This is a genomic window from Streptomyces mangrovi, assembly GCF_900114215.1.
GTDB classification, from domain to species: Bacteria; Actinomycetota; Actinomycetes; order Streptomycetales; family Streptomycetaceae; genus Streptomyces; species Streptomyces barkulensis.
In genome coordinates this window covers 1-55,219 of the sequence record NZ_FOSG01000005.1, presented here as the reverse complement: position 1 = coordinate 55,219, position 55,219 = coordinate 1, and the positions used below count along the sequence as shown (strand labels likewise).

At 73.9% G+C, this 55,219-nt stretch carries 55 protein-coding genes, 1 tRNA gene, 1 pseudogene and 1 riboswitch (1 of these 58 cut by a window edge); of the genes and pseudogenes, 24 read left to right on the top strand and 33 right to left on the bottom strand.

Features of this window, described 5'->3' with window-relative positions:
• From BM237_RS08695 to BM237_RS08680, 4 genes are all read left to right on the top strand, one after another.
• Nucleotides 1-353, top strand: partial view of a TerD family protein gene (locus BM237_RS08695; protein ID WP_093848969.1) — the 3' portion only. 223 nt of this gene lie to the left of the window's left edge; the window shows 353 of its 576 coding nt (coding positions 224-576); its start codon lies beyond the left edge, outside the window; its stop codon occupies nucleotides 351-353.
• Between the two features lie 143 nt (nucleotides 354-496).
• A complete protein-coding gene (locus BM237_RS08690; RefSeq protein ID WP_093848968.1) occupies nucleotides 497-1,075 on the top strand; it encodes a TerD family protein in 579 nt (192 codons plus the stop codon).
• A 73-nt stretch (nucleotides 1,076-1,148) separates the two neighbouring features.
• Nucleotides 1,149-2,312 carry a DUF475 domain-containing protein gene (locus tag BM237_RS08685; protein ID WP_093848967.1) on the top strand — a complete coding sequence of 388 codons (1,164 nt, stop codon included), beginning with the start codon at nucleotides 1,149-1,151 and terminating at the stop codon, nucleotides 2,310-2,312.
• Between the two features lie 191 nt (nucleotides 2,313-2,503).
• The gene (locus BM237_RS08680) at nucleotides 2,504-3,229 is read left to right on the top strand and encodes a TerD family protein (RefSeq protein WP_425443672.1); all 726 of its coding nucleotides are present in this window, start codon (nucleotides 2,504-2,506) and stop codon (nucleotides 3,227-3,229) included.
• Between the two features lie 54 nt (nucleotides 3,230-3,283).
• Here the strand turns inward: BM237_RS08680 and BM237_RS08675 are convergent, their stop codons facing one another.
• Entirely contained in the window at nucleotides 3,284-4,303 is a 1,020-nt protein-coding gene (locus BM237_RS08675; RefSeq protein ID WP_093848965.1) for a TerD family protein, read from the bottom strand.
• 180 nt (nucleotides 4,304-4,483) lie between these two features.
• On the opposite strand from BM237_RS08675, the gene BM237_RS08670 reads away from it, so the two are divergent.
• The 4 genes from BM237_RS08670 to BM237_RS08655 are packed head-to-tail and all read left to right on the top strand — an operon-like array spanning nucleotide 4,484 to nucleotide 9,842.
• Complete coding sequence (locus BM237_RS08670; RefSeq protein ID WP_093848964.1) at nucleotides 4,484-5,644, top strand: HpcH/HpaI aldolase/citrate lyase family protein; 1,161 nt, start codon at nucleotides 4,484-4,486, stop codon at nucleotides 5,642-5,644.
• On the top strand, nucleotides 5,641-8,274 hold the full coding sequence (locus tag BM237_RS08665; RefSeq protein WP_093848963.1) for a phosphoribosyltransferase: 2,634 nt from the start codon (nucleotides 5,641-5,643) through the stop codon (nucleotides 8,272-8,274). The genes BM237_RS08670 and BM237_RS08665 overlap by 4 nt, the downstream gene beginning before the upstream one ends.
• Nucleotides 8,271-9,137, top strand: a complete 867-nt coding sequence (locus BM237_RS08660) for an HAD family hydrolase (protein ID WP_245793500.1) — start codon at nucleotides 8,271-8,273, stop codon at nucleotides 9,135-9,137. The genes BM237_RS08665 and BM237_RS08660 overlap by 4 nt, the downstream gene beginning before the upstream one ends.
• Nucleotides 9,138-9,170: 33 nt before the next feature.
• Nucleotides 9,171-9,842, top strand: a complete 672-nt coding sequence (locus BM237_RS08655) for an O-methyltransferase (RefSeq protein WP_093848962.1) — start codon at nucleotides 9,171-9,173, stop codon at nucleotides 9,840-9,842.
• Between the two features lie 46 nt (nucleotides 9,843-9,888).
• On the opposite strand, the gene BM237_RS08650 is transcribed toward BM237_RS08655, so the two are convergent.
• From BM237_RS08650 to BM237_RS08640, 3 genes are all read right to left on the bottom strand, one after another.
• Complete coding sequence (locus BM237_RS08650) at nucleotides 9,889-10,116, bottom strand: FmdB family zinc ribbon protein (RefSeq protein WP_093848961.1); 228 nt, start codon at nucleotides 10,114-10,116, stop codon at nucleotides 9,889-9,891.
• Between the two features lie 157 nt (nucleotides 10,117-10,273).
• Nucleotides 10,274-11,533, bottom strand: coding sequence for a hypothetical protein (locus tag BM237_RS08645; RefSeq protein ID WP_093849215.1), 1,260 nt, complete (start codon nucleotides 11,531-11,533; stop codon nucleotides 10,274-10,276).
• A 101-nt stretch (nucleotides 11,534-11,634) separates the two neighbouring features.
• On the bottom strand, nucleotides 11,635-12,417 hold the full coding sequence (locus BM237_RS08640) for a DUF4097 family beta strand repeat-containing protein (RefSeq protein ID WP_093848960.1): 783 nt from the start codon (nucleotides 12,415-12,417) through the stop codon (nucleotides 11,635-11,637).
• A gap of 185 nt (nucleotides 12,418-12,602) precedes the next feature.
• On the opposite strand from BM237_RS08640, the gene BM237_RS08635 reads away from it, so the two are divergent.
• Nucleotides 12,603-12,677: transfer RNA gene (locus tag BM237_RS08635), tRNA-Val, on the top strand.
• 111 nt (nucleotides 12,678-12,788) lie between these two features.
• On the opposite strand, the gene BM237_RS08630 is transcribed toward BM237_RS08635, so the two are convergent.
• Nucleotides 12,789-14,003, bottom strand: coding sequence for a helix-turn-helix domain-containing protein (locus BM237_RS08630; protein ID WP_093849214.1), 1,215 nt, complete (start codon nucleotides 14,001-14,003; stop codon nucleotides 12,789-12,791).
• On the bottom strand, nucleotides 13,993-14,307 hold the full coding sequence (locus tag BM237_RS08625; protein ID WP_093848959.1) for a putative quinol monooxygenase: 315 nt from the start codon (nucleotides 14,305-14,307) through the stop codon (nucleotides 13,993-13,995). Before BM237_RS08625 ends, BM237_RS08630 begins: the two co-directional genes overlap by 11 nt.
• Nucleotides 14,308-14,519: 212 nt before the next feature.
• Here BM237_RS08625 and BM237_RS08620 point away from each other — a divergent pair, with 212 nt between their 5' ends.
• Both BM237_RS08620 and BM237_RS08615 read left to right on the top strand, forming a co-directional pair.
• Complete coding sequence (locus BM237_RS08620; RefSeq protein ID WP_093848958.1) at nucleotides 14,520-14,927, top strand: ATP-binding protein; 408 nt, start codon at nucleotides 14,520-14,522, stop codon at nucleotides 14,925-14,927.
• A gap of 320 nt (nucleotides 14,928-15,247) precedes the next feature.
• A complete protein-coding gene (locus BM237_RS08615) occupies nucleotides 15,248-15,742 on the top strand; it encodes a hypothetical protein (protein WP_093848957.1) in 495 nt (164 codons plus the stop codon).
• On the opposite strand, the gene BM237_RS08610 is transcribed toward BM237_RS08615, so the two are convergent.
• The 5 genes from BM237_RS08610 to BM237_RS08590 all read right to left on the bottom strand — a co-directional run bounded on the left by BM237_RS08610 (nucleotide 15,708) and on the right by BM237_RS08590 (nucleotide 20,819).
• On the bottom strand, nucleotides 15,708-16,490 hold the full coding sequence (locus BM237_RS08610) for an IS5 family transposase (RefSeq protein WP_093848956.1): 783 nt from the start codon (nucleotides 16,488-16,490) through the stop codon (nucleotides 15,708-15,710). The genes BM237_RS08615 and BM237_RS08610 overlap by 35 nt on opposite strands.
• Nucleotides 16,491-17,297: 807 nt before the next feature.
• Entirely contained in the window at nucleotides 17,298-17,696 is a 399-nt protein-coding gene (locus BM237_RS08605) for a hypothetical protein (protein ID WP_139238078.1), read from the bottom strand.
• A gap of 208 nt (nucleotides 17,697-17,904) precedes the next feature.
• A complete protein-coding gene (locus BM237_RS08600) occupies nucleotides 17,905-18,525 on the bottom strand; it encodes an SMI1/KNR4 family protein (RefSeq protein WP_093848954.1) in 621 nt (206 codons plus the stop codon).
• Between the two features lie 174 nt (nucleotides 18,526-18,699).
• Nucleotides 18,700-19,074 (bottom strand): VOC family protein, encoded by a 375-nt coding sequence (locus tag BM237_RS08595; RefSeq protein WP_093848953.1) that lies wholly within the window; start codon nucleotides 19,072-19,074, stop codon nucleotides 18,700-18,702.
• 221 nt (nucleotides 19,075-19,295) lie between these two features.
• Complete coding sequence (locus tag BM237_RS08590; protein ID WP_093848952.1) at nucleotides 19,296-20,819, bottom strand: alpha/beta hydrolase; 1,524 nt, start codon at nucleotides 20,817-20,819, stop codon at nucleotides 19,296-19,298.
• An 86-nt stretch (nucleotides 20,820-20,905) separates the two neighbouring features.
• Between BM237_RS08590 and BM237_RS08585 the strand changes: the two genes are divergently transcribed.
• Both BM237_RS08585 and BM237_RS08580 read left to right on the top strand, forming a co-directional pair.
• On the top strand, nucleotides 20,906-21,829 hold the full coding sequence (locus BM237_RS08585) for a helix-turn-helix domain-containing protein (protein WP_245793499.1): 924 nt from the start codon (nucleotides 20,906-20,908) through the stop codon (nucleotides 21,827-21,829).
• A 155-nt stretch (nucleotides 21,830-21,984) separates the two neighbouring features.
• Entirely contained in the window at nucleotides 21,985-22,572 is a 588-nt protein-coding gene (locus BM237_RS08580) for a tellurite resistance TerB family protein (RefSeq protein ID WP_093848951.1), read from the top strand.
• A 28-nt stretch (nucleotides 22,573-22,600) separates the two neighbouring features.
• On the opposite strand, the gene BM237_RS08575 is transcribed toward BM237_RS08580, so the two are convergent.
• From BM237_RS08575 to BM237_RS08545, 7 genes are all read right to left on the bottom strand, one after another.
• The gene (locus BM237_RS08575) at nucleotides 22,601-23,437 is read right to left on the bottom strand and encodes a GvpL/GvpF family gas vesicle protein (protein WP_093848950.1); all 837 of its coding nucleotides are present in this window, start codon (nucleotides 23,435-23,437) and stop codon (nucleotides 22,601-22,603) included.
• On the bottom strand, nucleotides 23,434-23,748 hold the full coding sequence (locus tag BM237_RS08570) for a gas vesicle protein K (protein ID WP_093848949.1): 315 nt from the start codon (nucleotides 23,746-23,748) through the stop codon (nucleotides 23,434-23,436). The genes BM237_RS08575 and BM237_RS08570 overlap by 4 nt, the downstream gene beginning before the upstream one ends.
• Nucleotides 23,749-23,828: 80 nt before the next feature.
• Entirely contained in the window at nucleotides 23,829-24,737 is a 909-nt protein-coding gene (locus BM237_RS30270) for a gas vesicle protein (RefSeq protein WP_281253911.1), read from the bottom strand.
• Nucleotides 24,738-24,771: 34 nt separating this feature from the next.
• Nucleotides 24,772-25,344, bottom strand: a complete 573-nt coding sequence (locus tag BM237_RS30265) for a gas vesicle protein (protein ID WP_281253910.1) — start codon at nucleotides 25,342-25,344, stop codon at nucleotides 24,772-24,774.
• Between the two features lie 77 nt (nucleotides 25,345-25,421).
• On the bottom strand, nucleotides 25,422-25,919 hold the full coding sequence (locus tag BM237_RS08555; protein ID WP_093848947.1) for a hypothetical protein: 498 nt from the start codon (nucleotides 25,917-25,919) through the stop codon (nucleotides 25,422-25,424).
• Nucleotides 25,916-26,401, bottom strand: a complete 486-nt coding sequence (locus BM237_RS08550; RefSeq protein ID WP_139238077.1) for a DUF6415 family natural product biosynthesis protein — start codon at nucleotides 26,399-26,401, stop codon at nucleotides 25,916-25,918. The genes BM237_RS08555 and BM237_RS08550 overlap by 4 nt, the downstream gene beginning before the upstream one ends.
• 154 nt (nucleotides 26,402-26,555) lie before the next feature.
• Nucleotides 26,556-27,740, bottom strand: coding sequence for a helix-turn-helix domain-containing protein (locus BM237_RS08545; RefSeq protein WP_093848945.1), 1,185 nt, complete (start codon nucleotides 27,738-27,740; stop codon nucleotides 26,556-26,558).
• A 97-nt stretch (nucleotides 27,741-27,837) separates the two neighbouring features.
• Between BM237_RS08545 and BM237_RS08540 the strand changes: the two genes are divergently transcribed.
• The gene (locus BM237_RS08540) at nucleotides 27,838-28,383 is read left to right on the top strand and encodes a flavoprotein (protein ID WP_093848944.1); all 546 of its coding nucleotides are present in this window, start codon (nucleotides 27,838-27,840) and stop codon (nucleotides 28,381-28,383) included.
• 254 nt (nucleotides 28,384-28,637) lie between these two features.
• Here BM237_RS08540 and BM237_RS08535 read toward each other — a convergent pair whose 3' ends face one another.
• A complete protein-coding gene (locus tag BM237_RS08535) occupies nucleotides 28,638-29,081 on the bottom strand; it encodes an ATP-binding protein (protein ID WP_139238076.1) in 444 nt (147 codons plus the stop codon).
• 169 nt (nucleotides 29,082-29,250) lie between these two features.
• Here BM237_RS08535 and BM237_RS08530 point away from each other — a divergent pair, with 169 nt between their 5' ends.
• The 3 genes from BM237_RS08530 to BM237_RS08520 are packed head-to-tail and all read left to right on the top strand — an operon-like array spanning nucleotide 29,251 to nucleotide 31,197.
• Nucleotides 29,251-30,090, top strand: coding sequence for a Sco1979 family transcriptional regulator (locus BM237_RS08530; protein ID WP_245793498.1), 840 nt, complete (start codon nucleotides 29,251-29,253; stop codon nucleotides 30,088-30,090).
• 3 nt (nucleotides 30,091-30,093) lie between these two features.
• Nucleotides 30,094-30,330 carry a DUF397 domain-containing protein gene (locus BM237_RS08525; RefSeq protein ID WP_093848942.1) on the top strand — a complete coding sequence of 79 codons (237 nt, stop codon included), beginning with the start codon at nucleotides 30,094-30,096 and terminating at the stop codon, nucleotides 30,328-30,330.
• 45 nt (nucleotides 30,331-30,375) lie between these two features.
• A complete protein-coding gene (locus BM237_RS08520; RefSeq protein WP_093848941.1) occupies nucleotides 30,376-31,197 on the top strand; it encodes an SAM-dependent methyltransferase in 822 nt (273 codons plus the stop codon).
• A gap of 254 nt (nucleotides 31,198-31,451) precedes the next feature.
• On the opposite strand, the gene BM237_RS08515 is transcribed toward BM237_RS08520, so the two are convergent.
• Nucleotides 31,452-32,093, bottom strand: coding sequence for a DedA family protein (locus tag BM237_RS08515; RefSeq protein WP_093849210.1), 642 nt, complete (start codon nucleotides 32,091-32,093; stop codon nucleotides 31,452-31,454).
• A gap of 181 nt (nucleotides 32,094-32,274) precedes the next feature.
• On the opposite strand from BM237_RS08515, the gene BM237_RS08510 reads away from it, so the two are divergent.
• Nucleotides 32,275-33,033, top strand: coding sequence for a superoxide dismutase family protein (locus BM237_RS08510; RefSeq protein WP_093848940.1), 759 nt, complete (start codon nucleotides 32,275-32,277; stop codon nucleotides 33,031-33,033).
• A 126-nt stretch (nucleotides 33,034-33,159) separates the two neighbouring features.
• On the opposite strand, the gene BM237_RS08505 is transcribed toward BM237_RS08510, so the two are convergent.
• Complete coding sequence (locus BM237_RS08505; RefSeq protein ID WP_175540939.1) at nucleotides 33,160-33,831, bottom strand: HNH endonuclease family protein; 672 nt, start codon at nucleotides 33,829-33,831, stop codon at nucleotides 33,160-33,162.
• A gap of 647 nt (nucleotides 33,832-34,478) precedes the next feature.
• Between BM237_RS08505 and BM237_RS08500 the strand changes: the two genes are divergently transcribed.
• Nucleotides 34,479-35,060: a TMEM165/GDT1 family protein gene (locus tag BM237_RS08500; protein WP_093848939.1), complete on the top strand. Its 582-nt coding sequence runs from the start codon at nucleotides 34,479-34,481 to the stop codon at nucleotides 35,058-35,060.
• A 137-nt stretch (nucleotides 35,061-35,197) separates the two neighbouring features.
• Here BM237_RS08500 and BM237_RS08495 read toward each other — a convergent pair whose 3' ends face one another.
• The 10 genes from BM237_RS08495 to BM237_RS08450 all read right to left on the bottom strand — a co-directional run bounded on the left by BM237_RS08495 (nucleotide 35,198) and on the right by BM237_RS08450 (nucleotide 44,828).
• Nucleotides 35,198-35,941, bottom strand: a complete 744-nt coding sequence (locus tag BM237_RS08495; protein ID WP_093848938.1) for an HAD-IA family hydrolase — start codon at nucleotides 35,939-35,941, stop codon at nucleotides 35,198-35,200.
• Nucleotides 35,942-36,087: 146 nt separating this feature from the next.
• Entirely contained in the window at nucleotides 36,088-36,861 is a 774-nt protein-coding gene (locus tag BM237_RS08490) for a peptidoglycan-binding domain-containing protein (protein ID WP_139238075.1), read from the bottom strand.
• 235 nt (nucleotides 36,862-37,096) lie between these two features.
• A complete protein-coding gene (locus tag BM237_RS08485) occupies nucleotides 37,097-37,450 on the bottom strand; it encodes an antibiotic biosynthesis monooxygenase family protein (protein ID WP_093848936.1) in 354 nt (117 codons plus the stop codon).
• Nucleotides 37,451-37,657: 207 nt separating this feature from the next.
• Nucleotides 37,658-38,242: a hypothetical protein gene (locus BM237_RS08480; protein WP_093848935.1), complete on the bottom strand. Its 585-nt coding sequence runs from the start codon at nucleotides 38,240-38,242 to the stop codon at nucleotides 37,658-37,660.
• Nucleotides 38,239-38,976, bottom strand: coding sequence for a GAT domain-containing protein (locus BM237_RS08475; protein ID WP_175540938.1), 738 nt, complete (start codon nucleotides 38,974-38,976; stop codon nucleotides 38,239-38,241). Before BM237_RS08475 ends, BM237_RS08480 begins: the two co-directional genes overlap by 4 nt.
• A gap of 36 nt (nucleotides 38,977-39,012) precedes the next feature.
• Entirely contained in the window at nucleotides 39,013-39,846 is an 834-nt protein-coding gene (locus tag BM237_RS08470) for an ECF transporter S component (protein WP_245793525.1), read from the bottom strand.
• An 89-nt stretch (nucleotides 39,847-39,935) separates the two neighbouring features.
• Entirely contained in the window at nucleotides 39,936-41,603 is a 1,668-nt protein-coding gene (locus tag BM237_RS08465; RefSeq protein ID WP_093848933.1) for an ABC transporter ATP-binding protein, read from the bottom strand.
• Entirely contained in the window at nucleotides 41,600-42,790 is a 1,191-nt protein-coding gene (locus tag BM237_RS08460; RefSeq protein WP_093848932.1) for an energy-coupling factor transporter transmembrane component T, read from the bottom strand. The genes BM237_RS08465 and BM237_RS08460 overlap by 4 nt, the downstream gene beginning before the upstream one ends.
• Nucleotides 42,787-43,503: an SCO2322 family protein gene (locus BM237_RS08455; RefSeq protein ID WP_425443666.1), complete on the bottom strand. Its 717-nt coding sequence runs from the start codon at nucleotides 43,501-43,503 to the stop codon at nucleotides 42,787-42,789. Before BM237_RS08455 ends, BM237_RS08460 begins: the two co-directional genes overlap by 4 nt.
• Nucleotides 43,500-44,828, bottom strand: coding sequence for an SCO2321 family membrane protein (locus tag BM237_RS08450; RefSeq protein WP_093848931.1), 1,329 nt, complete (start codon nucleotides 44,826-44,828; stop codon nucleotides 43,500-43,502). Before BM237_RS08450 ends, BM237_RS08455 begins: the two co-directional genes overlap by 4 nt.
• A gap of 190 nt (nucleotides 44,829-45,018) precedes the next feature.
• A riboswitch (cobalamin riboswitch) is annotated at nucleotides 45,019-45,071 on the bottom strand.
• A gap of 510 nt (nucleotides 45,072-45,581) precedes the next feature.
• Between BM237_RS08450 and BM237_RS08445 the strand changes: the two genes are divergently transcribed.
• The 5 genes from BM237_RS08445 to BM237_RS08425 all read left to right on the top strand — a co-directional run bounded on the left by BM237_RS08445 (nucleotide 45,582) and on the right by BM237_RS08425 (nucleotide 54,117).
• Complete coding sequence (locus tag BM237_RS08445) at nucleotides 45,582-47,162, top strand: peptidoglycan-binding protein (RefSeq protein WP_093848930.1); 1,581 nt, start codon at nucleotides 45,582-45,584, stop codon at nucleotides 47,160-47,162.
• A gap of 234 nt (nucleotides 47,163-47,396) precedes the next feature.
• Nucleotides 47,397-50,093, top strand: a complete 2,697-nt coding sequence (lanKC, locus tag BM237_RS08440) for a class III lanthionine synthetase LanKC (RefSeq protein WP_093849207.1) — start codon at nucleotides 47,397-47,399, stop codon at nucleotides 50,091-50,093.
• A complete protein-coding gene (locus BM237_RS08435; protein ID WP_093654844.1) occupies nucleotides 50,090-50,215 on the top strand; it encodes a SapB/AmfS family lanthipeptide in 126 nt (41 codons plus the stop codon). Before lanKC ends, BM237_RS08435 begins: the two co-directional genes overlap by 4 nt.
• A 159-nt stretch (nucleotides 50,216-50,374) precedes the next feature.
• Complete coding sequence (locus BM237_RS08430; protein WP_093848929.1) at nucleotides 50,375-52,207, top strand: ABC transporter ATP-binding protein; 1,833 nt, start codon at nucleotides 50,375-50,377, stop codon at nucleotides 52,205-52,207.
• A 59-nt stretch (nucleotides 52,208-52,266) separates the two neighbouring features.
• A complete protein-coding gene (locus tag BM237_RS08425) occupies nucleotides 52,267-54,117 on the top strand; it encodes an ATP-binding cassette domain-containing protein (RefSeq protein WP_093849206.1) in 1,851 nt (616 codons plus the stop codon).
• A 140-nt stretch (nucleotides 54,118-54,257) separates the two neighbouring features.
• Here BM237_RS08425 and BM237_RS08420 read toward each other — a convergent pair whose 3' ends face one another.
• The gene (locus BM237_RS08420; RefSeq protein WP_175540937.1) at nucleotides 54,258-54,863 is read right to left on the bottom strand and encodes a response regulator transcription factor; all 606 of its coding nucleotides are present in this window, start codon (nucleotides 54,861-54,863) and stop codon (nucleotides 54,258-54,260) included.
• A gap of 157 nt (nucleotides 54,864-55,020) precedes the next feature.
• Nucleotides 55,021-55,219: pseudogene (locus BM237_RS08415) on the bottom strand (TetR family transcriptional regulator); the annotation flags it as partial.

The window sequence follows — 55,219 nt, the reverse complement described above, 5'->3', positions numbered from 1 at the left end:
ACACCGGTGACAACCTCACAGGTGAGGGCGAGGGCGACGACGAGGTCATCAAGGTGAACCTCGCCGGGGTGCCCGCGGAGGTCACCAAGATCGTTTTCCCGGTGTCGATCTACGAGGCCGAGACCCGCCAGCAGAGCTTCGGCCAGGTCCGCAACGCCTACATCCGGGTGGTGAACCAGGCCGACAACAAGGAGCTGGCGCGCTACGACCTGAGTGAGGACGCCTCCACCGAGACCGCCATGGTCTTCGGCGAGCTGTACCGCCACGGCGCCGAGTGGAAGTTCCGGGCCATCGGCCAGGGCTACGCCTCCGGCCTGCGCGGCATCGCGCAGGACTTCGGGGTGAACGTCTGAGACCTGTCGGTCACCTCCTGCCGCCGGTCGGTTCCACCCGATCCCGGCAGTCTCCGGCGCCGCAGACTTCCATGTCCGGGAGGTATGCGGCGCCGGATGTTCTGGGAACACTGGGCGCATCGCATCGGGAGAGGATCAGCAACATGGGCGTCACGCTCGCCAAGGGGGGCAATGTCTCCCTCTCCAAGGCCGCACCGAACCTGACCCAGGTCCAGATCGGGCTGGGCTGGAAGGCCCGCTCCACCACGGGCGCGGACTTCGACCTGGACGCCAGCGCGCTGCTGTGCGCGGGCGGCCGGGTGCTCGGTGACGAGTACTTCGTCTTCTACAACAACCTCACCAGCCCCGAGGGATCGGTCGAGCACACGGGCGACGAACTGGTCGGCGGCACGGGCGGTGGCGACGACGAGACGATCCTGGTGGACCTCACCCAGGTTCCCCAGCAGGCCGACAAGGTGGTCTTCGCGGTGTCGATCCACGACGCCGAGGCCCGGCGGCAGAGCTTCGGCCAGGTCACCGACGCCTACATCCGCGTGGTGAACCAGGCCGACGGCAACGAGCTGGCGCGCTACGACCTGACCGAGGACGCCTCCTCCGAGACCGCGATGATCTTCGGGGAGCTCTACCGCTACGGGGGCGAGTGGAAGTTCCGGGCCGTCGGCCAGGGGTACGCGTCAGGGCTGCGGGGCATCGCCCTAGACTTCGGAGTAAACGTTTCGTAAAGCGGGCCGCGCGGCGGCCCCGCACCGCCCACGGCGTGGGGGGACTCCCACCAGAGAGAAGATTGGGTAATCAGTGGTTCTAAGGACATTCGGCTGGTCCTTCGGCGTCACCGCCGCCGGACTCGTCGCCGCCTTCTTGTTCGGGGGGTGGGAGGCGTTCGCCCTGGTGGGGATCCTCTCCATCCTGGAGATCTCGCTGTCCTTCGACAACGCCGTCGTCAACGCCGGCGTGTTGAAGAAGATGAACGAGTTCTGGCAGAAGATCTTCCTCACCATCGGCATCCTCATCGCCGTGTTCGGCATGCGCCTGGTGTTCCCCATCGTGATCGTCTCCGTCTCGGCCCAGCTGGGGCCGATCGAGGCGGTCGACCTGGCGCTCAACGACCAGGAGCGCTACGAACAGCTGGTCACCGACGCCCACCCGTCGATCGCGGCCTTCGGCGGCATGTTCCTGCTGATGATCTTCCTCAACTTCCTCTTCGACGAGGAGCGCGACATCCACTGGCTCAAGGTGGTCGAGCGCCCGCTGGCCCGCTTCGGCCAGGTCGAGGGCCTCGCGGTGGTCGTCGCACTGATCGCCCTGCTGATCTCGGGCTCCGTCCTGGGCACCCAGGCCGTGCTCTACGAGGGACACGCGGACGAGTCCGCGACGGTCTACCTCGCGGGCATCGCGGGTCTGCTCACCTATCTGATCGTCAACGGTCTCTCCAGCCACTTCGAGAACAAGATCGAAGAGGACGAGGAACAGCAGCACGAGGCCGAGGAGGCCGCCCGGCGCGCCGGCAAGCAGGCTCCGGTCGTCCTGCTCGCGGGCAAGGCCGCGTTCTTCATGTTCCTCTACCTGGAGGTCCTGGACGCGTCCTTCTCCTTCGACGGCGTCATCGGCGCCTTCGCCATCACCAACGACCCCGTGGTCATCGCGCTGGGTCTGGGCATCGGCGCGATGTACGTCCGGTCCATCACCGTCTACCTGGTCCGCCAGGGCACGCTGGACGAGTACCGCTACCTGGAGCACGGCGCCCACTACGCCATCGGCGCCCTGGGCATCCTGCTGCTGGTCACCATCAGGTGGCACGTCAACGAGGTCATCACCGGCCTCATCGGCGTCGCGCTGATCGGCACCGCCTTCTGGACCTCGGTGCGGCACAACCGCAAGGAGGCCGTGCAGGGCGGGGACGAGGGGGGAGGCGAGGGAGGCAGCCCGGCGCAGAAGCCGGAAGTCCCCTCGGGCGTGTGACGGCGCCCCGATTGCGGAACGCTCTGTGCGGGGGCGGCCACGAGACGTCTCGTGGCCGCCCCCGCGGCATGACACCGCAGGCACGCGGACGGCAGGGGCACGGCACAGTCACGGCACGTTCATGGGACGGTCCGCTCGGGAGTTGGGGGTAGGAAGTCATGGTCTCCCTGTGGGAGAACTGGCGCAGCGGCATGCGCAGAGGTCCGAAGTTCGACACGGTCGGCGGCGCGTCGACGTACGCGGTGGAGCTGACCAAGCGGCACTCGGCGATCTCACTCACCCGGCAGGGCGCCGACAGCGGCCACCTGCAGGTCAATCTCTCCTGGCGGATGCGCTCGTCCGACTTCGACGGGCGGCCGCGGCGCGGCGGCCTGCTGCGCAACCCGCTCCAGGCGTTCAAACCCGAGCCGGTGCAGGGGCACACCCGGGGCGTGGTGACGGTCGACCTCGACCTGGCCTGCATGTACGAGCTGAAGGACGGCTCCAAGGGCGTCGTCCAGCCGCTCGGCGGGCTGCTGGGGGAGATCAACGCGCCGCCGTACGTCAAACTCAGCGGAGACGACAGGTTCGGCGGCTCCTCGGGCGAGACCATCTACGTCAACCTCGACCACAAGGACGAGATCAAGCGGCTGCTGGTCTTCGTCTACATCTACGACGGGACTCCGGCGTTCGACCGCACCCAGGCGGTGGTCTCGCTGATCCCCAGCAACGGGCCGCGCATCGAGATCGGCCTCGACGAACGAGCCCCCGAGGCCCGCTCCTGCGCGGTGGTGCTGATCGAGAACGACGCCAAGGGGCAACTGGTGGTCCGCCGGGAGGTGCGCTATGTCTACGGCTTCCAGTCGGAACTCGACCGGCTCTACGGCTGGGGTCTGCAGTGGGGGCGCGGCTACAAGAACAAGGCGGACCGGGCGTGACCCGTGGCCGGCCGGTGTGGCTCCCCGCGCGGGGAGCCACACCGGGCGCTCCGGCTAACGTCCCACGAACTGCGGGCCTTGGGGCGGCAGGGTGAAGGCCGGGTCGGGTGTGCCGGGCCGGTGGGCCGGGGGCCGGGCCGGCGGCGGGGGCACATGCGGATAGCCGTACGCGGGCTGCGCCGGGGGGACCCCCGTGGCGGGCTGCGGGTATCCGTAGGCGGGTCCCGGCGGCGGCCCGGCCGGCACCGGCGCCGTCGGGTGCGACGCGGCGGCGGGCTCGGGCTCGGGCCGGGGCCCCGGCTCGGGCCCCGGTTCAGGTCCCGGCCCGGGGTGCGGCGGCTCCGGCTCGGGCAGCGGTTCCGGCCCGGGGGTGGGACCGGGGACGGGGCGCGGCGACGGAGGGTTCGGCCCGGGCGGCGGCTCGGGGTGCGGCTGCGGCTCGGGGCGGGGTTCGGGCATCGGCTCCGGCTGCGGGAAGCCCGGCTCCGGAGGCGGCTGCGGGATCGTCTGACCGGGCTCCCCGGGCGCGGCCGACTCGGCCTCCTCCACCGAGATGCCGAAGTCCGTCGCCAGCCCGACCAGCCCGGTGGCGTATCCCTGCCCCAGCGCGCGGAACTTCCAGCCGTCCCCGCGCCGGTACAGCTCACCGCAGATCAGCGCCGTCTCCGAGCCCGTCTCGGGACGGATCTCGAAACGGGCGATCGTCTCACCGCCGTCGGCGTCCACGACCAGCAGTACCAGGTCGCGCACATCGGCGAAGGTGCCGCCGTCCGCCGACGCGGACAGCATCACCCGCTCCACGGACGTCTCCAGGCGGCCGAGGTCCACCTCGACCGAGTCCGTCAGCCCCTCCGGCTCGCGCCTCTTGGGCAGGTACCGCACCAGCCCGGAGGGGTGTCGCGGCTGGTTGTAGAAGACGAAGTCCTCGTCGGAGCGCACACGCCCGTCCGCGCCCAGCAGTAGCGCGGAGGCGTCGACGTCGCGGACGCCCGTGCCCGGTGTCCAGCGCAGTACGGCGCGCACGGCCGTCGCGTGGAGCTGGATGTTCGACCCCTTCAGCATCGCGTGCGTCATAGCGCCATCCTGCCTGTCGCGGCCCGCCGGTACAACGCGGGTGCCTCGGCACCCCGGGTTTATGCGTAAGTAATGCTATGTTCATGCGTTCGAGTAACTTTTGAGCCACGTGCGTGCTTACGATGATCGGCCGGTTCTCGCTCATGGAAGACATGGGGCCGGTGACGGAACGGGGGTCCTATGCGGCACTTCGGACACCTTTCGCCGCAGGTGCGGCGGGAACTGTTCCACAAGGAACCGGCCGAGTTCTCGGCACGATCCCCGGCCCGTCTTCTGTCGGTGGCCCTCGGTGCCACCCTCTACAGCCCCGCCACCCGCCCCCGGCTCGCCGACGACGTGCTCAAGCAGGCCCGACGGGGCGTGGTCTCCATGGTGCTCTGCCTGGAGGACTCCATCGACGACACCGAAGTGCCCGGCGCCGAGGAGAACCTGATCCGGCAGTTCGCCGAGCTGGCCGCCTCCGCCTCCGCCGAGCCTCCGCTGCTGTTCGTCCGTGTCCGCGAGCCCGCGCAGATCACCTCCCTGGTCCGGCGCCTGGGTTCCAGCACCCGTCTGCTGTCCGGTTTCGTGCTGCCCAAGTTCACCGAGGAGCGCGGACTGCCCTTCCTGGAGGCGCTCGCCGCCGCCGAGGCCGACTGCGGGCGGCGGCTGTTCGCCATGCCCGTCCTGGAGTCCCCCGACCTCCTGCACCTGGAGACGCGGGTGGAGACGCTCACCGGGATAGCCCGCACCGTCGACAAGTACCGCGACCGGGTCCTGGCGCTCCGCCTGGGCGTCACCGACTTCTGCTCCGCCTACGGACTGCGCCGCAGCCCCGACATGACCGCCTACGACGTGCAGATCGTCGCCTCGGTGATAGCCGACGTGGTCAACGTGCTCGGCCGGGCCGACGGCACCGGCTTCACCGTCACCGGACCCGTGTGGGAGTACTTCCGGCTCCAGGAGCGGATGTTCAAACCGCAGCTGCGCCAGAGCCCGTTCACCGGCCGCGCCGAGGAGCTGCGCGCCGCGCTGATCGAGCACGACATGGACGGGCTGCTGCGCGAGATCGGTCTGGACCGGGCCAACGGTCTGCAGGGAAAGACGTGCATCCACCCCTCCCACGTCGCGCCCGTCCACGCCCTGTCGGTGGTCAGCCACGAGGAGTTCAGCGACGCCACGGACATACTGCGCCCCGAGCGCTGCGGCGGCGGAGTGCTGCGTTCCGCCTACACCAACAAGATGAACGAGGTGAAGCCGCACCGCGCCTGGGCCGAGCGAACCCTGCTGCGGGCCGAGGCCTTCGGCGTCGCGCACGAGGGCGTGGGGTTCGTCGAGCTGCTGGCGGCTGGGAGCATATGAGTCATACGAACGAGGACGACCACGGCCGCGACCACGGCCGCGACCACGGCGAGGGGTACGGCAGGGTGACGCAGGCGGCGGACGCGGACGGGCGCACAGACGGACGGGAGTCCGGGGCACCGGGGGAGACCAGTGGGCCCGGCCCCGGCCAGAGGTCCGGTCAGGGGCCCGGCGAATGGTCCGGCGAATGGGTCGCACAGCGGCTGGAGGTACGGCTGGAGGCCCCGCCCGGCGAGGAGGCCGGACGCCTGCGCGACCTGCTCGGCCTGGCCCTGCGACGCAACCCCCGCCGGGCGCACCTGCTGGTCTCCCAGGTGCTCGGCAAGCACGTCCCCCAGCTCCCCGGGACCGTTCACGGCACCGGACTGCGCCTGGGCGAACGCGTCCGCGAGCTGCTGGGCGCGGACGCCGGCCGCGCGGTCGTCCTCGGCTACGCCGAGACCGCCACCGGCCTCGGCCACAGCGTCGCCGACGGCCTGGGCACCGCCCCCTACCTCCACTCCACCCGCCGCGCCGTCCCCGGCGTGGAGCCGGTGGGCGGCTTCGAGGAGGAGCACTCCCACGCCACCTCCCATCTGCTGCTGCCGCAGGACCCAAAGCTGCTGGCCGGAGACGGGCCGCTGGTCCTGGTGGACGACGAGTTCTCCACCGGCACCACCGTCCTCAACACCATCACCGCACTGCACCGCACCTTCCCGCGCGAGCGGTACGTGATCGTGGCCCTGACCGACCTGCGCGGACCGCGGGACCGGGCCCGGCTGGAGAAGTTCGCCGCCGAGCTCGGCGCCCGCATCGACGTGGTGGCCCTGGCCACCGGCACCGTACGCCTGCCCGACGGCGTACTGGAGCGCGGTGCCGCCCTGGTCGAGGCCCACGACAGCCCGCCGCCGCGGCCCGCGCCCGGATTCGATCCGGAGCAGGTGCGCCGCGTCGACCTGGGCTGGCCGACGGGCCTGCCCGACGGCGGGCGGCACGGCTTCACCCCCGCCCACCGGGCCCGGCTGGAGGCCGCGCTGCCCGCGATGGCCCAGCGGATCGCCGCCCACCTCCCCGAGGGGGCGCGCAGGGTGCTCGTCCTGGGGTGCGAGGAACTGATGTATGCGCCGCTGCGGCTGGCCGACGCCCTCACCGGCGCCACCGGCACCGAGGTCCGCTACTCCACCACCACCCGCTCGCCCGTCCTGGCGGTCGACGAGCCCGGCTACGCCATCCGCACCCGCCTGGTCTTCCCCGCCCACGACGACCCCGCCGACGGCACCCCCGGCCGGCCGGGCGACCGGTACGCCTACAACATCGCGGGCCGGGGCTTCGACGCCGTCGTCGCCGTCGTGGACTCCGCCGCCGACACCCCCGCCCTCCACGCCCCCGACGGCCTGCTGGCCCACCTCGCCGCCCACACCGGCCGGGTACTGCTCGCGGTCGTCCCCTCCCACCGGCCGCTGCCCGCACCGCTGCGCGGCCCGCACTTCTCCTCCTACGCCCCCGAGGACGTCGGCTGGCTGCTCCAGGACCTCTCCGACGTCACCCTGGAAGCGCCCACCGAGGAGCGCGAGGAGGCCATCCAGTCCGGCGGAGCGCACTACGCCGAGTCGCTGCCGGTGGAGTACCAGCCCAGCCGGGAGTACCAGCGGCTGTTCCACCAGGCGCTGGAGACCTCCGCCGACCGGATCGCCCGCGCCGTCGGCGCGGTCACCGACACCCTGCTCACCGAGCGGGGCGGCCGGGACGGAACGGCAGGCCGGGACGGCGGCCGGGGCGGTCGGGACGGCCGCGAGAAGGGCATCGTGCTGGCCTCCCTCGCGCGCGCCGGCACCCCCGTCGGGGTGCTGATGCGCCGCTGGGCCAGGCAGGTGCACGGCCTGGACATACCCCACTACGCCGTCTCCATCGTCCGCGGCCGCGGCATCGACACCACCGCCCTGCGCTGGCTCGCCGCCCACCACGACCCGGCCGACGTGGTCTTCGTCGACGGATGGACGGGCAAAGGCGCCATCACCCGCGAACTCGCCGACGCCCTGCGCCCCTTCCCCGGCTTCGCCCCCGAACTCGCCGTCCTGGCCGATCCCGGCGGCTGCGTACGCACCTACGGCACCCGCGAGGACTTCCTCATCCCCTCCGCCTGCCTCAACTCCACCGTCTCCGGCCTCGTCTCGCGCACCGTGCTGCGCGCCGACCTCGTCGGACCCGACGACTTCCACGGGGCCAAGTACTACCGCGAACTGGCCGGAGGGGACGTCTCCAACCTCTTCCTGGACACCGTCGCGAGCCGCTTCGAAGCCGTCCGCGCCGACGTGGCCGCGGACGTGGCGGAACTGCTCGCCGCCGACCGCGCCCCCACCTGGGCCGGCTGGAGGGCGGTGGAGCGCATCAGCGAGGAGTACGGCATCGGGGACGTCAACCTCGTCAAGCCCGGTGTCGGCGAGACCACCCGGGTGCTGCTGCGCCGCGTCCCCTGGCGCATCCTGGCCCGGCGCGGCGCGGGCGCCGACCTGGAGCACATCCGGCTGCTCGCCGAACAGCGCGGCGTACCCGTCGAGGAGACCGACGACCTGCCCTACTCCTGCGTCGGCCTCATCCACCCCCGCTACACGCGCGGCGCCACCGGCGCCGACGGAAAGGCCGCCCGATGAGCCGCCCGGCGGCCGACGCCGCGACCGGCCCCGCGCCCGCGGTCCCGGGGCGCGGCACGGCCCTGGTCGCCAGCGACCTGGACCGCACCCTCATCTACTCCGCCGCCGCCCTCGGCCTGACCGTGCCCGACGCCGAGGCCCCGCGCCTGCTGTGCGTGGAGGTCTACCGGTCCAGGCCCCTGTCGTACCTCACCGAGACCGCCGCCGCCCTGCTGGCCGAACTCGCGGACCGGTCCGTCTTCGTCCCCACCACCACCCGCACCCGCGAGCAGTACGGGCGCATCCACCTGCCGGGCCCGCCCCCGCGCTACGCGATCTGCGCCAACGGCGGCCATCTGATGGTGGACGGCGAGTCCGACCCCGCCTGGCACGCCCGGGTACGGCGCGCCCTGGACGCCGACTGCGCGCCGCTGGCGCAGGTGCGCGCCCGCATGGTGGGGACCGCCGATCCCGGCTGGCTGCTCAAGGAGCGCGTCGCCGAGGAGCTGTTCGCCTACCTCGTCGTGGACCGCGAGAAGCTGCCCGGCACCTGGGTGAAGGAACTGGCCGACTGGGCCGGGCCGCGCGGCTGGACGGTCTCCCTCCAAGGCCGCAAGCTCTATGCCGTGCCGCGCCCGCTCACCAAGAGCGCCGCCGTCGCCGAGGTCGCCCGGCGCACCGGCGCCGAACACGTCCTGGCCGCCGGCGACTCCCTCCTCGACGCCGACCTGCTGCTGGCCGCCGACACCGGCTGGCGGCCCGGCCACGGGGAGCTGGCCGACCTGGGCTGGACCGCCCCGCACATCACCGCCCTGCCAGAGCGCGGGGTCGCGGCAGGGGAGCGCGTACTGCGGGAATTCCTCGCGCACACCGGGCGGGACTGAGCGGGGACGACGGGCCTGAGCGAGGATGCGGGCATGACCACACCGGCATCCCGCGACAAACGCCCCCTCCAGACCGCCGAGCTGTACAGGTACGTGCTCGACCACAACCCGCCGCTCGACCCCGTCCTGCGCGATCTGGTGGAGACCACGCACGACCGCTTCCCCGACCGGGCCGGGCTGCAGTCGGCCCAGGAACAGGGACCGATGCTGGCCTTCCTGGTACGGCTGACCGGAGCCCGCCGCATCGTGGAGGTCGGCACCTTCACCGGCTTCTCCGCACTCGCCATGGCCCAGGCCCTGCCCGCGGACGGCACACTCATCGCCTGCGACGTCTCCGAGGAGTGGACGGCCCTGGGGCGCGAGGCATGGGCCAGGGCGGGCGTGGCCGACCGCATCGACCTGCGTATCGCGCCCGCCCTGGACACCCTGCGGGCACTGCCCGCCGAGCCGGAGATCGACTTCGTCTATCTCGACGCCGACAAGGACAACTACATCGCCTACTGGGAGGAGCTGGTGCCGAGGATGCGGGCGGGCGGACTGATCGTCGCGGACAACGTGCTCTTCCACGGCGAGGTCGCCGACCCGGAGGCCACCGGTGCAGCCGCCGCGATCCGGGCCTTCAACGATCATGTCCTCGCCGACGAGCGGATGGAGTCGATCATGCTGACGGTCGCCGACGGCGTGACCATCGCGCGCAAGCGGTAGCCCGCGCCCGCCGACGGCTTCCGACGGACGGCCCCGGCTCTCCCGTTCAGCCGCAGCAGCCGCCCCCGCAGCACCCTCCGCCCCCGCCGCCGCCCGCGCTCGGCGCCGGGGCGGAGGAACGGGCGGCCGCGCCGCCCACCGCGACGGTGGACAGCAGCTTCACCGTGTCGCCGTGGCCCTCCGGGCAACTGGCGGGCGCACCGGACTCGGCCATCGGTCGGTTCACTTCGAACGTGGTGCCGCAGGCGCGGCAGCGGAACTCGTATCGGGGCATGCAAGCAGGATAAGCGCCGGTCCGGCCATCGCGGGGAGCCTGTGGACAGCGGTTGGACAGCGGTTGGACAGCGGTTGGACAGCGATTGGACAGCGGTCGCGGTACCGCGGTGGGAGCGGGCCGCCCGCATACGGCCGCGCCCGGCCGGCCGCGCGGCTCAGCCGCCCGCCGCCCGCTCCTCGCGTATCCGGCGCACCACGTCCGCCACCGTCTCGCGGATGGCGTCCAGCTCCGTCACGAAGCCCCACCAGTCCGGATGCCGCCCCGACAGCCCCGCCACCGCCCGTTCCAGCCGGGCCACCGACTCGTCCAGCGGACCCGCGTGCCGGGGATCGGGATGGCTGCGCCCGGCCATCGCCAGCCGCTGGGCGTCGCGGATGGCGAAGCGCGTCCGCTCCACCTCGCCGCTGTGGTCGAAGGAGACCTCGTTCAGCCGCCGCAGACGCTCACCGGCCGCCGAGACCGCCTCGTCCGCGTCGTTCAGCAGCGCCCGCACCGTCGACAGCCGGGCGGTGGCGTCCGCCCACCGCTGCTCCTGCCGGGCGGTACGCGCCTCGGCCAGCTTCTCCTCGGCCTGCCGCACCGCACCCGCCACCTGCTCCGGCACGTTCTGCAGGTCCTCCCAGCACGCGACGGTGAACCGCCGCCGCAGCTCGCTCAGCACCGGCCCGACGTTCTCCGCCCGGTGCCGCAGCGCCTCGGCGCGGGTGCGCAGGGAGGACAGCCGCCGGTCGGTCTCGGCCGACCGCTCCGGCAGCAGCTCGACCTCCCTGCGCACCCCCTCCGCCTGATGCAGCACACGCTCGGCCCGCTGAAGGGTGTCCCGCACACCGTGGCGCGCGGCGCCCTCGTTGAGTCTGGTCAGCTCGGGGGAGAGGGCGGCCAGCCGGGCCGCCGCCTCGTCGGACCGCAGCCCGGCGGCGCGTACGGCGTCCAGCGCCTTCGTCGCACCCAGCAGCGCCTGCCGGGCCCGCTCCACGGCGGGCGCCAGCCGGGCGAGCTGCGTCTCGGCCTTCTCCAGCAGCGGCCCGAGCCCCTGCCCGAACCGCTCCAGGTCCGCGCGGGTGCGCTCCAGGTCCTCCCGCGTCCTGTCCAGGGCCCGGCGGGCGCGGGAGGCGGTGTCGGCGTCCAGGTCGTCGCGCTCCAGGTCGTGGGCGTCCACGGTGGCGATGTACTCATGGCTGACCTGGTCGATCCGCCGTCCGAACTCGGCGAAGTCCTCCACGGCCCGGCGCGAGGCCGGGGAGTCGTCGACGGCCGCCAGGGTCTCGATGGAGATCCGCAGATCCCGCTGCGCGGTGTCCAGTTCGTAGAACGCGGTGGCCGCCGCGTCCTTCGCGGCCTGGGCCTCGGCACGCCGGCTCTCGGCACGCCCGCCGCCGCCCCAGCCCCAGCGGCGTGCGCCGCCGCCGTTCATCGCCGCCACGTGTGTCCTCTCCCCTTACGCCCTCGCCGGCCCGGCTGCCATTCTCCCACCCGGCCCGGGGGAACACACGGGAGGCGACCGGGGCGATCACCTCACGACCGGTCCCGCCGGCCCACGGGGCGCACGGTCACATCGCCATTGGCCGCGCGGGCGGTGATGGCGGGATCGCCCGCGCCGCCCCGCGGCACCTCCACCAGGGCCCCGCCGTTTTCGGCCGCGGCGTCCACGCGGTACGCGGCGCGGGGCACCTCGACGGTGACCGAACCGTTGCGGCCGCGGGCCTCCACCCGCTGAGGCACCCGCACCAGGGCCAGCCTCAGCCTGCCGTTGTCCGCCTCGGCGACCACCTCGCGGGAGCCGACCCCGGTCGCCTCGACGGGACCGTTGTCGCCGCTGAGCTCCAGCGGCCCGGTGACATCGCGCACCCTGATACCGCCGTTGTCGGCGGAGACCGCGAGCGCCTCACGGAACCCGCGCGCGACAACGTCCCCGTTGCGGCCTTCCACCCGTACCGCGAGCCGGCGCGGCACCTCCACCCGGTGCCGGATGTCGCAGCTCGCGAGCCCGGAGCAGGCGGGGCCCAGCGACAGCGTCCCGCCCTCCATCGACCACCGCGCCCCGGTGCTGCCGCCGTAGGCGACCCCGTCGAACCACCGGGTCACCCGTACGTCGGTCCGGTCCGCCGCCACCACCTCCACCGGCGAGTCCTCGACATCGACCACCAGCGTCGCCACTTCCTCGCCGACCGCGAAGGCCCGGCGCTCGGGCGGCACGTCACCGGCGTCCACACACCCGGCCACCCCGGCGGTGGCGGCGACCGCGAGAACGACGGCGACCAGGGCGCGTACGGTGCTGCGGCGGGTCTCGGTGGTCATGGGCGGTCTCCGTATCCGTTCGGCGGGGCCGCTCGGTGGGGCTGCCCGGCGGCGCCCTGCCGACGCTATGGATTCCCGCCCGCCGGCGGCATCCGGCACCCCACCGGGTCCGGGGTGGGGACAGCCCCCCGCCTCCCGCGTTTGTGGCGCACACGGCGCGGCACGGTACGCTGTGGGCTCACCCCGGGCGCATAGCTCAGCGGTAGAGCGCTGCCCTTACAAGGCAGATGTCGGCGGTTCGAACCCGTCTGCGCCCACCAGCACGAAGACCCCCGGCCCACCAGGGCCGGGGGTCTTCGACATCACCATCTGACACCAACGGCGGCGGTGCCGGCCAGACGGGCAAACGGTGACTCATGCGGCATCGCGGGTCACACATCTTCCACGTTCAGTTCGTCCGCCAGGGTCCGCAGGGGCGCGGACGGCTGGGGGCTCATGACCAGCAGGTCGGACACGAGCTGCCTGACCGCCGGCTTGGCGTCGACCAGTTCGGGGGCGAGGCGCCGGGCTTCGGTGAGGGCGACCGTCGCCTCCTCGGTCTGCCGGCGCTGGGCATACGCCCTGGCGAGGTCGATGCGGAAGCGCGCCTGCCGCTCGGAGGAGAGCGCAGAGGGATCGACGGATTCGGCGGCGCGCAGTGCGGTACCGGCGTCGCCCAGGTCGGCGGCGATGGCGACCTCGTGGAGGCCGACGTTGAGCGGTCCGAACTCCGTGCTGTAGTCGTTGCGGCCCTCTCCCACCTGCTCGGCCATCTCGCGTGCGTGCCGCAGGAGTTGATACGCCTCCTCACCTCGGTCCAGCCGGGCCGAGGCCACCGCGTGCTGCAACGTCAGAGCGCCGCGCAGGGCCACCGCATCCGGTCGTCCCTCCGTGGCCAGTGGTGCCAGGGCTTCGGCGGCGCTGCGCGCGACCCGGGCCGCCTGCTCGTAGTACCCGGAGCCGAGGAAGACGATCGCCAGCCGGAACTCACCGGCCGCCATCAGCAGCGGATCTCCGGTGCGTTCGGCGGCGGAGACGGCGCGGTCGACCGCGACCCATGCCACGTCCGGCTCGCCCATGTTCGCCAGTGCCGCACCGCATGCGCCGTACGTGGAGGCCAGCAGACGGAACGGCTCGGCGGGGTCCTCTCCGGTACCGGATCGGGCCGCCGACTCCAGGTGCGGCACGAGCCGTTCCAGCAAGTCGGACAGTTCCGCGTACCGGCCCTCGTGCGTCAGGGTCCAGGCGCGTTCCACATCGGTGCGCAGGGCCGGCATGTCCGGGTGCTCCGGCTGCCCGAGTACGGCACTGAGCCGGTGCGAGCCGCTCAGCGTCAGCCGCAGCCGGTGTGCTCCGGATGGTTTCCCCTCCGTGTTCGACGCCAGGACCGGTGATCCCGCTGCCAGTTCGGCCACCGGCAGGCCGAGGACGTCGGCGACCTTCTCCAGGACGGTCATGCGGTCGATTCGGCGTACTCCGCGTTCCACCTGCGACACCCAGGCTTCCGAGCGGTCCAGGAGCCTGGCGAGTTCCTTCTGCGACAGACCTCTGCGCCTGCGGTGGGAGGCGATCTTGCGGCCGAGGGTCTTCTCGTAGTCAGCGCTCATGACCGGCACCCTTGCCGGAGACGAACTCCAGACGGTCGACCTCGACGGCGGACAGGTACCGGTCCCGTTCGCCGAGGAAGGCGCGCACGTAGTCCTGCGCCTCGTGGAAGGCGAAGGCGTCGGCGTCCCGGTACAGCTCGTAGAAGATCCGTTCCAGGGGGCGGCCGTCAACACGGTGCACGGTGTAGATCACCGTTTCGGGTTCATGGGCGCGGATCTGCTCCCCGGTCCGCGCCACCAGCGCGTCGAACGCCGCTGCCGCCGCCTCGTCCTTGCAGGTGAAGCGCACCATCAGACCGAACATCGGCTCTCCTCCTCCGTCTTGGCATCCCGGTTCTGCACCACGCCGTGGCGAACGCTATTCGGCAGTCGACCAGTACGAAAAGTGCGATCTCGCATCTCAAGTACTCGCACTATGGCTACGGTGCTAGTACTTATTGTACGTGCGAGCGCGCCGGTGCTTGTTGCCAGGCCTCGGCGCCGCTGAAAACCGCAGCTCAGAGCAAGGAGACGCGCATGCTCATCCATCGACGAACCTTCGCAGGACGCCCTGAGGAGGTACGTAAGGCCCGCGAATGGACCCGTAAACTCCTCGCCGACGCCTTCTGTGTGGACGACGCGGCACTGATCGTCACCGAGCTGGGCGCCAATGCGGTCACCCACACCACCGGGCCCGCCTTCCGCGTCACCATCACCCGCACCCCCGAGGCCGTCACGCTCGCCGTCACCGACACCGGCGCCACCACCACACGCCCACAGGTCACTCACCCCCACCAGGACGCCACCCACGGCCGAGGACTGGCCATCGTCACCACGCTGGCCGACGACGTGAAGGTCCACCACACCGCTCGCGGCCACACGGTGACCGCCCGGCTCCCACTCCCCGCAGCACTGCCGACCACGCGGGAAGCCCAGCCGTGCTGAGCCGCACCTACCGATGCCAGGCCACCGCCTCCACCCCCGACGACGGCCGCACCTTCCCCCTCGGCACCCACGCGGCTGGCTCACCCCGCCTGGCCCTGCGCTGGTTACGGCAACGAGCCCGCCACATCAGCGACCAGCTCGACCCGCCGGCTGCCCGCCCGGTCCTGGCCTGGCTCCACGACGATCAGGCCCACGAACACGCGTTAGAAGCCGTTGTCTTTCCAAGAGTGATGGGTGCGTTTCCGCTGGTCAGGTATAGGTGGGGTGTTTAGGCGGCAGGGACGAGGTGTCGTGTCGTCCTCTTTGGTGGAGGTGCCGGGATGCCGTCGGTGATGGGGCTGCTGGAGGAGCGCGAACGCGCCGCTCGGCAGCGGGTGGAGGCTCTCCAGGCCGAGCTGCGGGAGGCCGAGGCCCTGTGGGAGCGGTTCGTGATCGCCCGCGAGACGGTGAGTGAGGTTCTGGCGGAGCCTCGCTGTGGCAATGACGTGCAGCCGATCGCGGTGGCCGGCGAAGAGTCGTTGCAGGTCACGGCGGCGGTGCCTGGTTCGGTGGTGCCGCACTGGAAGGAAGGGCTCGCTTCGACAGTTCTGGCACCGGACTACCAGCGGATCATGGACGTCCTGGCCGGCGGGAGCGGGACCTGCGGGGAGGCGATGGACTGCCGGCAGCTCGCGGCGGCCCTCGGGCTGGAGCCGGTCCCGGCGAAGGTCGAAGGGATGCGCTCCAAGGCGAAGCGCCTGGCCGCGCGGGGCTGGCTGGCGGAGGAACGTCCAGGGCTGTTCAGCGTGCCCGTCGCACGAGCCGGCGGCTCATGACCATGCTCATCGACCACCGGATCACCGCTTCCGAGGTGTCGGTGCGCCTCTCGTAGTCGCGGGCCAGCCGGTGTGAGCGCATCAGCCACGCGAACGTGCGCTCCACCAGCCACCTCTTCGGCAGCACGGTGAAGCCGCTGGTGTCGTCGCTGCGTCTGACGACGGTCAGCGCGATGCGCAGGACACCGCGGGCGAAGTCGACCAGGCGCCCGGTGTAGCCGCCGTCGGCCCACACTCGGGTGACACGCCAGTGCCGCTCGTGCAGACGGGCCAGCAGTGTCCGCCCCGCGTCCCGGTCGGTGACCGAAGCCGCGGTCACCGCCACGGCCAGCAGCAGTCCGAGGGTGTCCACCACGATGTGCCGCTTGCGGCCGTTGACCTTCTTCCCGCCGTCGAAGCCCCTGGTCGCGGCAGGCACCGAAGCGGCTCCCTTCACCGACTGCGCATCGATGACGCCGGCCGTCGGCTCCGGATCCCGGCCCGCGGCCTCGCGGACCCTCTCGCGCAGCCGGTCGTGGAACTCGGCGGTCAGGCCCTTGTCGCGCCAGCGCCGGAAGAAGGCGTAGACGCGGTCCCACGCGGGGAAGTCCGCGGGCATCGCCCGCCAGGTGATACCGCCCGCGACCAGGTAGCGCACCGCGTCGACCATCTGCCGGTGGCAATAGCTCTCCGGCTGGCCGCCGCGGCCTTCCAGCCAGCCGGGTACAGGCATCGCGTCGCGCACGACCGCCCACTCCGCATCGCTCATGTCGGACGGATAGATCGGGCGCCTGTACGGCCGGTCCCCGGCGTTCCCGAACCGGTGAGCGAGGCAATCACACTCCAAAGACGCCGAGTTGGACGACGTCGGCGTCGACACGGAAGACTGCAGCACCAGGGGCCTCCTGTTGCTCGGTTGGATTCGACACCCACGAGCTGTGCGGGAGGCCCCGCTTCCATGCTCAGCCAGCCGGAAGATCACCCGACCGAGTCGACAACCTCGAACTCACGCTCACCAGGATCGATACAGCAACGGCTTCTAGAGTACTGGCCATACCTGCAGTTGTTCCGCTGATGACATCCAAAGCTGGCATCAACAACACCGAACGAGGACGTACACGCGCGTCCTTGCTTGGTCTCGGCGGTGGCAGGTCGCACCGTCAGGACGACTCCTGCATCGAACTCCTAAAGCAGGTGTTGGAGACGGTCCGTGTGCCACAGCCGTGCCAGATTGAGGGGGCAACCACGGTCACTCGGGGACTGTGGCGGTGCGGGAGCCGTCGGCAGGCGCAGTGCCGCAACCTGTGGGGTGACCAGGGAAGACCCGCCGACGAGGGGCGCCAGGCTTACAAGGCAGATGTCGGCGGCTCGAACCCGTCTGCGCCCACCAGGGAAAGCCCCCCGGCCGAACGAGGCCGGGGGGCTTCCGCGTCACCGCCCGGTACCAGTGGCCGTGATGGGGCCGCCGCACGGCTACCGGCCCTCCACGTCCATTTCGTCCGCCGGAGCCCGCAGGCTCGCGGACGGCCGGGGACTCATCGCCGTCGCCTCCAGGGCGACTTCACACCCGTCCCGTTCACGCTTCGTCGTTACGCGCGGAACCGGGATCGTAGGCGCCGAGGAGTGTGCCTGCCAGGACGAACAGGACCAGGACCGGTACGGACATGAGCCCACCCGGGCGGTCGACGTCGTCGATGTACACCGAGGAGACGCCGATCCACAACAGTGTCCCGAGGAGGATCTGGAGCCAGGTGCGCCGTTCGCCGAGGACGCGCATCCCGATCCACAGCGCCAGGGGCATGAGTATCCATGTGGCGAGGAGGGTGGCACCGAATTCGGGTAAGCCGGACCAGTCGTCCGGGTGGTCCGGTTCCTGACCGCGGGCCCACGCGAACCCGGCGCTCATCGTGAGGTGGCCGGCCGCTGTGGAGATGGCCGTGATCACGGCTGCTTTCAGGGCGCGTGCGTAATCCATGATCACTCCAAGGCGAGAGGGCGGGCCTCCAGCGTTGTTGCCGCATGGTGGAGGCCCGCTTTGAGGGTTCCACGGCCGGTCGAGTCGTGAGTGAGCGTACGGTTCGGCCGGGGACACGCTCCAGAGCACCGGTGTGGAGCCGGGCCCCGACACCTTCGGCTGGAAGGGGGCTGTCGACGGCCGGACGCCACCGTTGTCGTACACCGTCTTACCGCAGCGGCGTGAAGTCCCAGGACAGCCTGTGCTCCTCGTCCACCACGGGTGTGTGGCCGTCGAGGGACTCGCCGGTCTCGAGGGATGTGGCGATCCGCTCCATGAGTATCGGAAGGGACGTCCATATCTCGTGTGATCCGCGCATGACGCCTTCCACGGCCTCGACTTCGTGGACACGCCCTCGGTCGGTCTCGGGACGGTGGTCCAGTACGAGGCGGCCCCCGCAGATGTCCTGTGCGATGGGGACCAACTGTGGATGTCCGTACAGGGCGCTGCTGGTCCCGAGCTCCATGAAGCGGTAGACCTCCTCCTCTTCCTCCTCGTCCGTCGCGCACCTGTCGTAGTAGCCGGTGAGAGACCGCCACTCGGCCGCCGTCTCGCGTGCGCTCAACGGTCTGTAGGAGCCCGGCAGCAGCCAGGACCACTGGTCGAGGAGGCCGTCGTGCCGCAGCAGTGACTGCACCAGGGGTCTCAGCAGCGGTCGGCCGACGAGGCGTTCGAGCTCGGCGATGTCCGCCGGGTCCGCGGGCGGCGCCAGCGCGGCACGGGTGGCCGGGGCGTGCCCGGCCAGCCAGTTCTCGATTCGCGTCCACGACTCACTGATCGTTGCGGCCATGGCACGGCATCCTGTCACCCGGTGCTGACAGTCTCCGGGGAGCGGCCGGACGGCGGCCGCGGTGCCGACTCGTACGGCCCGGGGACGGCCCCGGGCCGTACGAGGGGACTCGACGGCGGCAGGTGGCGCGTCACAGCCTGCCGTCAGCGGGCGTGGTCGGCCGCGCCCGCTCGGTTACAGATACGGCCGGGTGATCAGTTCGATCGCATGGCCGGAGGGGTCCTTGAAGTACACGCCGCGACCGCCGTGCTCGGTGTTGGTCTCGCCCGGGCGCCGCATCTGCGGATCGGCCCAGTGCTCGATACCGCGCTCGCACAGCCGCCGGTACGCCCGGTCGAACAGGTCGTCGTCGACCAGGAACGCGTAGTGCTGCATCTGGATCTCCACCGGCGGCTCGGCGAACTGCAGCAGCACGCCGTCGGTGAGCTGGATGTTGGTGAACACGCCCCAGGACGGTGCTTCCGGCACCTCCAGGAGCTCCCGGAAGAACCGGGCGGACTCCTCGCGGTCCCTGGCGGCGATGATGGTGTGGTTGAACGTGACTGTCACTTGGCTGACCTCGCTGTCGCTCGGCACGGAGAGATGGACTCGTGGTGCACGAGCACGGGGAGGTCCGCGTGCCGAACCGTGGGGGTGCCTTCCGCGCCCCCGCCGTGCGGTCAGCCCTCCACCGGATAGCCGATCCGTGTGTGGCGTGGCGCCGGTCCGGTGTTCACGTCGGGCGACGTTACCCGGTTCCGGCGGCTACGCCAACAGGACGTGAGGGTGGGTCAGTTCCGCAGGTGGCCCAGCACGGACCGCATCGCGCGGTCCACGGCGCGGCGGGCCGGTTCGGTGTGGTCGACGGTTTCGAAGCCGTGGTGGCCGCCGGGTACGTCGATCACCTCCACGGCGGCCTCGCAGCGCTCCGCTGCGGTCAGGAAATCCTGGATGGAGACGGCGAGTTCGGGGAGTTCCAGCTCCACCCGGGTCAGCACCACCGGCAGCCGTCCCGCGGTGCGCAGCGCGGTCGCGGGGTGGAAACGGGAGGCGTCGACGGGCCAGCCCGGCGGGGGAGCGAGCAGGGGGTAGGTGGCCGCCAGGCAGCGCAGCCACGGCGGGGGCGCGGCCAGCCAGTGGGCCGACAGCAGCCCGCCGCCGGAGAAGAACCACAGCGCGATCCGGTTCCCGTCCACACGCGGGTCGGCCCGTACGAGGCGGACGGCCTCGCGGACGTCCTCGGCGGCGCGCCCGTAGTCGGCGATGTCGTGCAGCCGGTGGTCCACCGTCGCGCCGACCGCGCCCAGGCTCGCCGCGTACCGGGCGTAGCCGGTGAAGGCCGGCCAGTCCCGGGGGGTCGGGCGCGCCTCGGGCGGGACCGGGCCGCCGTGGACGAACACCACGGCGGGGCGGGGGCCGTCCGCTTCGGGCAGGTGGAGGTCGACCCGCCTTGTCCGCTCGCGGCGTGCCTCGGGTACGTCCAGGACGAACGGCCTCAGGTGCGCGGACCGTTCGTCCTGCGGCGGGGGGATCCGGTGTCCCTCTCCTGCGGCGGCCCGCAGCAGTACGGCGGCCAGTTCGCCCGGGGCGGAGAGCATCGGCCAGTGCCCGGTGGCGAGTTCGAAGAAGTCCACCCGGGGGTCGGTGAGTGCCGGGAAGCGTGGGTCGCCCAGGCCCACCATGGCCTCGACCGCGGCGATGCCCGGCCCGTTGGCGGTGCACAGGACGCCGGTCGCCGGTATCCGCGACACGGACTCGGCCAACCTGAGCGGCTGGGTGAGGGTGTCCGCGGGCTGGGGTGCGGCGAGGCGGGCCAGCCGTTCCAGTGCCTCCTCGGGTACGCCCGCGGTGCTGCCCCAGCGCCGCCAGCCGTCCGGGGACGGCGGGGGCAGCAGCCCGCCTCCGTCCCCACCGTCCCCGCCGTCCTGCCCGTCCGCGCGTGAGAGCCGTTCGCGGACCGTGCCGTCGGGCACGAGGGCGAGGGGCGGGTCGCCGTCGCGGGGAATGCCGGTGTCCAGGTGGACGATCCGGGAGATCCGCTCCGGGCGCCGCCCGGCCGCGCCCAGTGCCGGGTGGATGCCGTAGCAGTGGCCGACGAGCACCACCCGCGGTGCGTCCAGCCCGTCGATCAGCCGCACCAGGTCGTCGATGTGCGTCTCCAGGCCGGTGCCCGCTCCCGCCGGATCGCCGGGGCCGCCCATGCCGGTGAGCGTCGCCGGGTATGCCCCGGCCCCCGACTCCCGCAGCCGGCCGGCCACCTCCTCCCACACCCAGCCGCCGGTGTGGGCACCCGGCACCAGTACGAAAGCCGTCATGGCCATGCTCCTCCCCGTCTCTTCCGAGCGCGGGCCGTCCGCGCTCGCCGGTACGGTAGGAACTCCCCCTGAGGGAGGTTCAAGCCTTGTCCCCTGACGGCCTGTGGAGCATCGGGGAGCTCGCCGAGCGGGCGGGCACCACCGTCAAGACCGTCCGCTTCTACTCCGACCGCGGACTGCTGCCCGAAGCCGGCCGCAGCGCCGGGGGCCACCGCCGCTACGGCCCCGAGGCGCTCGACCGGCTCCGCACGATCCGCTCGCTGCGCGCCCTCGGTGTGCCGGTCCCCGAGGTGGGCCGGGCCCTGGAGCGGGACGACGCGCTGGAGGACGTCGTCGCCGGGCGGCTGCGGGACGTCGGCGCGCAACTGGCCGCCCTGCGCTGGCGGGAGGCCGCCCTCCACCTGCTGCAAGGCTGCACGGCCGAGGAGCGAGCCGACCGTCTGCGGCTGGTCGGCGCCGTCTCCGCCCCGCCCGGCACGGCGGCGCTGGCGCGTTTCTGGCGGGGCTGGCTGCCGCCGCGGCTTCCGGCCCGGCTGGTCTCGGAGATTCTCGAACACGCCATCCCCCAGCCCCCGGACGACCCGACCCCGGACCAGGTACTGGCCTTCGCCCGGCTGCACGCCTTCGTCTCCGGCCCCTGCCCCGGCACCGCCCGGCAGCGCCGGCCCGCCGCGCACCGGCCGGAGGAGGGCTACCGCCCGGCCGTGCTCTACGGCGGCCTCGTCGAGGCGTACGGGCTGGCGGCACAGCCGATGCGGGCTGGACGGCCGCCGCACCGGGGCGAGGCGCTGGACTGCTTCGTCTCCGCCTACGCCCGCTCACGCGGCACGCGCGACACCCCCGGCTTCCGGCTCGGGCTCAGGGGCCAGCTCGCCGCCGATCCCCGCATCGACCGCTACTGGCAGCTCGTCGCCGAGGTGACCGCGCCGGAAGCCGGTCCGCCGGAGCCGACTCCCGGCGCCGCCCACGACTGGCTGCTCGCCGCGCTGTCGGAGGAGACGGCCGCCTGACGGAGCGTCCGGCGGAGCGTCCGGCGGGGCTTGTGGGCGGTGATCCGGGCGCCCGTGGAACCAGGGCGGGCCCCGGGGACGTTGTGATGACGGACGGTGAACGAAGATCTGCGGCCCGCGTCGGACGGGCGGCGGCCGAGGACGGGATGGCTCAAGTGGCGATGTGGGACCGGCTCAAGGACCAGGCCAGGAACCTCCAACAGTCCCGGGGCGGGCAGGGCACGGGCGGACCGGGGATCGGAGGGCCGGGGGCCGCCGGCCAGGGCCACGGCGCCCGCCCCGGATCCGGCTCCGGGGGAGGGACGAAGGCCCAGCTGGTGGGCCTGCTGAAGTCCCAGCTCGCCTCGGCCAAGGCCGAGTTGAAGAGCGGTGCGTACCGGGACGCGAGCATGGCGATGTGCGCGCTGGTGGCCGCTGCCGACGGACATGTGGACCCGTCGGAGCGGCAGCGGATGGAGTCGATGATCGTCGACAACGACGTTCTGCGGAACTTCCCGCCCGAGCAACTGCGCCAACGGTTCAACCGTCATGTGGACCGGCTCACGGCCGACTTCCAGGCGGGCAGGGCGGAGGCGCTGCAGGAGATCGCCAAGGCCGCCAAGAAGCCGGCGGAGGCCAGGGCCGTCGTCCAGACCGGCATCGTCATCGCCGGCGCCGACGGCCACATCGACCAGTCCGAGCAGCAGGCTGTCCGGGAGGCCTGCGCCGCACTGGGGCTCTCCGCGGCGGAGTTCGGCATGTAAGGGCCGGACGGAACCCGGACGGAACCGCCTAGCCCCGCTCCGGGGCGTGCTCCTGCTCCGGGGCGGCGGGGTCGCGAGGGCCGTCGGGGAGGTCGGCGAAGGTGTAGGGCGGCCAGGGGCCGAGGAAACGGATGCGGGCGGCGGGCTGTTCGCCCTGGACGGCGGCCAGCACGGTGCCCACCGCCTCGATGTCCTCCGTGCGCACCAGCAGGGCCGCCGAGAGGACGTCCGCCTCGCCCGGGTCGCGCACACCGCGCGACCGCTCCCGCAGGTCCTCGGCCACGGCCAGCAGCCTGCGGCGCACATCCGCGTGGAGGACGTCGGCCAGACGCTCGGAGGACTCCCGGCGCAGCTGTTCGAGCTGCCTGGCCAGCAGGCGGCGCAGCCCGGGGGAGCGGCTCGCCATCTCCGCCTCCAGGGCGCGGGCGCGCTCGTCGTCCCGGGTGGACTCCGCGCGGTCGACGGTGATCTCCACCCGCAGCTCAGCCCGGCCCTCCAGCGCCTCCAGGCGGGAGCGGAGCCCGGCCGCGCGGGAGGTGAGCCAGTCGCGCAGGCGCTCCTCGGCGGTGCGGGGGTCCTGTGGTGAGGGGTCGGGGGCGACCAGCACGTTGAACGTCATCGGCAGAAGCGCGCCGGTGCGCTCCCACACGGCCACCACCGCCCGGTCCTGCTCGGCCACCCGGCGCCGCACGTCCTCGTCCGTGCCCTGGTAGGGGGCCGGTTCCGCGTCGTGGACCAGTGCGGCCAGCCCCGTGCCCGGGGCGGCCGGCAGGCGCAGGGGGCGCCCGTCGATCCCGGTGACGCCGTCGGCGGCGCCGGGCCGGTCGGGGACCACCGCGTACACGTACAGGGCCGGCCCCGTCACCGCCGTGCCTCCTCGGCCCAGCGGGCGGGGTTGACCAGTTTGTCCACCACGTCGTCCACCACCTCGTCCAGGCCCCGGTGCAGGTCCGCGACGGAGTCGGTGATCCCGTGGTCGGACTTGATCTCCTCGACGGCCTCGTCCAGCTCCAGCAGGGCGTCGCCCAGGCGTTCGAGCTCCTCCTCGGTCAGGTCGCCGCCGTTCATCCGGCGCAGCGCCTGCCGTTCCAGGGCCTCCTGGATCACCTCGACCAGGGTGACGACCAGGGAGAGCACCCCCTGTTTGAGGCTCTTCTCGTCGACTGTGATGGCCATGATCTTCTCCGTCCTTGTCTTCCCGCCCGTTTCCCGCCCGCCGTCCTGGGGGCCGCCGTCCGCGTACGTGCAGGCCGACGTCAGGCCGAGGGCAGCGGCACCGCGGTGCGCAGCGAGTCCAGCGCCCCGGCCCAGCGCCCCGGTTCGTCGGCCGTGAGCGTCACCGGCCCCTGCGAGGCCGTCTCCACGGTGATCACCCTCCCCCCGCCGGCCGGTGAGCGCCCGGGCTCGGTGCGGACGGCGGTGATGTCGTCGGAGGGCAGGACCAGTGCGGGGCGGGCGTCCAGCGGCGACTTCCACACCAGCGCCTCCGGGGTGAGCCGTCCCTGCCCGCCGCGCCACAACGGGCCGTCGCGACGCGGCTCGTGGTACCAGAGGTGGCCTTCGAGCACCGCCGGGCCGCCGTCGCCGGCCTCGCCGTCCTGCCGTTCCGGGTCGGCGGGGGACGTCTCCAGCGGGCCGGGGCATGTGCTCGCCAGCAGGGCGCGCAGTCTCTCCGGCTCGGTGCAGGACAGCAGGGCCTCGCGGCCGTCCGCCAGGACGACGCGCAGCCTGGTGCGCTGTTCACCGCCGACGCTCCGCTCGGTCTCCGGCCGTACCGTGCGCACCGCCGCAAGCTCCGTCTCCCACAGCACCTCGCGCGGTTCGCGGCGCATCACGACCAGCCGCCGGTCGGTGAGGTGGACGGTGCCGGGGCGCCAGGTGGTCTGGAAGCCGTCCTCCAGCAGATGGCCGCCGCGCATGTGGACGATGTGCCGCTCCCCGGCGCGCGGTTCGAGGTCGCGGTGTCCGGTGGAGCGCTCGGCCCAGGCACGGGTGTCCTCGTCCCAGCGGCGCAGCATGCCGTACTCCAGCATGGTCTCCATGCCCGCTATCGCGGCGCGCAGACTGACGCCGATCAGCGGGATGTCGGCCACCGAGACGATGAGGTCCAGATGGAGGACGGCGCCCTTGTTCAGCAGGACCTCGACCAGGTCGTCCAGCGTCACGCGCGGGTCCCTGGTGGGCTTCATCGGCGGGCGTTCAGCCGTCACGGCCAACGCCCCCGCCGCCCTTCGGGCTCCCGCCGTCTTCCGGGTCCCCGCCGTCCTTCGGGCTCCCGCCGTCGTGCGGGCCGCCGTCGCCGGCGAGGGCGCGCGGGGCGGCGCGGCCCCGGGCCAGCCGGGCCCGGGCGCTGCGCCAGCCGCACCACGGGCACATGTCCTCCAGCAACTGGCTCACCGGCGAGCGCTTTCCGCACTCGGGACAGCTGTCCTTCTCCTCGCGGGCCTCGCGCCAGGCGGCCGTGTCGACATCGGTGCCGGAGGGGAACTCCAGCCCGTAGCGCGCGGCGGTCTCGAAGGAGGCCAGCGCCGCCCGCAGCCGGATGCCGAGGAGCTCGACACCGGCCACCGACACCATGATGTCCGCGTTGAGCACCAGCCCCTTGTCGAGAAGGGTCTCCACCACATGGGCGAGGCTGCCCTCGCCGTCCCGCCGCGGCTCCAGCGGCTGGGGTGTCAGCGTCCGGGCCCGCGGCGCCGCGGGTACGCGCGGCGGTGCGGGCCGGACCGCGTCGGCCTCGGCGGGAACGCCTCTCTCCTGGTAATCGCTCACCCGTTACGCCTATCCGGGTGATTGCCTCCCATGCGTGCGCGGTGCGGGTTCGGCCGGGCGTGCGGCCCGACCCCCCGTCACCGGGCGGTCTCCGTGGTCTCCGCGGCCTCGGCCGCCGCTGCGGCGCGGGCCTCGGCGTAGGCGTCGCGGAGGTCGGGTCCCCAGGCGGGCGCCCGGTCCGAGGGGCACACGATCCAGCCCCGGTTGCCGATCGGATCCGGTTCGACGACGTCCGGGTGAGGCAGCAGCACCAGGGTGCCGCGGCCCAGGACGGACATGCCGGCGACCTCCAGACCGTCCGCCGAGCCCAGGGCGACGACGAAGTCCGCGCCGAGCGGGGTGGAGAGCACGGGGCCGAGCGGGGCCCGCGCCGCCCGCATCCTGCGGACCGTCTCCCGGGCGAGGGGCAGCGGGATGCGCACCACGTCCCAGGCGATCCCGGCGGGCACCTCGCCCAGTGCGCCGTGCTCCCAGGCGGCCAGGACGGCGGGTACGCGGCCGGTGGGGTCCAGCCAGCCGGTCGGCGGGGGCTGGACGGCGGTGCCGGCCGGAGCGGAGTGCGGGGAGATGGTCACGGTGTCGCCTTCCTGTTCCACTCGGGGGTCTGCCGCAGCAGCCATCGGCAGTCGTGTGCGAGGGACCTCACCTGCTGCCGGGCGGAGTGCAGTCCGCTGTCCAGCTCCCGCCCGGCCTGATTGGTGATCCAGTCCAGCCGCGCCCGGTAGCGCAGCCACTGGGCGGTGCTGGGGCGCAGGACGGCGGCGCGGGCCCGCGCGATCGGCAGCAGCAGCCGGATGTGGTCGCGCAACCGGGCATCCAGCTCCACCAGTTCCCCGTGGCGCAGGGGTGCGCTGCCGTGGGCCAGGGCGCGGCCGATGGTGTACTGGACGGCGGCGGCGTCCACCAGGACGGCCGCCTCCGGCGGGTCGGCATCGGCCGCCGGGGCCGGCGGGGCGGTCTCCTCCGGGACGGCCCGGCCGAACGGGCCGTCCCGGCCGGGCGGTTCGCCGGTCACGGCAGGGGCCGCGGGTGGGGTGGCGTCTGGTGTGGTCTGCACAAGGTCCCCCGGACTTGTCACGGTCGCTTACGGACACAGAGTGGCGGCGCGGCCGGCTCTCAACTGTCACTCTTCGGTGACAGGTACCGTCGGCGTATGCGCGCGGGCGCGGACGCCCCGGCGTATGCGCCCGGACGTCACGTGCCGCGGACCGTCACACGCCGACCCACGCGGCCATCCGGGTCAGGGTGTCCGGCGACCTGCGCCGCAGGTTCAGCAGGCCGCGCACCGTCTCCCGCACCCGGGGGTGGAAGCGGGTCTGCTGGGGCGCCAGCGCGCGTGCCTGCGCCAGCGAGGCCAGCGCCGCCTCGATCCGGCCGGTCTCCATCTCCGCGCGGGCCCGGTCCACCAGCAGGGCGGCCCGCCGGGAGGCGGCCCAGCCGCGCGGCGGGCGCACCGCGCGTGCCGCGCTCAGCGCCGCGTCGTACTGGCGCAGCTCCAGCCGGGCGAACACCTCGTGCGTCCCGACGTTCGCCGGACCGAAGGACAGCCAGTGCACCGCTCCCACCTCGCCGGTGCGCCGGGCGATCTCCCCGGCCCGCGCGAGGTGGAACTCCACGGTCGCCGCGTCGCCCGCGCGGGCCGCGATCACGGCCGCGCCCAGGTGGAGCTGACCGGCCACCGCCAGGCTCTCGGTGCTCTCCCCGGTCTGGCGCAGCAGATCGTGCCCGACCTCCACCATGCGCAGTCCGATGCGGTGCTCGGCGTCCCGGCTGCGGTAGGACAGGGCCCGCTTGTACTGGCGGATCGCGCCGAGCAGCGGGTCGCCGGCGTGCTCGGCGGCCCAGCCCATCCGGTCCAGCGCCACGACGGCCAGGTCGTAGCTGCCGAGCTTCGTCGTCACGTCGTGCGCGCTGCGGTACGCCGACGCCAGGGCGCGCCACAGCTCGGTGCTCGGGTGCTCCCGGCAGGAGACGGTCAGGTCCGTCAGGAGGCCCGGCAGGCAGGCGGCCGCCTGGTACAGCCGGGCGTCGCGCACGTCGCGGCACAGCGCGTCGGCGGCCGCGACCAGTTCGGGTGCGGGGAGGGCGGGGCCGCAGGGGTCGGGCGGCAGGTCGTACAGGTCGAGCGCCTCGCGGATGGGCCGGACCAGGCCGTCGACGCGGTCGGGCCGGGGAGGGTGCGCGGGCTGCCCCGTCAGGGTGGCGACATCGGTGCGCAGTGCTCTGGCCACGGCGGCCACGAACTGCGGGGAGGCGCTCTTGTGGCCGCTCTCGACATGGCGCAGAAGGCTGTAGGAGTAGGGGATGCGCTGGGCGAGCCCCTGTTGTGTGAGTCCGGCGCGCTTGCGCTGGGCGGCGATCCGGTTACCGATGTGCTCGTCGTCGGATGCGGACATACCGGGCCCTCCGTTTCTCGCGGCATCTGAACGGTACCCGCGACCCGCCGCCCGTCCCAGTGAGTTCGCGCTGATCAGGTGTGGTGAACTGCGGAGCATGAGGAACCGAGTCATGTACCTGTTCGGTTGTGCCTCCCCGCCCGTCGTCCACATCGACCGCGCGATCCGTGACGCGCAGGCGCGGGGGTGGCAGGTGTGCCTGGGGCTGACGCCGAGCGCGCGGGAGTGGCTGGAGGACCGGCTGCCGGAGCTGGAGGAGCTGACCGGCCACCCGGTGCGCAGCGCCTACCGGTTCTACGGCCGGCCCGAGACGTGGCCCAGGACGGATGTCGTGGTGGTGGCGCCGGCGACCCTGCACACGGTCAACGCCTGTGCGCTGGGCATCACTTCGACGTTCGTCGTGGGCTTCGCCGCGGAGGCGATGGGCAAGCGCATCCCGCTGGTGGTGATGCCGTGCCTGAACTCCACCTACGCCCGGCATCCGCAGTTCGAGCGTTCGCTGGAGGTCCTGCGCGGGGAGGGCGTACGAGTGCTGTACGGCCCCGGCGGCTTCGTGCCGAACCCGCCGGGGCAGGGGCGCCCCGAGGAGTACCCGTGGCACCTCGCGCTGGACGCGGCGCACGAGGCGGTGCGGCGGCGCTGACCGGTGGCGCCGGCCGGTGGCGCGCCCCGCCCCGGTGCGCCTGCCCGGCCGGCGCGCCTCCCGCGGCGGCTGCCGGTAGCGGCAGCCGCCGGCTGCCGGGCGCCCGTGGGGCGAGGGCGGGCAGGGGAAGACCGGCAGGGGAAGGCCCGAGCCGCCCCCACGCGGCTCGGGCCTGGTCCTTTCTGCAGGGCCCGGATCCCCTCCCCTCGCCGGGAGGGGATCCGGGCCCTCGCGGTCATCCGGCTCCGGACGGCTCAGGGCCGGATGACGGCCCACACGATGTGGCCCAGTCCGAGTCCTGCGGACTCCACCCCCCAGGCCTGTGTGAGCGATTCGATCAGCTGTAGTCCCCGGCCGCGCTCCTCGTCGGCCCGGGGGAAGCACAGGACCGGGGTGCTGGCGTAGCTGCCCTGGTCGCGCACCTCGATGCGTATCTGGTTGTCGGCGACGTACAGCAGGCAGCCGATGCGGTCGCTGTCCGTGTGCAGCACGGCGTTGGTGAACAGCTCGGAGACCACCAGCCGTGCCGTGCGGCAGACCTCCGGGGAGAGGCCCCACTGGAGGAGCCGCTCGAAGGCGCGGTCGCGGGCGTCGGCGACGGAGAAGGGCTGGGCCGGCAGCTCGAATGTCTCCTGGCGCAGGTCAGGGCACACGCCGACCGGTCCCGGGAGCGTCATCGTGCCTGGGGAGAGCGCCACGACCGTCCGCCTTTCCGTACTTCCGCCTGTGGGGACCCTCACTATCCTCGCTGCGGTAGGCAGAAGGCAAGAGGCGTCTTGCAAATTGCAGAATATTCGAGGCAGGCTGCATACGTCATAGACGGTGTGTCAGACTCACTGTTCGACCAGGGGTTTCGAGGGAGGGAACGTGGCGACCGTCGGGCGGATCGTGCTCGGTCTGCGACTCCGCGACCTGCGGGAAAAGGCCGGATGCTCCTTCGAGGAGGCCGCTGCCGCGCTCAGCGTCAACGCCGCGACGGTACGGCGGATGGAGAAGGCCGAAGTCGGCCTGAAACCGCTGTTCGTGGAGAAGCTGCTGGAGACGTACGGTGTCGAACGGCAGGAGATCGACTCCTTCCTGGCGCTGGTGGAGGAGTCGCGCAGACCGGGATGGTGGCACCGCTTCCGTGATGTACTGCCCGACTGGTTCGGCCTGTACGTCAGCCTGGAGGGCTCCGCCTCCGTCATCCGAGGCTACGAGCCCCACTGCGTCCCCGGGCTGCTCCAGACCGAGGACTACGCCCGAGCCCTGCTGCGCACCGGCTTCCCCAGCGCGCCCGACGACGAACTCGAGCGCCGGGTCGCGCTGCGCCTGGGCCGGCAGCGGCTCATCGCGAAACCGGACGCCCCGCGGCTGTGGGTCGTGGTTGACGAAACGGTCCTTCACCGGCCCGTCGGGGGACCGGAGGTCATGCGGGCGCAGATCGACCGGCTCCTGGAGGCGACCGCGCTGCCGAACGTCACCCTCCAGATCCTGACGTTCGGAGCGGGCCCGCACCCGGGCATGTTCGGGCCCTTCCAGCTGTTCCGCTTCGACATACCGGAACTGCCGGACATCGTCTACACCGAGAGCCTCACAGGGGCCGTCTATCTGGACGAGCGCCCCGACACGGCCGCCTACCTGGAGGCACTGGACCGCATGGGTGCGCAGGCCGTATCAGTACGACACACCGAGGAGTTGCTCGGTGACATTCGCAAGGAGTTCTGACCGATGGGTCACATTTACAACGGAATGCCCGCCAAGGAGCTCGGGGCCGAGGGCTGGCACAAGCCGTGGAGCGGCACCAACGGCGGCAACTGCGTGGAAGCGATGAAGCTCGGCGACGGACGGGTGGCCCTGCGGCAGTCCAGCGACCCCGACGGCCCCGCGCTGATCTACACCTACCAGGAGATCGAGTCCTTCATCCGGGGCGCCAAGCTCGGGGAAGCCGACTTCCTGCTCGCCTGAACCGGTACCACCACCGACCACGACCACCCCCCCACGGGAGACCAGATGACCGCCCAGGGCTTCTCCGCCGACGACATCGACACCAGCAGACCGCACTCGGCGCGCATGTACGACTACTTCCTCGGAGGGAAGACCAACTACGAGGCCGACATCCAGGGCGCCGAGGCGGTCATCTCCTTCTGGCCGGGGGTGCGCACCGGAGCCCGCGTCAACCGCGCCTTCATGCACCGGGCGTCCCGGTGGCTGGTGCGCGAGGCGGGCATCCGGCAGTTCCTGGACATCGGCACCGGCATACCCACCGAGCCCAACCTGCACCAGGTCGTCCAGGCCATCGCGCCCGGGGCCCGGGTCGTCTACGCCGACAACGACCCCATCGTGCTGCGCTACGCGCAGGCGCTGCTGCGCAGCACCCCCGAGGGCCGCACCGTGTACCTGCACGCGGACGCCACCGACCCCGGCTCGATCCTGGACCACCCCGAACTCCACGAGACCCTGGACCTGAGCCGGCCGGTCGGGCTCTCCCTCAACGCGCTGCTCCACTACATCAGCGACGAGAGCAGGCCGCACGAGATCGTCGCACGGCTGGTGGAGGCGATGCCGTCGGGCAGCTACCTCACCCTCACCCACTGCACCCCCGACCTCGACCCCGAGACCTGGGAACGCCTGAACAGCCTCTCCATGTCCGGCTCCGCGGCGTCGGCCAAGGCCCGGACACGCGAGGAGATCCTGCGGTTCTTCGACGGGCTGGAGTTCGTCGAGCCCGGTCTGACCGTGCCGCACCGCTGGCGGCCGGAACCGGACCAGCCGCTCGCGGACGTCTCCGACGCCGAGGTGTCCCTCTACGCCGCCGTCGCCCGCAAGCCCTGACGGGCGGGTCCGCGTCGCAGGCCGTACGCGCAGGCCGCCGCCTCCGCACGGAGGCGGCGGCCTGCGGCGTACCGGCGTCCGGTGCCGCCGGGACGGGGGCGGCGGACACGCGGCGGGGGACGGTGGGGGACGGCGGACACGCGCGCGGCCGGCCCCCCCCCCCCCCCCCCGGGGGGGAGCGGCCGAGGGGACGTCACCTCCAGCTCGGGGGCGGGTGGTCCGCCACCGGCACAGCCCTCTGCGCGGGCGGCCGGTCAGGAGGCCCGCGCCTCCGGCGCCGGTCTGCGCCGTACCAGGAAGGCCGCCAGGGCGCCCGCGCCGAAGAGGGCCAGCACCGAGACCGCCGTCCCCAGCCACGTCGCCCCGAGCCACTGCCCGCCCACATAGCCGGCGCCGACGCCGTATCCCGCCCAGGCCAGGCCCGCCAGGGCCGACCACGGCAGGAACTCCCTGGTGCGCCGCTGCTCCACGCCGGCGATCAGGCTCATCACCGAACGTCCGCCCGGGGCGAACCGGGCGAGGACGACCAGGGGACCTCCGCCGCGCGCCAGCGCATGGCCCAGCCGCTCCCGGGCGCCCGTCAGTTGCCGTGAGCGGGCGACGGCACGGTCGAAGCGGTCACTGCCGCACCGGGCCAGCCGGTACACCGCCAGATCGCCCAGGACCGACGCCGCGGCCGCGCACAGCACCAGCGCGCACACGGTCGGAAGCGGGGCGTCCGGGGCCGGCGGGGCGATCACGGCCGCGTCGGCCGCCGTACCCGCGGCGGCGGCCGCCGCCGCGATCACGATGACGCCGCTGGGCAGGAAGGGGAGGAAGACGTCGAGCAGCACCGACAGCGCTATGAGCACGTAGATCCAGGGGGCGTAGATCAACTCCCCCAGTGTTTCCTGCACGTTCACTCCCCGGTGCGGCCCCTGTCGCGGGGCGGCCTACCGCCGATCAGAGTACGCCCGCGTCACCCGTGAGGATCAGCTGGGGTGCCGCGGCACGTCATCTCCCCGCCGTCCGGCCGGAGTCGGCGGAGCATGGGCGGCCGTACGGAACGACACGACGAACCGAGCAGGAGGGGCCGACATGCTCAGGGGCAGGAAACCGGCGGACAGTACAGCGGACAGGGCGGCGGACGGGACGGCGAGCAGGGCGGGGAGCGGGGCCGCGCGCAAGGCGGTGGCCGCGGCCGCCGCGACGGCCGCGGCGGCGGCGCTGCTGACCGCCGCGGGACCGGCGGGCGGTGCGGGAGCGGCCGAACCCGTCGGGACGGCCGAGCTCCTCGGCGCCGTCGAGTCGGTCGCGGACATCGGCATCGGCGGCTTCGGGATCGGGGGCAGACACCGGGTGGCGTGGGCGGGGGCCGAGTTCGCACCGCCGGGGAAGTCCACCGTGCCGGCCGCGGTGACGTACGACCGGGCCCTCGTCCCCGTCGGAGCCCAGGTCTCGGTGGCCCGGTACGACAGCCGCCGGGGCATGACGGTCGCGCTGGACGTGCGCGGGCTGCCCGAGGACCGCGACTACGGGGCGCACGTCCACACCGGGCCGTGCGGCGCCCGGCCCGGTGACTCCGGCCCGCACTACCGCAACGTCCCCGCCCCGCGAGGCTCGTCCGCCGGCCCCCGCCACGCCAACCCGGAGAACGAGGTCTGGCTGGACTTCACGACCGACGAGCACGGCGAGGGCCGCGCGCTGTCCAGCCACATGTGGCGCTTCCGCGCCGGCGAGGCGCGGTCCGTGGTGATCCACGAGCACCGCACGCGGCACGACCCCGGGCGCGCCGGTGACGCGGGCAGGCGGCTGGCCTGCGTCACGGTGTCGCTCGACCCGGCGCCCGGGAGGTAGCCCCGGCGCCCGGGAGGCAGGGGCGGCGGATTCCGGCGGGGCCCGGCCGAGGCGATCGGCCGGGCCCCGCCGTCTTCCCGCCGCGGGTCGGGGCCGCGACCGGAGGGCGACGGGCGCCGCGTCCGGTCAGCAGCCGCTCAGCACGCTGCCGAGCCTGCTCTTCTCGGCGGAGTCCACGGACAGGCCGTAGCTGTACTTCACCCAGACCCACATCCGGGCGTAGGTGCAGTGGTAGGCGGAGCGCGGCGGCATCCACTCCGCGGGGTCCTTGTCGCCCTTGGACTGGTTGACGTTGTCGGTCACGGCGATGAGCTGCGCGATGGACAGGTTGTTGGCGAACGACTGCCGCTTGGAGGTGCTCCAGGAGCTCGCGCCCGAGCGCCACGCCTCGGCCAGCGGCACGACGTGGTCGATGTCCACGTCGGAGGCCGCGTACCAGGTGGCGCCGTCGTAGGGCGAGTACCAGCGGCCGCTGGTGGCCCTGCAGCTGCTGTCCCGCACCACGCCGGTGCCGTCGCGCTCGAGGACGACCTCACGGGTGTTGCAGGTGCCGCTCTGGGTGATCCAGTGCGGGAACTTGTCGCGGCTGTAGCCGTCCGACGAGCCCTCGGCGCGGACCGTCAGGGAGGCGAGGTAGGAGCGGGCGGTGGACGCGCTCGGCGGAGTGGGGGGCGCGGCCTGGGCGGTGGGGGCGCTCAGGAACAGCAGACCGGCGCAGAGAGCGATGAGCGCGCCGAGGGTGGTGGATCGACGCGCGTAGAAGCCGCGCCGCGAAGCGGGCAGGCGCATGCCGTGCATACGAACTCCCTGGAAATGGGGGGAAGTTGAGTGGAAGGAACGCCGTCAGGGTGGCGCCGAAAGGTTTCCTCCCGGCGGGCGCCAGATGACAGAATGACGACATGGGCACGTCAGATCAAGACCGCTGCCCGGACCGATCGACGCGCTCGGAGCACCGGGCCCGCGTGCGGGGCCGGCGCGGAGCGCCGGAGCCGCCGTGCGAGGCCCCTAGGGCCGGCGGGCCGGGTCCGGCACGGTGCGGGACCGCACGGCCGTGGTTCCGGTCACACCGGCGGTGCGGCCCACCGGCGCGCGCGGGCACCGTACCGGTGTCCTCACTGGTCACGGCGGTGTGCCGCCGCCCGGGGGGACGCCGTACGCGGGCGGCCCGGCCCACGGTGGGCGCGGGAACGCGCGGGGCATCGCGTAGGCTGGTCGGCGTCTGAAGGGGAGTAGCTCTTCGCCGGACCGTCGACATACTGGCCGCGCCGTACCCGTACGGCCGGCCCGGCGCCCGGAGCCGGTGCTCGCGCACCGTGCCGGCGAGACCTTCGGCCGCAGTGTCCACGGCTTCACACAAGCCGCCCACGACGCTGCCGTGCCGAAGCGTGCTCGCCCCCGCGGGCCCCTCGGCAGGGCGGCCCGACCTTGTGAGGGGTTCTTCCCGCATGTTCAGCATCACCGCCGCCGCAGTGACCTTCGGCGTGGTCTTCCTCGCCGAACTGCCCGACAAGACGGCGCTCGCCGGACTGGTGCTCGGCACCCGCTACCGGGCCTCGTACGTCTTCGCCGGAGTCGCGGCCGCCTTCGTGCTGCACGTCGCGCTGGCCGTAGCCGCGGGCAGTGTGCTGACCCTGCTGCCGCAGCAACTGGTGCAGGGCATCACCGGCGCGCTGTTCCTGGCGGGCGCGCTGATGCTGCTGCTGCGGAAGGACGACGGTGACGAGGAGGTCCGCAAGCCCTCCGACCAGTCCTTCTGGAAGGTGGCGGGCAGCGGTTTCATGCTGATCCTGGTCGCGGAGTTCGGCGACCTCACCCAGATCATGACGGCCAACCTCGCCGCCCGCTACGACAGCCCGCTCTCGGTCGCCCTCGGCGCGGTGATCGCCCTGTGGTCGGTCGCGGCCATCGGCATCCTGGGCGGGCGCGCGCTGATGCGCCGTGTGCCCCTGCGTCTGATCTCCCGGATCGCGGCGGGCGTGATGCTGGTGCTGGCCGCCCTCAGCTTCTACGAGGCGTTCACCGGCTGACCGGCCGGCCCGCCACCGAGGGTGCCCCGGCCGCCCGGCCGGGGCACCGCGAGTGATCACGCCCCCCACCCGGAACCGGCGGGGAGGAAGGTTCCAGGCGGGGGGCGTGTGTTCGGGGGAGGGGAGGCGGTGCGGGCTCAGCGGGGCCCGGGCGCCAGGTGCAGGCGCAGCCCGCCGCCGGGCAGGGGCTCCACGCGGATCCCCTCCAGCGTCGGCACATGGGCGGTCGGCCCGAAGGCCGCCGCCCGGGGCCCGACGCCGACCACTCGCATGCCGGCCGCGCGGCCCGCCGCGACACCGGCCCCGGAGTCCTCGAAGACCACGCACTCCTCCGGCGCGAAGCCCAGTTCGCCCGCGGCCTTCAGGAAGCCCTCCGGATGAGGCTTGCCGGCACCGACCGACTCAGCGGTGACCCGCACCGGCGGCATCCGCAGGCCCGCCGCGTTCATCCGGGCGGTGGCCAGGGGGACGCTGGCCGAGGTCACCAGTGCGTGGGGGAGGTGCTCGATCGCCGAGAGGAAGGCGGGAGCGCCCGGCACCGGTACCACGCCCTCGGTGTCGGCGGTCTCCCGCTCCAGCAGGCGCCGGTTCTCGGCGTGGTTGACCTCCATCGGGCGGCCGGGCAGCAGCTCGGCCATCGTGGCGTGGCCCTGCCGGCCGTGCACCACCTTCATGACCTCGTCCCCGTCCAGGCCGTGTCCGGCGGCCCAGTCGCGCCAGACGCGCTCGACGGCGGCGTCGGAGTCGACCAGGGTGCCGTCCATGTCCAGCAGCAGTGCGCGGGCCGTCAGCGGTGCCGCGGGCCTGCCCCCGGCGGGGCGGGCGTCCTGGGCGTCCTGGACGTCCTGGGCTTTCGGGGAGTCCGGGGTGTCCGAGGGCATGGCGGGTGGCTCCAACGGCTGGAAGGCGGGGCAAGTGGCCCGCCCGCCGGGTCAGGGGCCCCCGTCGTCAGGAACGGGGAACGGGCGGAGCCACTTTGTTCCTCCACGATACAAAGCATTCCGCGTTTGCGCCAATCGGCCCGGCGTCAGTCTCTGCGCGTGACCCTCTCCAGGGCGCGCCGGGTGTGCGGCCCGTAGACGCCATCGGGGTCGCCACGCACCCCGTACCAGGCCTGGAACGTGGACACCCCTTCGGTGACCTCGCCGTCGTACACGCCGTCCACGCCGTGCCTGCGGGCGTCGTAGGCGCCCACCGCGGCCAGCCGGTACTGCAGCTCGGCGACATCCGGGCCCGAGTCGCCCTCGCGCAGCGTGCGCGGCGGGCCGCCGCTGTCGTCGCCGTCCCGGTCGCCGTCCCAGCCGCCCCCGCCCGGAGAGGTGGGAGCGGAGGGCGCCGGGGAGATGCTCGCGGACACTTCGGCGGTACGGGAGGGGGTGGGGGAGGAGGACGGCGTACGGCTCCGCGGGGGACTGGCGGAGGCGGAGGCGGAGGGGGAGGCCGTGGCCGACGGGGAGACCGAGGGGGAGGCGGAGCCGTCGGGATCGGTGTCGGCCGACTGCCCGCCCTTGCCGTCGGTGGGCACCACCGCGGTCGGGGCGCCGCCGCGATCGCCGAACCGGGCCTCGTCGAAGGGATCGTCCCCCCGTGTGAACAGTCCGGCCACAAGGAGGCCGGAACCCACCACGGCCACCGCGGTGCCGCCCACGGCCAGCGCCATGCCGCGTCCGATGCGGCGGCGCGGGGCGGCCCTGCCGCCGGTCACCAGCGGCAGGGGGGCGGTGTCGCCGTCCGCCCGCCGGGCCCCCTCGGGGAACATCGCCAGGTCGGCCGGGTCCGGCCCCCGGTCCGGCTGTGTCACCGGCCGCGGCAGCACCTCGACCCCGGCGCACCGGCAGCTCGCCCGGCCGGAGTCGTCCGCGGGCCTGTGGCATATGGGGCAGATGGGCGTATCCGCCACTGCGAGCTCCCCTCCATCCGAAAGTGCCACAGAGGTTACTGGACGCTCTCGGCCCCCTTTGTGCCCACCGGTCACTTCCGTCCGCCCGGCCCCGGACGAGGCGCCCGGGGCCGGGCGGACGGGGCCGGGGCGGGGCTCAGTCCTCCGCCCCGGACTTCGGAGCCGCCTGCTGGACGACCTCGAAGGTCCAGACGGTGGAGTCGGACGCCGCCGGGCCCCGGCCCGCGCCGCCGCCCGGGCGGCCTGAGCCGCTGCCGCCGCCCTGGTGCGCCGACTTCATCGGGCCCGACATCCACGCCTGGAAAGCGGCCTCGTCGCGCCAGCGGGTGTAGACGAGGTAGCGGTCGGTCCCCTCCACGGGGCGGAGCAGCTCGAACCACTCGAAACCGTCGGAGGACTCCACCGCCCCGGCCCGGGAGGCGAACCGCCGCTCGAGTTCCTCCCGCTGTTCGGAGGGGACGGTCAGAACGTTGATCTTCACGATGCTCATGCCCCCATCGTGCCTTCCGCCCCGGCCCGCAGGGGCCGCGGCACGGCGGCCGGTCCGGCTTGTGGTGCTGTGCGGCGCTCTGCGGCGTACAGCACCGAGGGCGCGGGCGGCGGTGCCGGCACACGGCGGCGACCCGGCCCGCGGACGGGGCCGGGTCGCCGGGTGCGGCTGCCGGTCGGCGGTCTTCGGATCTCGGCGGTCTTCGGATCAGAGCCGCAGAAGCCGGTCGGCGGCGTCGCGGTACTCCCGCAGCGCCCTGCGCAGATCCTCCGTGCGCTCCGCGGAGTCCTCGCCGTGCCAGGGCTCGCGCAGTTTGCGGTGGTTCTCGGTGAGCAGTTCGGTGATGCGGCGGGAGATCTCCTCGAACACGGCGTCCGCCTCCTCGACCGAGCGCCGGGGCCCGTCGACGAAACCCGTCACCGCCTCGTGCAGCCGCCTGCCGAACCGCTCGCGCTCCCCGGGGGGCAGCAGGCCGGCGCCGGTGTCCCCGCCCTCCGGGCGGTGTCCGTTCGCGTCACCGTGCGCCGCCGCTCCCGGTTCCGCCGGCGTTCCCGCCGACGTCCCGGTGCTCTTGCCGAGCGGTCCGTGCGGTGAGGAGGGAGGCGGTGCCTGTCCGTCCGCCCGGTCCGCGGACCCGGTCGGCGCCACCGGCTCGACCGGCTCCACAGCCGCCATCGGCTCCGTCCGGCCGGCCCCGTCGGCCGGGGGCGCGTCGTCCGTCCACTCGGGCCGGCCGGCGCGATCGGCCAGCGGGGCCCGGCGCTCCGCGGGGATGTGTCCGTTCGTGCTCATGCCCTGCCTCCGGAGGTGTCGTGGCGGCGCACCGCTCCGGGCAGGTGCAGCCGCTCGGAGAGACGGCCGTGGCCCCGCGATCCGGAGCCGTCGGCGTGCGCGCGGTCGTGGGCGCGGTCGTGCTCGCGGTCACGGTCGTGTTCGCGGCTGTGCTCGTAATCCTGCTCGTGCGGCCGCCCGCCGCCGTGGGAGTCGTGCGCGGACTGCTCCATCAGGTCCTCGTACAGTGCGCGGGCGTGCACCAGCGCCTCGCGCAGCCGCTCGGTGTCGGCCTGGCCCTCGCGGGCCAGCACGGCCACGGCGTGCACCTCGCGGTAGCCCTGGACGCGCCGGGGGTGGTGCACGGAGAGCGCGGAGACCTGCTCGTCGTACCCGTCGCCGGGGAAGCCGCGCGCCTCGGCCAGCCGACTCAGCAGCCGGTCGGCGGAGACGACCGCCTCCACCGGCGCGTCGACGAATCGTTCCTGCACGGTGGCCCACTGGGCCGCGTACTCCTCGCGCTCCCGCGGGCTCAGCGGCTTCGCCCGCAGTTCGCCGTGGCGCCGGAGCCGCTCACTCAGCTCCCGCTCGGCGGCCTTGGTGTCGCCGTTGTGCTGGGCGACGGTCCGCTCGTACTCCGGGCCGAACCGCCGCTTGACGGAGTGCGGTCCGCCGCCGCGCCTGGCGAGGAACGCGGCGATCGCGAGGACGACGACCGCCGCCACGATCAACGTGATGATCAAACCTGTGGACATGGCTCGCCTTCCACGAGTGTCCCCTTGCTCGGGCTGTCAACTCTCCGCGTTGCCGCCCTCGCTCCGCGCAAACGGGGCCCCGGTGAAGGACGCCGGCGCGTCGAACGCCGCCCGCCGTGTGGCGCGGCGCAGCGCCCGTAGCACCGTGCCGCCCACGGTGAGGGTGAGCACCACGGTCAGCAGGGCGCGCGGCAGGTCCCAGCCGAGGGAGGTGGCCAGGACGTAGGCGGCGAACTTGGCCAGCTTCACCTCCAGCGGATCCCCGGGCACATGGGAGATCCCGCTGGCCAGTCCGCTGATGAACGGCCAGCCCTGGAGGTTCATCACCACGCCGTACAGCACCGAGGCGACGGCCCCGTACGCGGCGAGCAGCGCCAGTTCCCGCCGCCCGCGCAGACTGTGGGGGCCGGGCAGCAGGCCCGCGCCCATCGCCACCCAGCCCATCGACAGCATCTGGAACGGCAGCCACGGCCCGACCCCGCCGGTCAGCAGAGCCGAGGCGAACATCGACACCGCGCCCAGGACGAAGCCGAAGCCCGGCCCCAGCACCCGGCCGGAGAGCACCATCAGGAAGAACATCGGCTCCAGGCCCGCCGTGCCCGCGCCCAGCGGGCGCAGCGCGGCCCCGGCGGCGGCCAGCACGCCGAGCATCGCCACGGCCTTGGCGTCCAGCCCGGTGTCGGCCACGGCCGCCACCGCCACGGCCAGCAGCAGCGGCAGCAGCGCGGCGAACAGCCAGGGCGCGTCCCCGGAGTGGGCCAGTCCGGAGGCGGAGTCGGCCAGCAGCGGCCAGCCGAAGGCCGCCACGCCGATGGCCGAGACGATGCCCAGGGCCGCGGCGGAGCGCGGTCCGATCCGTACGGCGCGCACCTGGCGGTCGGCCTGTTCGCTCCGTCCGGCCTGTTCGCTCCGTCCGGAGCCGGGGGCGCCGGGGGTGCCGGGAGTCTCCGGGGCGCCGGTCACACGCTCACCCCCGCTTCCTCCAGGGCCGTCCGCACCTGGCCGACCGTGAGCCAGCGCCGGGGGGCGAGGATCTTCGCGGTCTGCGGGGCGAAGGCGGGGGAGGAGGTGACGACCTCGGTACTCGGACCGTCCGCGACGATCTCGCCGTCGGCCAGGATCACCACCCGGCGGGCGAGTTCGGCGGCGAGCTCCACGTCGTGGGTGGCCAGGACGACGGCGTGGCCGTCGTCCGCCAGCGCGCGCAGCACACCCGTCAGCCGCTCCTTGGCCGCGTAGTCCAGACCGCGCGTCGGCTCGTCCAGGAGCAGCAGGGGAGGGGCCGCGGTGAGGACGACGGCGAGCGCCAGGGCCAGGCGCTGGCCCTCGGACAGATCGCGCGGATGGGTGTCGTCGTGGACGTCCGGCAGCAGGGTGGAGACCAGGGCGCGGCAGGTGCCGGGCTCGGCGTCCGCGTCGCGGTCCGCGCCGGCGCACTCGGCGGCGACGGTGTCCGCGTACAGCAGGTCGCGCGGGTCCTGCGGCACCAGGCCGACGCGGCGCAGCAGTTCGGAGGGCCGGGTGCGGTGCGGCACGGCGCCGGACGCGCCGCCCAGGCGCACCGTGCCGCGCGCGGGCTCGTACATGCCGACCAGGGTGTTCAGCAGGGTGGACTTGCCCGCGCCGTTGCGGCCCATCAGGGCGATCGTCTCGCCCGGCCGCACCGTCAGGTCCACCTCCTCCAGGGCGGTGATCCGGCCGCGGCGCACGGTCAACGAGGAGACCTCGGCCAGCGGTTCGCCGCCGGCCCCGCCCGGCGAGCCGGACCCGCCGGACCCGCCGGACCCGTCGCGTTCGGCGGGCGGCTCCAGCGCGTCCAGCCGCTCCCGCAGCCCGGCCGCCCTGCGGCGCGCGTCCCGCACCGACAGCGGCAGCGGGGACCAGCCGGCCAGCCGCCCCAGGGCGACGACGGGCGGACGGACCGGGGAGAGCGCCATCACCTCGGCCGGCTCGCCCAGCACCGGCGCGGCGCCGGGCGCCGGCAGCAGCAGCACCTGGTCCGCGTACTGCACCACGCGCTCCAGGCGGTGTTCGGCCATCAGCACGGTGGTGCCCAGGTCGTGTACCAGCCGCTGGAGGACGGCCAGCACCTCCTCGGCGGCGGCCGGGTCGAGCGCGGAGGTCGGCTCGTCCAGCACCAGCACCTTCGGGTGGGTGGTCAGCACCGAACCGATGGCGACGCGCTGCATCTGCCCGCCGGAGAGGGCGGCGACGGGGCGGTCGCGCAGATCGGCCAGGCCCAGCAGGTCCAGGGTCTCCTCGACACGGCGGCGCATGGTGTCCGGCGGCAGGCCCAGGCACTCCATGCCGTAGGCGAGTTCGTCCTCGACGGTGTCGGTGACGAAGTGGGCGAGCGGGTCCTGGCCCACGGTGCCGACCACGTCGGCCAGTTCGCGCGGCCGGTGCTCGCGGGTGTCGCGGCCGTCCACGGTCACCCGGCCGTGCAGGGTGCCGCCGGTGAAGTGCGGTACCAGCCCGGACACGGTGCCCAGCAGTGTGGACTTGCCCACGCCGGACGGGCCGACGACGAGCACCAGCTCGCCCTCGGGCACGGTGAGGTCCACCCCGTGCACGACGGGGGCGGCGCCGTCCCCGTAGGTGACGGAGACCTGGTCGAAGCGGATCATGCGCGGGTCGTCTCCTTCGCCGGCGGGGTCTGCCCGGTGCGGGAGACGGACCCGGCGTCGGTTTCGGTTCGGGGGGCGGGTACGGGGGCGACGAAGGCCGGGAGCAGCCCGGCCAGTACGGCCGCGGCGGGCCACAGCGGCAGCTCGGGCGCGGTCAGCGGCACCGGGGGCGGGTCGAGGGCCTCCGGGAGGCGGGAGGCGGCCCAGGCCACGGCCGCGCCGACCGCCGCGCCGGACGCCGACACCAGCCAGGCGCGCGTTCCCCAGCGGTCGGGCCGGTAGCGGCTGCGCACCGCGCGGCGCCCGCCCAGCCACAGCCCGCCGAGCGCGGCGGCCAGCCCGAGCAGCAGCACCGGCAGCCCCAGAGCCGCGCCCTGGGCGGCCAGCAGCCCGTACGTACCGGCGCACACGCCCAGCAGTCCGCCCAGGGTGAGGGCGGCGGTGGTGCGGCGCACGGCGGGTGGTACCCGCGCGGTGCGGCCGTAGCCGCGCGCGTCCATCGAGGCGGCCAGCGCCACCGAGCGCTCCAGCGCGCCCTCCAGGACCGGCAGCCCGATCCGCAGCACCGCCCTGATGCCCTTGTCGTCGCGGCCGCGCAGCCGGCGGGCGGCCCGCAGCCGGCGGACGTCGGCGATCAGATGGGGGGCGAACGTCATCGCCACGACCACGGCCATCCCCGCCTCGTACAGCGCGGCGGGCAGGGACTTGAGCAGCCGGGCGGGGCTGGCCAGGGCGTTGGCCGCGCCGACGCACACCAGCATGGTGGCCAGCTTCAGCCCGTCGCGCAGCGCGAACACCAGCCCCTCGGCCGTGACCCGGCCGCCGATGCGCACGCCCTGGGCCCAGTCGGGCAGCGGCACCTCGGGGAGGGTGAACAGCACGGTGGTGCCGGGGATCGGGGAGCCGAGGAAGACGGCGAAGAACAGCCGGATCACCAGCACCGCCAGGGCGATCTTGAGGAAGGCGCCGTAGCCGCGGGCCCAGGGCGCGTCGGTGCGGCGGGCCGCGACGACGTATGCCGTGACGGCGATGATCAGGGCCAGCAGCAGTGGGTTGGTGGTGCGGGAGGCGGCGGTGGCCAGCCCCAGCGCCCACAGCCACCAGGCGCCCGCGTGCAGCGCGTTGGAGCGCGTCGCACGCGGGGCGCGCAGGACGCGCAGGGCCGACAGGGGCTGCCGGGGGGTCATGACCGGCGCCGGCGGGCCTGCCAGACGGCCGCGGCGGCGAGCACGGCGACGACGGCACCACCCCCGATCAGCCCGGCGGAGGGGCCGCCGCCGTCCTCCGGGGCGGTGTCCGCGGATGTACCGGTGTCCCCGGGAGCGGCCGAGTCCTCGGAGCCACCGGAGGCGCCGGCCGTCCGTGCCGCGGAGTCGGAGACCTGCTCACCGCAGCCGGTGCGCGGATAGCCGGCGATGGCGCACAGCAGCGAGTCGGAGTTGTACCGCAGCGGTTTCAGCACGGCGGCCAGCGCTTCGGCGGCCGTCCCGTCCTCGGGCACGCGCGCGCACTCGGTGCGGCCCGGGGGCGGCTTCTCCCCCTCGGGCGCGTCGGCCCGGGTGCCGAAGTCGATGCTCAGCGCGATCCGCTTGTCCCCCTCCCCGGCCTCGGTGCCGCCGCAGATCTCCTCGAAGTCGCCGGCTCCGCGGGGCTCGTCGGCCTCGGCGGAGTCCTCGCTGACGGCGAACCGGAAGCCCAGCACGTCGCCGTCCTCGGGCCGCAGCGTGCCCGGCCCCTGGGTGGCGTACGTCCACTGGCCGCCGTCGCGTTCCCAGAAGGACCAGTAGCGGTAGCCGGCGGCGTGCGCGGGGGCGGTGCCCACCGCCGACAGCACGGCGGTGAACAGACCCGCGAGCACGGCGGTGACCACGCCGGCGAGCACGGTGCGCGGCGCGGTCACCGCGCCCGCCTCTTGCGCATGCTGATCAGGAAGCCGGCGCCCGCTCCGGCGGCCAGGCCCGCGCCGATGAGGGACCACATCACCGGCGAGCCGTCGTCGTCGTCCTTGGCGGCACCCTGACGGCCGCCGTCCTCGCCGCCGTCCTCGCCGCCGTTCGTGCCGGAGGGGACGTGCACCGGGGCCGGGCCGGTGGCGTTCAACCGCTCGACCAGGTTCACCCCGCCGAAGTCGGCCGGGTCGCCGCCCGCGGCGCGGGCGGCCAGCACGAGCTGGCCCAGGGCGGCCGGGCTGGTGGTGGCCTTGTCCCAGGAGCCGAGGTTCTCCTCCAGCCAGGTCAGGGACTTGGCGGCGGCGTCGCGGTGGCCGCCCGCGGCCAGGGCGATCACGGCGTCGGCGGTGTTGCCGTAGTCCGGCTGCTCCTCGGCGCCGGGCATGGCGGACTTCAGATGTCCGCCGCCCGCCCCCAGCACCCGCGTCAGATACGCGGCGCCGGCGTCGGCGGCCTCGGCCGGAGTGCGCTCCGCGCCGTCCTCGCCGCCCTTGTCGCACTCCAGGGCCTTCGCGGCGCCGCGGTCCTCACCGCCGCCGTCCTCGCCGTCCTCGCCGCCCGGCCCGGTGGCCGGGCCCGCGCCGCGGGCGGCCAGCACGGCGGCGGCCGTGGCGTCGTCGTTCGCGGCGAGGCGGCCCTTCTCGTCGGGCTGGTAGGCGAAGGCGCCGCGCTCGTCCTCCTCGGCGTCGCAGCCGAGCTGGAAGCCGAGGAGGGAGTCGTAGGGGGACTTCTCGCCCTTGGCCGAGAGCGCCTTGGCCGGGTCCTCGCCCGCGGCGTCCAGGGCGCCGATCACGACGGAGACGGAGTTGGCGTCGCTGGGGCTGCCGGGGTTGAAGCCCCAGCCGCCGTCGTCGTTCTGGACCAGCCGCAGCCACTTCACGGCCCGCTCCACCCGCTCGCCGTGGCCGCCGAGGGCGGCCAGCGCCTGGACGGCGGCGGCCGTGGCGTTGACGTCGGCCACCGTCTTGGCGGTGCACGCCTCGGTGGGGTCGGGGCGGTAGGAGGCGAAGGAGCCGTCCTCGCACTGCTGGCCGGTCAGCCACGACACGGCCTTGGACGCGGGCTTCACCCCGACCGCGTCCTGGGCCAGCAGGGCCGTCGACTGGCGCCACACGCCGTCGTACTGCGGGTCGTCCTTCCCGTACAGCCCGGAGGGCAGGTCCCGCTGCGCCGGGGCCTGCGCGGACGGCGACTCGTCGGCGGCGGCGACGGGGGCCGCGACCGCGCAGAGCACGGTGGAGGCGGCCAGGGCCGCGGCGGTGCGGCGCAGGGACATGGGCGGGTGCCTTTCTCGTGGCGCAGCCGTGCACGGACGGCCGGCCGCGCTCACCGCACGGGGCACACCGGGCTCGGCTCCGCATTCCTCGACGGTGCCGGTGCCGGGGCCGCGCCCCGCCGTGCGGCGGGGACGGCTCCGGGAGCCTTGTGTGCCCGGACGGGTGCTCCGGCTGTACGGCGGACGGGTCGGTGTCCGCCCGCTCACGGTTGCGGGTCAGCGCCGGATTCGCACCGGCTTCCCCCACTCGGGCACAGGACGTTTCGCGCCTCACTCTAACGGGCGCGGTTCCGGCCGGGCCGCAGGTGGGAGCGGGATCACACCGGCGATCCCGGCCGTGGCGCGCGACGGGATGTTCCGGCGCGGTTCTCCCGTCCGTTCCGCAGCCCTTTCCAATGGTTCACACCAAAGAACTCCCATGGTCCCCGGCGCATTTCGTTGACGCGCGTAGCACGGATCCGCCAGTCTCTGCGGGGGCGCGAATACCCCCGGCGCGGGGACGGTCGCGCCGGGGGCCGTCCGCGCAGGCGGCGGCTGCCGTCCGGGCGGCCGGATGCTGCTTTTCGGGCCTTTTCCGGGCTTTTCCGGGGCCCTGTGCGGAATTCCTGTCCGCGGTGGACGGGAATCACCGGGGAAATCCGGGAAATTGTTGACGTGTACATGTCTTTCAGGATAGGAATTCCTTCCGACCACAGGCGTGAGCGAGCGGCAGACGCTCACCCCCCCCACGCGCATGGCTGACCGGGAGGAAGAATGTTCCGACGCCTCACCACCTGGAGACGGGCGGGCACATCCGTGCTCGCCACCGCGGCCGCCGCGGCGCTGATCGCCACCGGCCAGCCCGCGAACGCCGCCCCCGCCGAACCGGACCCGCGCGCCCCGGTGAACCGGGCCTTCGAGCGGGCGGCCGACGAGTTCCAGGTCCCGCGCGACCTGCTGGTCGCGGTGGGCTACGGGGAGACCCACCTCGACGGCCACGGCGGCGAACCCAGCCACGCGGGCGGCTACGGCGTGATGCACCTGGTCAGCAACCCCGAACGCCGCACCCTGGAGAAGGCCGCCGCGCTGACCGGCGAGCCGGCCGCCGACCTCAGGAAGGACACCGCCGCCAACATCCTCGGCGGCGCCGCCGTCCTGCGCTCCTACGCCGACGAGCTGGGCCTGGACGCCGCCGAACGCCGCGACGCGGACGCCTGGTACCCGGTGGTGGCCCGCTACGGCGGCGCGGACGACGAGCGCACCGCCCGGCTGTACGCCGACACCGTCTACGACTTCCTGGAGGACGGCTTCAGCGCCCTGACCCCGGCCGGCGAACGGGTCACCGTACGGCCGAGGGAGACCGAGCCGGAGCGCGGCCGCTACGCGAAGGTCCGGCCGCTGGGCGCCTCGTCCGAGGCGGGGACGCTGAGCGCCGACTACCCGCCCGCGAGGTGGGTGGCGGCGCACTCCAGCAACTACACCTCCGGCCGCTCGTCGTCGATCACCCATGTGGTCGTCCATGTCACCCAGGGCTCCTACGCCGGCTCGATCAGCTGGTTCCAGAACCCCAGCTCCAACGTCAGCGCCCACTACGTGATCCGCTCCTCGGACGGCGAGGTCACACAGATGGTCCGCGACCGCGACACCGCCTGGCACGCCAGGTCCGGCAACCCCTACTCCATCGGCCTGGAGCACGAGGGCTACGTCGACAACCCCTCCTGGTTCACCGACGCCATGTACCGCTCCTCGGCCGCCCTGACCCGCCACCTGTGCGACCGCCACGGCATCCCCAAGGACCGCTCGCACATCGTCGGCCACGTCGAGGTGCCGGGCAACGACCACACCGACCCCGGCCCCAACTGGAACTGGACCTACTACATGCAGCTGGTCCGCGACGGTGACGCCACCGCCCCCGTCCAGCTGAACTTCACCTCCTACAGCACCCTGCGCAGCGGCTCGACCGGCGCCCAGGTGAAGGCGGCCCAGCAGTTGCTGAACGACAGGGGCTTCGACGCCGGCGCGGTGGACGGCGTCTTCGGCTCCGGCACCGAGAGCGCGGTGCGGGCCTTCCAGAGCAGCCGCTCCCTGACCGCCGACGGCGTCGTGGGCGCCCGCACCTGGACCGCCCTGCTGTCGGCCGGCACCAAGCCCGTCCTGAGGCGGGGGAGTTCGGGCGCGGACGTGGAGCGGCTGCAGCGCTCCCTGACCGCCGCGCTCGGCCGCACCGTGGGCATCGACGGCGCCTTCGGCCCGAACACCGAGACCGCCGTGCGCGACTACCAGAGCAGCCGCGGCCTGACCGTGGACGGCATCGTCGGCAGCGGCACCTGGGGCGCGCTCCAGGCCGGCCGCTAGGTCGGGCCGCCGGGAACCGCTGCCCGGCCCGCCACGTCACACCGGTCCGCACCGCCGCCCGGCGGTGCGGACCGGTGTTTCTCCACGCGCCCGCAACGCCCTTTCCCGACACGTAAGTTACTCGTGAGTTCCTCACAGCCGACTCATGACAGCTGTGACTGTTCCGCCCCTTCGGCGCCATGGAAAGGTCTTCCCCAGACGCCGCCGGTGACCGAGAAGGCCGAAGGGGGAACGATGAGCAAGGGCTACGCCGTCTTCTGCGACGCGGACCGCCACTTCTACGACGCCCCCCACCGCCTCTCGGACGAGACCGGACGGGCCGGCACCTACGAGGCCGCCCGCCGCCCGGCCCCCGACGGCTGGCAGCGCCACCGCTCCGGCGACTGGCTGGCCCTGCGCCCGCTGGACGCCGAACTCCCCGCCCAGGGCTGGAAGATCCACGTCTCGGCCTGCCTGGACAACGCCGAGCGGATCCTGGAGAAGGTCTGGGACTACTGCGTGTCCCGGGGCGTGGCCTTCAAGTTCATGCCCAGCCGCTACCTGCTGCACAACCGCAACGCCAAGTACGCCGACCGCGGCGCCAGCGGCAAGTTCGTCACCGTCTACCCGGCCGGCGAAGAGCGGTGCCGCACCATCGCCGAGGACCTCGACGCGCTGCTGGCCGGCGAGAGCGGCCCGTACATCCTCAGCGACCTGCGCTGGGGGAACGGCCCGGTGTACGTGCGCTGGGGCAGCTTCACCGAGCGGCACTGCTACGAGGACGGCGAGCTGCGTCCCGCCGTCGAGGACGCCGAGGGCCGCCTGGTGCCCGACCGCAGGGACCCGGCCTTCCACGTGCCCGACTGGATCACCCTCCCCGACTTCCTGCGCCCCCACCTGGAGGCCCGCGGCGCGGCGAAGGTCGCCGACATCCCCTACCGCATCGAGAAGGCACTGCACTTCTCCAACGGCGGAGGCGTGTACGTCGGCACCGACACCCGCACCGGCGAGAAGGTCGTCCTCAAGGAGGGCCGCCCCCACGCCGGCCTCGCCGCCGACGGAGCCGACGCCGTGACCCGCCTGCGCCGTGAGAAGGAGGCGCTGGAGAGGCTGTCGGGCCTGCCCCAGACCCCCGAGGTGCGCGACTGGTTCCAGCTCGGCGACCACTGGTTCCTGGTGCTGGAGTACGTCGACGGCCGGCCGCTCAACAGCTTCTTCGCCCTGCGCCACCCGCTGATCGAGGCGGACCCCGGCCCGGAGGCGATCGCCGGGTACACCGAGTGGGCCCTGCGCGTCCACCGGCTGGTGGAGGAGGCCGTCGAGGCCGTCCACGCCCGCGGCGTCGTCTTCAACGACCTGCACCTGTTCAACATCATGGTCTCCGAGGACGAGCGGTCGGTGACGCTGCTGGACTTCGAGGCCGCCGCCCACATCGACGAGGGCCGCCGGCAGGTCATCGCCAACCCCGGCTTCATCGCCCCCGCCGACCGCAGGGGGTTCGACGTCGACCGCTACGCCCTGGCCTGCCTGCGCATCGCGCTCTTCCTGCCGCAGACCAGTCTGCTGGCGATCGACCGGGGCAAGGCGGCGCACCTGGCCGAGCTGGTGGCCGAGGAGTTCCCCGTACCGCGCGAGTTCCTGGACGAGGCCGTGGCGGAGATCCTCCGCGGCTGGGAGCCCCCGGAGCCGGACGGCGCCGGGCGCGGGCCGGGCGGCACGGCCCAGGAGGGGACGGCGGGCGCCGCGACGGGCGCGCCCGGGCGGGGCTACCTGCCCGTCCACCCCGCCGACTGGCCGCGCAGCCGCGACTCGATGGTGCGGGCGATACTCGCCTCGGCCACCCCCGAACGCGAGGACCGCTTCTTCCCCGGCGACATAGCCCAGTTCGCCGCCGGCGGCGGCGCCTCCTTCGCCAACGGCGCGGCCGGCGTGCTCCACGCCCTGGCCGAGACCGGCGCCGAGAGGTGCCCGGACGCCGAGGACTGGCTGCTGCGCAGGACCAAGGAACCCGCCTCCGGCACCTCTGTGGGCTTCTACGACGGACTGTCCGGCATCGCCTGGACCCTGGAGCGCTTCGGCCACACCGACCGGGCCCTGGAACTGGCCGGGACGGTCGTGGAACAGCCCTGGGACGATCTGGCGCCCGACCTGCACGGCGGGCTGTCCGGCATCGGCCTGGCGCTGGACTGTCTGGCCGCCTCCACCGGAGAGAGCGCCCTGCACGAAGCGGCGCTGCGCTGCGCCCGCCTCGTCGCCGACAAGGGCGGACGCGAGGCCGGACGCGGACCCCGGGCCGGACTGCTGTACGGCTCGGCCGGCCAGGCCCTGCTCTTCCTGCGGCTGTACGAGCGCACCGGCGAGCCCGGACTGCTCGACCTCGCCGCCGACGCCCTGCGGCGCGACCTCGACCACTGCGTGACGAGCGCCGGCGGCGCCCTCCAGGTGGACGAGGGCTGGCGCACCATGCCCTACCTGGGCGAGGGCAGTATCGGCATCGGGATGGTGCTGGACGACTACGCCGCCCACCGCGACGACGAGCGGTTCGAGCGGGCGCGGCACGACATCCTCAGGGCCGCCCGCTCCAGGTTCTACGCCCAGCCCGCCCTGTTCCGGGGCACGGCCGGGATGATCCTGCACCTGAGCCGCACCACCGTCGGCGACCCCGGCTCCCACGAGGCCGACCTGCGCCGCCAGATCGCCTCGCTGACCCGGGCCGCCGTCCCGTACCAGGGCCTGCTGGCCTTCCCCGGCGAGCAGATGATGCGCCTGTCGATGGACATCGCCACCGGCACGGCCGGCTGTCTGCTCGCCCTGGGCAGCGCGCTGCACGAGACCCCCGTGCACCTGCCCTTCCTCCCGCCGCCCCCGAGGCGGCCCCAGAGCCGGTCTCTCGTCAGGGAGGCCGTACCGGAAAATCCCGTCCCCACGGAAACGAAAGGAACAGAGAAATGACGCTTCTCGACCTGCAGACCCTGGAGACCTCCGAGGACAAGGGCACCGTCGCCGGCGGTGGCTCCGAGGCCAGCCTGCTGCTGTGCGGTGACAGCTCCCTGAGCGTCACCACCTGCCGCTGACCCCGGCGCCGCGGGGTCTGACCTCGCGGTGGTGAAACGGTCGACGCGGTCCCGGGCGGTCACAGCGCCCGGGACCGCGTCCCCGTATCCCAGGTCTACCCCGGCCGCCCCGCGCGTACCCTTGCCGCGCCGCCCACGGACGCGAGGAGCCCACCGCCCATGGCGCCCCAGCCCGCCGCCGATCCCGCCGCCGCCGATCCCGCCGCCGACAAGGCCGGTAGGGCCGGTACGGCCGCCACCGGCACCGAGGCCGGCCGCGTCCTGACGGCCGCGATCCGCCACAGCGCCGGGCGCGCCACGGCGATCTGCCTGCTCGCCACCGCGTCCGCCGCCGCGACCATCGCCCTGCCCGCCGCGCTCGGGCACACCCTCGACCTGGCGCTGAACGGCGCCGGGGAGGCCGCCCGCTGGACGGCGCTGTGCGCGCTGCTGGTCGCGGCCGAGGTGCTGCTGGACGCGGTGAGCGCCCATCTCACCGGCACCACCGACGCCCGCTCCACCGCCTGGCTGCGCCGCCGCGGACTGGAGCACCTGCTGGCCGTGGGCCCCCGGCGGGCGGCCCGCTTCGACCACGGCGACCTGGTGACCCGGCTGTCGGGCAACGCGGCCGAGGCCGGCGGGGCCCCCGCCGCCGCCGCCACCACCGTCTCCTCGCTCATCACCCCGCTCGGCGCCCTGGCGGCGCTGGTGCTGGTGGACCCCTGGCTCGCCGCCGCCTTCTGCGCCGGGGTCCCCCTGCTGGTGCTGCTGCTGCGCGCCTTCGCCCGCGGCTCCTCCGACAGCGTCTCGCGCTACCAGCGCGTCCAGGGCGAGATCGCCGCGCGCCTGGTCGAGGCGCTCGCCGGCGCCCGTACCCTCGCCGCCGCGGGCACCGCCGACCGCGAACGCGCCCGCATCCTGGCCCCGCTGCCCGAACTGGCCGCCCAGGGGCGGCGGATGTGGCAGGTGTACGGGCAGGCCATGGTCGGCGGCGGCGTCCTGGTCCCCCTGCTGACGATCGCCGTCCTGGCGGTGGGCGGGGTGCGGCTGGCGGCCGGGGAGCTGAGCGTCGGCGAACTGCTGGCCGCCTCCCGCTACGCGGCCCTGGCCGCCGGGGTCGGCGCCGTCACCGGCCGGCTCGGCGCCCTGGTGCGCAGCCGCGCCGCGGCCCGCCGGGTGGGCGAACTGCTGGCCGTGCCCCCGGTCGCGTACGGCCGCCGCGCGCTGCCGCCGGACGGCACCGGACGGCTGGAGCTGCGCGGCGTCACCGCCGTGCGCGGCGGACGCGAGGTGCTGCGCGACGTCGATCTGGTGGTGCCGGGCGGCACCACGATGGCCGTGGTGGGGCGGTCCGGTTCGGGCAAGTCCACCCTCGCCGCGCTCGCCGGGCGCCTGGCCGACCCCGACGAGGGGCGGGTGCTGCTCGACGGCGTCCCGCTGGACGGGCTCGGCCCCGCCGAACTGCGCCGCGAGGTCGGCTACGCCTTCGAGCGGCCGGCCCTGTTCGGGCGCACCGTCGGCGAGGCGGTCGCCTTCGGCTCCCACGATCCGGGCCCCGCCGCCGTCGAGGACGCCGCGCGGGCGGCCAGCGCGGACGCCTTCGTCCGCCGCCTGCCCGCCGGGTACGGCACCGGGCTGGCGGACGCGCCGCTGTCCGGCGGCGAGTTCCAGCGCCTGGGCCTGGCCCGGGCCTTCGCCCACGCGGGACGGCTGCTGGTGCTGGACGACGCCACCTCCAGCCTGGACAGCGTCACCGAACTCCAGGTGAGCCGGGCGCTGACGGGCCGGGTGCGGGCCGGCACCCGGCTGCTGATCGCGCACCGCGTCTCCTCCGCGGCCCGTGCGGATCTGGTGGCCTGGCTGGAGGACGGCCGGGTGCGGGCGGTCGGGCCGCACGAGGCGCTGTGGGAACTGCCGGACTACCGGGCGGTGTTCGCGGCCGGGGGCGACCCGGAGGACCGGGAGGAGCCGCGGGTCCCGGAGGCCCGCGCCGCGGCGGAGGAGAGGCGGTGAACCCGGTGGACCCGGTGGACCCGGTGGACCCGGTGAACCCGGTGAACCCGGTGAACCCGGTGAACCGTACCGCCCCGGGCCCGGCCCGCCGCCTCCTGCCGCGCGCCGCGCGCTTCCTGCGCCGCCGCCGGCGCGTCCTGGTCCGGCTCGGCGGCTGGTCGCTGCTGGAGTCCGCGCAGACCTTCCTGGTCGGCTACGGCGTGGCCCAGGCACTGGACCGCGGCTTCCTGGCCGGGAGCACCGGGACGGGGCTGGCCTGGCTGGCGGTGGCCGCCGTGGCGACCGTCGCCGGCGGCCTGGCGGTGCGGGGGGTCTTCCGCGGGCTGGCCGACCTCGTGGAGCCGCTGCGCGACGGGCTGCTGCGCCACGTGGTGACCCGCGCCCTGCACGGGGCGGTGGCCGAACCGGCCCGGACGGACAGTTCCTCCGTCTCCCGCCTCACCCACCAGACCGAGCTGGCCCGGGACAGCTTCGCCGGGCTGGTGCTGGTGCTGCGCTCCTTCGTCTTCACCGCGGCCGGGGCGCTGGCCGGGCTGGCCTCCCTGCACCCCCTGCTGCTTCTGGTGGTACTGCCGCCCCTGGTGCTGGGACTGCTGCTCTTCACGGCCACGCTGGTGCCGATGGCGGCGCGCCAGCGGGACTTCCTGGACGCGGACGAGGCCCTCTCCACGCGCTACGGAGCCGTCGCGGCCGGGCTGCGGGACGTCGTGGCGTGCGGCGCCGAGCGGCGCACCGCCGGTGAGGCGGACGCACTGGTGGCCACCGAGGTGAGGGCGGCCCGTTCGCTTGCCCGGTGGGCCGCCGCGCGCACCGTGGCGCTGGGGGTGGCCGGGCATCTGCCCGTCGTGCTGCTGCTGCTGGCCACCCCGTGGCTGCTGGACCGGGGGCTCACGGCGGGTGCGCTGCTGGGCGCGCTGACCTATCTGACCCAGTCGCTGCTGCCCGCTCTGCGGACCCTGATGAGCGCCCTGGGGGCGGCCGGCACCCGGCTGCTGGTGATCCTGGACCGGCTCGTCGGCGCGGACCCGCGGCGGGAGGGCGCGCCGGACGCCGCGAAGCCGACCCCCGCGCCCGTGCCCGCCGCCTCTGCCCCCGCCTCCGCCCGGCCCGCGGCGGGCTCCCGGGTGGAGCTGCGCTCGGTGACCTTCGCCTACGGCCCCGGCGCCCAGCCGGTGCTGCGCGAGGTGGACCTCACCGTCGAGCCCGGCGAGCATCTGGTCGTCGTGGGTCCCAGCGGCATCGGCAAGTCCACCCTCGCCGCTCTGGTGGCGGGCCTGCTCACCCCCGGCCGGGGCGAGGTGCTGGTGGACGGCGCCCCGCCCCCTGCCGCCGGGAGGGACGCCGGCGAGTCGGCGCGGCGGCGTGTGCTGATCCCGCAGCAGGCGTATGTGTTCACCGGCACCCTGCGCGAGAACCTGCTCTACCTGTGCCCGGACGGTCTGCCCGGCGGCCCGCCGGAGAGCGGCCCGGAGGAGAGGGTGGCCGCCTCGGTGGCGGCGGTCGGGCTCGGCCCGCTGGCCGCCGAACTGGGCGGGCTGGACGCGGTGGTCGACCCGGCCGCCCTCTCCCAGGGGGAGCGGCAGCTCATCGCGCTGGGCCGGGCCCATCTGTCGCCCGCGCCCCTGGTGCTGCTGGACGAGGCCACCTGCCATCTGGACCCGGAGGCGGAGGAGCGCGCCGAGCGGGCGTTCGCGGACCGGCCCGGCACGCTGGTGGTGATCGCCCACCGGATCAGCTCGGCGCACCGGGCCGACCGGGTACTGGTGATGGACGGCGCCCGCGCCACCGCCGGAAGCCACCGCGAACTGCTGGAGCGCTCACCGCTGTACCGCGATCTGGTGGGGCGCTGGCACACCGGCCGCGACACCCGGCCCGCCGCCCGGCCGGGCCGGGAGAGCACCCCGGCCTGAGGCCCCGTACCCGAGGCCCGTACCCGAGGCCCGCGCCCGAGCCCCGTGCCCGAGGCCCCGTCCGGCCGGGCGCACGCGTGCCCGCGCACATGTGCGCCCGGCCGGACGGCGGTCCGGTCGGGCCCTCGCTCCGCCGGCGCCTACACCCAGCCGGCGCCCTGCGATATGCGTATGGCGTCGATCCTGTTGCGCGCCCCGGTCTTACGGGTGATCGCCGACATGTAGTTGCGTATGGTGCCGTGCGAGAGGTGCAGCCGCCCGGCTATCTCGGACACCGTCGCGCCCCTGGCGGCCAGCGACAGAACGCTCAGTTCCCTCGCCGTCAGGGGCATGTCCGCGGCGCGCAGCAGATCGTGGGCGAGGGACTCGTCCACGTATCTCTTCCCCGCGGCGACGTTCCGGATCCCTTCGAGCAACTTCTGCGGGGTGGCGTCCTTGTTGACGAATCCCAGGGCCTGCGCGTCATAGGCGCGGCGCAGCGCGCCGGGCCGTCCGGGAGTGGCCAGAACCAATAGTCCGCATTTTGCCGATGTCATATGCCGACACAGTTCCGTCATACCGGCCGTGTCCGGGGCTCCGGGGCCGTCCATGTCCACGACGCAGACGTCCGCCCGCAGGACCCGGAGCCGGCCGGGATCGCTGGACCAGGGGACGTCGCGCACCTCCAGGTCGGGTGCATCGTTGAGCAATGCTGCCAGGCCGGATCGCAGCAGGCCGAAATGGTGCACCAGCAATACCTGAATCACGTTCGGATCCTCCAGTGCCCTGATAGGGGGACGGTTGTCGAACACCCGTCAACAGATACCTACAAATGGCACTGGTTAACGCAGAGTTTCGGCCAGTACCGGTAAGTAGGCGGGGGCGCTGGAGGCGGATAGGGGGCGCGCGAACCGCCGGTTCGAGCTACCGGCGCACTTCGCTGATCGTTTCCGCGGTGATCAATATGCAAACCGTTTCGATGTCTTCTTGGACCTGTTCGATCGAAACACGTCCGGAAAGCCATCCGATCAGTGCCGAATGCCAGGTATGCGCGATGACGCGGACCACCGAGAGTCGCTTCGGCGTCGGCGCGTCCCGCGCCCCCACGGCGTCCAGGATGATC

Excerpts from the sequence above, each read along its gene's own strand:
- BM237_RS08620 (WP_093848958.1), top strand. The coding sequence starts at position 14,520 with ATGCTCATCCATCGACGAACCTTCGCAGGACGCCCTGAGGAGGTACGT.
- BM237_RS08430 (WP_093848929.1), top strand. The coding sequence starts at position 50,375 with ATGGCGCCCCAGCCCGCCGCCGATCCCGCCGCCGCCGATCCCGCCGCC.
- BM237_RS08600 (WP_093848954.1), bottom strand. The coding sequence starts at position 18,525 with ATGGCCGCAACGATCAGTGAGTCGTGGACGCGAATCGAGAACTGGCTG.
- BM237_RS08495 (WP_093848938.1), bottom strand. The coding sequence starts at position 35,941 with ATGCCCTCGGACACCCCGGACTCCCCGAAAGCCCAGGACGTCCAGGAC.
- BM237_RS08460 (WP_093848932.1), bottom strand. The coding sequence starts at position 42,790 with ATGACCCCCCGGCAGCCCCTGTCGGCCCTGCGCGTCCTGCGCGCCCCG.
- BM237_RS08450 (WP_093848931.1), bottom strand. The coding sequence starts at position 44,828 with ATGTCCCTGCGCCGCACCGCCGCGGCCCTGGCCGCCTCCACCGTGCTC.
- lanKC (WP_093849207.1), top strand. The coding sequence starts at position 47,397 with ATGAGCAAGGGCTACGCCGTCTTCTGCGACGCGGACCGCCACTTCTAC.
- BM237_RS08665 (WP_093848963.1), top strand. The coding sequence starts at position 5,641 with ATGAGTCATACGAACGAGGACGACCACGGCCGCGACCACGGCCGCGAC.
- BM237_RS08435 (WP_093654844.1), top strand. The coding sequence starts at position 50,090 with ATGACGCTTCTCGACCTGCAGACCCTGGAGACCTCCGAGGACAAGGGC.
- BM237_RS08650 (WP_093848961.1), bottom strand. The coding sequence starts at position 10,116 with ATGCCCCGATACGAGTTCCGCTGCCGCGCCTGCGGCACCACGTTCGAA.
- BM237_RS08570 (WP_093848949.1), bottom strand. The coding sequence starts at position 23,748 with ATGGCCATCACAGTCGACGAGAAGAGCCTCAAACAGGGGGTGCTCTCC.
- BM237_RS08675 (WP_093848965.1), bottom strand. The coding sequence starts at position 4,303 with ATGACGCACGCGATGCTGAAGGGGTCGAACATCCAGCTCCACGCGACG.
- BM237_RS08630 (WP_093849214.1), bottom strand. The coding sequence starts at position 14,003 with ATGAGCGCTGACTACGAGAAGACCCTCGGCCGCAAGATCGCCTCCCAC.
- BM237_RS08590 (WP_093848952.1), bottom strand. The coding sequence starts at position 20,819 with ATGACGGCTTTCGTACTGGTGCCGGGTGCCCACACCGGCGGCTGGGTG.
- BM237_RS08465 (WP_093848933.1), bottom strand. The coding sequence starts at position 41,603 with ATGATCCGCTTCGACCAGGTCTCCGTCACCTACGGGGACGGCGCCGCC.
- BM237_RS08670 (WP_093848964.1), top strand. The coding sequence starts at position 4,484 with ATGCGGCACTTCGGACACCTTTCGCCGCAGGTGCGGCGGGAACTGTTC.
- BM237_RS08500 (WP_093848939.1), top strand. The coding sequence starts at position 34,479 with ATGTTCAGCATCACCGCCGCCGCAGTGACCTTCGGCGTGGTCTTCCTC.
- BM237_RS08540 (WP_093848944.1), top strand. The coding sequence starts at position 27,838 with ATGAGGAACCGAGTCATGTACCTGTTCGGTTGTGCCTCCCCGCCCGTC.
- BM237_RS08680 (WP_425443672.1), top strand. The coding sequence starts at position 2,504 with ATGCGCAGAGGTCCGAAGTTCGACACGGTCGGCGGCGCGTCGACGTAC.
- BM237_RS08660 (WP_245793500.1), top strand. The coding sequence starts at position 8,271 with ATGAGCCGCCCGGCGGCCGACGCCGCGACCGGCCCCGCGCCCGCGGTC.
- BM237_RS08640 (WP_093848960.1), bottom strand. The coding sequence starts at position 12,417 with ATGACCACCGAGACCCGCCGCAGCACCGTACGCGCCCTGGTCGCCGTC.
- BM237_RS08645 (WP_093849215.1), bottom strand. The coding sequence starts at position 11,533 with ATGAACGGCGGCGGCGCACGCCGCTGGGGCTGGGGCGGCGGCGGGCGT.
- BM237_RS08615 (WP_093848957.1), top strand. The coding sequence starts at position 15,248 with ATGCCGTCGGTGATGGGGCTGCTGGAGGAGCGCGAACGCGCCGCTCGG.
- BM237_RS08690 (WP_093848968.1), top strand. The coding sequence starts at position 497 with ATGGGCGTCACGCTCGCCAAGGGGGGCAATGTCTCCCTCTCCAAGGCC.
- BM237_RS08625 (WP_093848959.1), bottom strand. The coding sequence starts at position 14,307 with ATGTTCGGTCTGATGGTGCGCTTCACCTGCAAGGACGAGGCGGCGGCA.
- BM237_RS08605 (WP_139238078.1), bottom strand. The coding sequence starts at position 17,696 with ATGGATTACGCACGCGCCCTGAAAGCAGCCGTGATCACGGCCATCTCC.
- BM237_RS08510 (WP_093848940.1), top strand. The coding sequence starts at position 32,275 with ATGCTCAGGGGCAGGAAACCGGCGGACAGTACAGCGGACAGGGCGGCG.
- BM237_RS08480 (WP_093848935.1), bottom strand. The coding sequence starts at position 38,242 with ATGAGCACGAACGGACACATCCCCGCGGAGCGCCGGGCCCCGCTGGCC.
- BM237_RS08655 (WP_093848962.1), top strand. The coding sequence starts at position 9,171 with ATGACCACACCGGCATCCCGCGACAAACGCCCCCTCCAGACCGCCGAG.
- BM237_RS08520 (WP_093848941.1), top strand. The coding sequence starts at position 30,376 with ATGACCGCCCAGGGCTTCTCCGCCGACGACATCGACACCAGCAGACCG.
- BM237_RS08445 (WP_093848930.1), top strand. The coding sequence starts at position 45,582 with ATGTTCCGACGCCTCACCACCTGGAGACGGGCGGGCACATCCGTGCTC.
- BM237_RS08610 (WP_093848956.1), bottom strand. The coding sequence starts at position 16,490 with ATGAGCGATGCGGAGTGGGCGGTCGTGCGCGACGCGATGCCTGTACCC.
- BM237_RS08505 (WP_175540939.1), bottom strand. The coding sequence starts at position 33,831 with ATGCACGGCATGCGCCTGCCCGCTTCGCGGCGCGGCTTCTACGCGCGT.
- BM237_RS08485 (WP_093848936.1), bottom strand. The coding sequence starts at position 37,450 with ATGAGCATCGTGAAGATCAACGTTCTGACCGTCCCCTCCGAACAGCGG.
- BM237_RS08475 (WP_175540938.1), bottom strand. The coding sequence starts at position 38,976 with ATGTCCACAGGTTTGATCATCACGTTGATCGTGGCGGCGGTCGTCGTC.
- BM237_RS08545 (WP_093848945.1), bottom strand. The coding sequence starts at position 27,740 with ATGTCCGCATCCGACGACGAGCACATCGGTAACCGGATCGCCGCCCAG.
- BM237_RS08525 (WP_093848942.1), top strand. The coding sequence starts at position 30,094 with ATGGGTCACATTTACAACGGAATGCCCGCCAAGGAGCTCGGGGCCGAG.